This window comes from Desulfobotulus alkaliphilus (assembly GCF_007830435.1).
Lineage (GTDB): Bacteria > Desulfobacterota > Desulfobacteria > Desulfobacterales > ASO4-4 > Desulfobotulus > Desulfobotulus alkaliphilus.
Genome location: NZ_VLLC01000012.1, coordinates 52118 through 108313, shown reverse-complemented (window position 1 = coordinate 108313; position 56196 = coordinate 52118). Strand labels below are relative to the sequence as shown.

59 protein-coding genes and 1 tRNA gene (1 of these 60 running past the window's edge) are annotated in these 56196 nt (G+C 49.8%); 46 read left to right on the top strand and 14 right to left on the bottom strand.

Going from position 1 to position 56196, the window contains the following annotated elements; all coding sequences use genetic code 11:
* Positions 1-242: the 5' end (the start) of a HEAT repeat domain-containing protein gene (locus LZ24_RS09060; protein ID WP_144684739.1), read on the bottom strand. It extends 1285 nt beyond the left edge of the window; 242 of the gene's 1527 nt are visible here — the first part of the coding sequence; the start codon lies at positions 240-242; its stop codon lies beyond the left edge, outside the window.
* A gap of 731 nt (positions 243-973) precedes the next feature.
* Between LZ24_RS09060 and LZ24_RS09055 the strand changes: the two genes are divergently transcribed.
* From LZ24_RS09055 to LZ24_RS09025, 7 genes are all read left to right on the top strand, one after another.
* Positions 974-1270, top strand: coding sequence for a Trp family transcriptional regulator (locus LZ24_RS09055; protein WP_144684737.1), 297 nt, complete (start codon positions 974-976; stop codon positions 1268-1270).
* A gap of 4 nt (positions 1271-1274) precedes the next feature.
* Positions 1275-2492, top strand: coding sequence for a tryptophan synthase subunit beta (gene trpB / locus LZ24_RS09050; RefSeq protein WP_144684735.1), 1218 nt, complete (start codon positions 1275-1277; stop codon positions 2490-2492).
* An 849-nt stretch (positions 2493-3341) separates the two neighbouring features.
* On the top strand, positions 3342-3809 hold the full coding sequence (locus LZ24_RS09045) for a GspH/FimT family pseudopilin (protein ID WP_186443033.1): 468 nt from the start codon (positions 3342-3344) through the stop codon (positions 3807-3809).
* A 7-nt stretch (positions 3810-3816) separates the two neighbouring features.
* On the top strand, positions 3817-4419 hold the full coding sequence (locus tag LZ24_RS09040) for a PilW family protein (RefSeq protein ID WP_144684731.1): 603 nt from the start codon (positions 3817-3819) through the stop codon (positions 4417-4419).
* The gene (locus LZ24_RS09035) at positions 4416-4850 is read left to right on the top strand and encodes a type IV pilus modification PilV family protein (protein WP_186443031.1); all 435 of its coding nucleotides are present in this window, start codon (positions 4416-4418) and stop codon (positions 4848-4850) included. Before LZ24_RS09040 ends, LZ24_RS09035 begins: the two co-directional genes overlap by 4 nt.
* A 159-nt stretch (positions 4851-5009) precedes the next feature.
* Complete coding sequence (locus LZ24_RS09030) at positions 5010-5627, top strand: hypothetical protein (RefSeq protein WP_144684727.1); 618 nt, start codon at positions 5010-5012, stop codon at positions 5625-5627.
* Positions 5628-5887: 260 nt separating this feature from the next.
* Positions 5888-10591, top strand: a complete 4704-nt coding sequence (locus LZ24_RS09025; RefSeq protein WP_144684725.1) for a PilC/PilY family type IV pilus protein — start codon at positions 5888-5890, stop codon at positions 10589-10591.
* Here LZ24_RS09025 and LZ24_RS09020 read toward each other — a convergent pair.
* Positions 10573-10896 (bottom strand): hypothetical protein, encoded by a 324-nt coding sequence (locus LZ24_RS09020; RefSeq protein ID WP_144684723.1) that lies wholly within the window; start codon positions 10894-10896, stop codon positions 10573-10575. The two genes, LZ24_RS09025 and LZ24_RS09020, sit on opposite strands and share 19 nt — an antisense overlap.
* 42 nt (positions 10897-10938) lie before the next feature.
* Between LZ24_RS09020 and pilV the strand changes: the two genes are divergently transcribed.
* The 6 genes from pilV to LZ24_RS17950 all read left to right on the top strand — a co-directional run bounded on the left by pilV (position 10939) and on the right by LZ24_RS17950 (position 17708).
* Complete coding sequence (pilV, locus tag LZ24_RS09015; protein ID WP_186443030.1) at positions 10939-11442, top strand: type IV pilus modification protein PilV; 504 nt, start codon at positions 10939-10941, stop codon at positions 11440-11442.
* A gap of 21 nt (positions 11443-11463) precedes the next feature.
* Entirely contained in the window at positions 11464-12576 is a 1113-nt protein-coding gene (locus tag LZ24_RS09010; protein ID WP_144684719.1) for a PilW family protein, read from the top strand.
* Positions 12577-12594: 18 nt separating this feature from the next.
* Positions 12595-13074 carry a pilus assembly PilX family protein gene (locus LZ24_RS09005; protein WP_144684717.1) on the top strand — a complete coding sequence of 160 codons (480 nt, stop codon included), beginning with the start codon at positions 12595-12597 and terminating at the stop codon, positions 13072-13074.
* Positions 13075-13110: 36 nt separating this feature from the next.
* Positions 13111-13425, top strand: a complete 315-nt coding sequence (locus tag LZ24_RS09000; RefSeq protein WP_144684715.1) for a hypothetical protein — start codon at positions 13111-13113, stop codon at positions 13423-13425.
* Between the two features lie 20 nt (positions 13426-13445).
* A complete protein-coding gene (locus tag LZ24_RS08995; RefSeq protein ID WP_144684713.1) occupies positions 13446-17219 on the top strand; it encodes a pilus assembly protein in 3774 nt (1257 codons plus the stop codon).
* A 78-nt stretch (positions 17220-17297) separates the two neighbouring features.
* Complete coding sequence (locus LZ24_RS17950; protein WP_186443029.1) at positions 17298-17708, top strand: type IV pilin protein; 411 nt, start codon at positions 17298-17300, stop codon at positions 17706-17708.
* Positions 17709-17790: 82 nt separating this feature from the next.
* On the opposite strand, the gene LZ24_RS08985 is transcribed toward LZ24_RS17950, so the two are convergent.
* Positions 17791-18381 carry a GspH/FimT family pseudopilin gene (locus LZ24_RS08985; RefSeq protein WP_144684767.1) on the bottom strand — a complete coding sequence of 197 codons (591 nt, stop codon included), beginning with the start codon at positions 18379-18381 and terminating at the stop codon, positions 17791-17793.
* 55 nt (positions 18382-18436) lie between these two features.
* A complete protein-coding gene (locus LZ24_RS08980) occupies positions 18437-19486 on the bottom strand; it encodes a LysM peptidoglycan-binding domain-containing protein (protein ID WP_186443028.1) in 1050 nt (349 codons plus the stop codon).
* A 335-nt stretch (positions 19487-19821) separates the two neighbouring features.
* On the opposite strand from LZ24_RS08980, the gene LZ24_RS08975 reads away from it, so the two are divergent.
* From LZ24_RS08975 to LZ24_RS08945, 7 genes are all read left to right on the top strand, one after another.
* Complete coding sequence (locus LZ24_RS08975) at positions 19822-20391, top strand: HD domain-containing protein (protein WP_144684707.1); 570 nt, start codon at positions 19822-19824, stop codon at positions 20389-20391.
* Positions 20392-20660: 269 nt separating this feature from the next.
* Entirely contained in the window at positions 20661-21644 is a 984-nt protein-coding gene (locus LZ24_RS08970) for an HD-GYP domain-containing protein (protein WP_186443027.1), read from the top strand.
* A 167-nt stretch (positions 21645-21811) separates the two neighbouring features.
* Positions 21812-22576 carry a motility protein A gene (locus tag LZ24_RS08965; RefSeq protein ID WP_144684703.1) on the top strand — a complete coding sequence of 255 codons (765 nt, stop codon included), beginning with the start codon at positions 21812-21814 and terminating at the stop codon, positions 22574-22576.
* 89 nt (positions 22577-22665) lie between these two features.
* Complete coding sequence (locus LZ24_RS08960) at positions 22666-23484, top strand: OmpA/MotB family protein (RefSeq protein WP_144684701.1); 819 nt, start codon at positions 22666-22668, stop codon at positions 23482-23484.
* Between the two features lie 158 nt (positions 23485-23642).
* A complete protein-coding gene (locus LZ24_RS08955) occupies positions 23643-24341 on the top strand; it encodes a PTS sugar transporter subunit IIA (RefSeq protein WP_144684699.1) in 699 nt (232 codons plus the stop codon).
* The gene (locus LZ24_RS08950; protein WP_246118565.1) at positions 24338-26077 is read left to right on the top strand and encodes a chloride channel protein; all 1740 of its coding nucleotides are present in this window, start codon (positions 24338-24340) and stop codon (positions 26075-26077) included. Before LZ24_RS08955 ends, LZ24_RS08950 begins: the two co-directional genes overlap by 4 nt.
* A gap of 16 nt (positions 26078-26093) precedes the next feature.
* Positions 26094-26906, top strand: a complete 813-nt coding sequence (locus LZ24_RS08945) for a hypothetical protein (RefSeq protein WP_144684697.1) — start codon at positions 26094-26096, stop codon at positions 26904-26906.
* Here LZ24_RS08945 and murI read toward each other — a convergent pair.
* A complete protein-coding gene (gene murI, locus LZ24_RS08940; RefSeq protein WP_144684695.1) occupies positions 26870-27655 on the bottom strand; it encodes a glutamate racemase in 786 nt (261 codons plus the stop codon). The two genes, LZ24_RS08945 and murI, sit on opposite strands and share 37 nt — an antisense overlap.
* A gap of 67 nt (positions 27656-27722) precedes the next feature.
* On the opposite strand from murI, the gene LZ24_RS08935 reads away from it, so the two are divergent.
* Positions 27723-27995, top strand: a complete 273-nt coding sequence (locus LZ24_RS08935; protein ID WP_144684693.1) for a hypothetical protein — start codon at positions 27723-27725, stop codon at positions 27993-27995.
* On the opposite strand, the gene LZ24_RS08930 is transcribed toward LZ24_RS08935, so the two are convergent.
* From LZ24_RS08930 to LZ24_RS08900, 7 genes are all read right to left on the bottom strand, one after another.
* The gene (locus LZ24_RS08930) at positions 27922-28395 is read right to left on the bottom strand and encodes a YkgJ family cysteine cluster protein (protein WP_144684691.1); all 474 of its coding nucleotides are present in this window, start codon (positions 28393-28395) and stop codon (positions 27922-27924) included. The two genes, LZ24_RS08935 and LZ24_RS08930, sit on opposite strands and share 74 nt — an antisense overlap.
* Positions 28385-28987: a recombination mediator RecR gene (gene recR / locus LZ24_RS08925; RefSeq protein WP_144684689.1), complete on the bottom strand. Its 603-nt coding sequence runs from the start codon at positions 28985-28987 to the stop codon at positions 28385-28387. The genes LZ24_RS08930 and recR overlap by 11 nt, the downstream gene beginning before the upstream one ends.
* Before the next feature lie 468 nt (positions 28988-29455).
* Positions 29456-29767, bottom strand: coding sequence for a YbaB/EbfC family nucleoid-associated protein (locus tag LZ24_RS08920; RefSeq protein WP_222427592.1), 312 nt, complete (start codon positions 29765-29767; stop codon positions 29456-29458).
* Between the two features lie 18 nt (positions 29768-29785).
* Positions 29786-31729 (bottom strand): DNA polymerase III subunit gamma/tau, encoded by a 1944-nt coding sequence (gene dnaX / locus LZ24_RS08915; RefSeq protein ID WP_144684685.1) that lies wholly within the window; start codon positions 31727-31729, stop codon positions 29786-29788.
* Between the two features lie 94 nt (positions 31730-31823).
* Positions 31824-31915: transfer RNA gene (locus LZ24_RS08910), tRNA-Ser, on the bottom strand.
* 39 nt (positions 31916-31954) lie between these two features.
* Positions 31955-32722, bottom strand: coding sequence for a tRNA1(Val) (adenine(37)-N6)-methyltransferase (locus LZ24_RS08905; RefSeq protein WP_186443026.1), 768 nt, complete (start codon positions 32720-32722; stop codon positions 31955-31957).
* Positions 32719-33039 carry a DUF721 domain-containing protein gene (locus LZ24_RS08900; RefSeq protein ID WP_144684681.1) on the bottom strand — a complete coding sequence of 107 codons (321 nt, stop codon included), beginning with the start codon at positions 33037-33039 and terminating at the stop codon, positions 32719-32721. Before LZ24_RS08900 ends, LZ24_RS08905 begins: the two co-directional genes overlap by 4 nt.
* A 415-nt stretch (positions 33040-33454) precedes the next feature.
* On the opposite strand from LZ24_RS08900, the gene hflK reads away from it, so the two are divergent.
* Together hflK and hflC are read left to right on the top strand one after the other, a co-directional pair.
* Positions 33455-34507: an FtsH protease activity modulator HflK gene (hflK, locus tag LZ24_RS08895; RefSeq protein WP_144684679.1), complete on the top strand. Its 1053-nt coding sequence runs from the start codon at positions 33455-33457 to the stop codon at positions 34505-34507.
* Positions 34504-35496, top strand: a complete 993-nt coding sequence (gene hflC / locus LZ24_RS08890) for a protease modulator HflC (protein WP_144684677.1) — start codon at positions 34504-34506, stop codon at positions 35494-35496. The genes hflK and hflC overlap by 4 nt, the downstream gene beginning before the upstream one ends.
* Before the next feature lie 61 nt (positions 35497-35557).
* Here hflC and LZ24_RS08885 read toward each other — a convergent pair whose 3' ends face one another.
* Entirely contained in the window at positions 35558-35653 is a 96-nt protein-coding gene (locus LZ24_RS08885) for a 30S ribosomal protein bS22 (RefSeq protein WP_139447551.1), read from the bottom strand.
* Positions 35654-35773: 120 nt separating this feature from the next.
* Here LZ24_RS08885 and LZ24_RS08880 point away from each other — a divergent pair, with 120 nt between their 5' ends.
* The 17 genes from LZ24_RS08880 to LZ24_RS08805 all read left to right on the top strand — a co-directional run bounded on the left by LZ24_RS08880 (position 35774) and on the right by LZ24_RS08805 (position 51105).
* Positions 35774-36337, top strand: a complete 564-nt coding sequence (locus tag LZ24_RS08880) for a hypothetical protein (protein WP_144684676.1) — start codon at positions 35774-35776, stop codon at positions 36335-36337.
* A 150-nt stretch (positions 36338-36487) separates the two neighbouring features.
* A complete protein-coding gene (locus LZ24_RS08875) occupies positions 36488-36733 on the top strand; it encodes an FmdB family zinc ribbon protein (protein ID WP_144684674.1) in 246 nt (81 codons plus the stop codon).
* A gap of 254 nt (positions 36734-36987) precedes the next feature.
* On the top strand, positions 36988-37281 hold the full coding sequence (gene groES, locus LZ24_RS08870) for a co-chaperone GroES (protein ID WP_144684672.1): 294 nt from the start codon (positions 36988-36990) through the stop codon (positions 37279-37281).
* A gap of 134 nt (positions 37282-37415) precedes the next feature.
* The gene (gene groL, locus LZ24_RS08865; protein WP_144684670.1) at positions 37416-39068 is read left to right on the top strand and encodes a chaperonin GroEL; all 1653 of its coding nucleotides are present in this window, start codon (positions 37416-37418) and stop codon (positions 39066-39068) included.
* A 214-nt stretch (positions 39069-39282) separates the two neighbouring features.
* Positions 39283-39981 (top strand): protein TolQ, encoded by a 699-nt coding sequence (tolQ, locus tag LZ24_RS08860; protein WP_144684668.1) that lies wholly within the window; start codon positions 39283-39285, stop codon positions 39979-39981.
* Positions 39981-40397: an ExbD/TolR family protein gene (locus LZ24_RS08855; protein WP_144684666.1), complete on the top strand. Its 417-nt coding sequence runs from the start codon at positions 39981-39983 to the stop codon at positions 40395-40397. Before tolQ ends, LZ24_RS08855 begins: the two co-directional genes overlap by 1 nt.
* Before the next feature lie 11 nt (positions 40398-40408).
* The gene (locus LZ24_RS08850; protein ID WP_222427590.1) at positions 40409-41269 is read left to right on the top strand and encodes an energy transducer TonB; all 861 of its coding nucleotides are present in this window, start codon (positions 40409-40411) and stop codon (positions 41267-41269) included.
* Between the two features lie 11 nt (positions 41270-41280).
* Positions 41281-42627 carry a Tol-Pal system beta propeller repeat protein TolB gene (tolB, locus tag LZ24_RS08845; RefSeq protein ID WP_144684662.1) on the top strand — a complete coding sequence of 449 codons (1347 nt, stop codon included), beginning with the start codon at positions 41281-41283 and terminating at the stop codon, positions 42625-42627.
* Between the two features lie 16 nt (positions 42628-42643).
* Positions 42644-43231: a peptidoglycan-associated lipoprotein Pal gene (pal, locus tag LZ24_RS08840; protein ID WP_246118564.1), complete on the top strand. Its 588-nt coding sequence runs from the start codon at positions 42644-42646 to the stop codon at positions 43229-43231.
* A 67-nt stretch (positions 43232-43298) separates the two neighbouring features.
* Positions 43299-44162 carry a tol-pal system protein YbgF gene (ybgF, locus tag LZ24_RS08835; protein WP_144684660.1) on the top strand — a complete coding sequence of 288 codons (864 nt, stop codon included), beginning with the start codon at positions 43299-43301 and terminating at the stop codon, positions 44160-44162.
* Position 44163: 1 nt separating this feature from the next.
* Entirely contained in the window at positions 44164-44640 is a 477-nt protein-coding gene (locus LZ24_RS08830; protein ID WP_144684658.1) for a crossover junction endodeoxyribonuclease RuvC, read from the top strand.
* A gap of 27 nt (positions 44641-44667) precedes the next feature.
* Positions 44668-45315, top strand: coding sequence for a Holliday junction branch migration protein RuvA (gene ruvA / locus LZ24_RS08825; protein ID WP_144684656.1), 648 nt, complete (start codon positions 44668-44670; stop codon positions 45313-45315).
* Positions 45305-46345: a Holliday junction branch migration DNA helicase RuvB gene (gene ruvB, locus LZ24_RS08820; RefSeq protein WP_144684654.1), complete on the top strand. Its 1041-nt coding sequence runs from the start codon at positions 45305-45307 to the stop codon at positions 46343-46345. Before ruvA ends, ruvB begins: the two co-directional genes overlap by 11 nt.
* A 549-nt stretch (positions 46346-46894) precedes the next feature.
* The gene (locus LZ24_RS08815) at positions 46895-48142 is read left to right on the top strand and encodes a L,D-transpeptidase family protein (RefSeq protein ID WP_186443025.1); all 1248 of its coding nucleotides are present in this window, start codon (positions 46895-46897) and stop codon (positions 48140-48142) included.
* Complete coding sequence (locus LZ24_RS17215; protein ID WP_186443024.1) at positions 48109-48954, top strand: hypothetical protein; 846 nt, start codon at positions 48109-48111, stop codon at positions 48952-48954. Before LZ24_RS08815 ends, LZ24_RS17215 begins: the two co-directional genes overlap by 34 nt.
* Positions 48920-50443, top strand: a complete 1524-nt coding sequence (locus tag LZ24_RS08810; RefSeq protein ID WP_186443023.1) for a M14 family metallopeptidase — start codon at positions 48920-48922, stop codon at positions 50441-50443. The genes LZ24_RS17215 and LZ24_RS08810 overlap by 35 nt, the downstream gene beginning before the upstream one ends.
* A gap of 107 nt (positions 50444-50550) precedes the next feature.
* Positions 50551-51105 carry a bactofilin family protein gene (locus tag LZ24_RS08805; RefSeq protein ID WP_144684648.1) on the top strand — a complete coding sequence of 185 codons (555 nt, stop codon included), beginning with the start codon at positions 50551-50553 and terminating at the stop codon, positions 51103-51105.
* Positions 51106-51311: 206 nt separating this feature from the next.
* On the opposite strand, the gene LZ24_RS08800 is transcribed toward LZ24_RS08805, so the two are convergent.
* On the bottom strand, positions 51312-51905 hold the full coding sequence (locus tag LZ24_RS08800) for a class IV adenylate cyclase (RefSeq protein ID WP_186443022.1): 594 nt from the start codon (positions 51903-51905) through the stop codon (positions 51312-51314).
* A gap of 200 nt (positions 51906-52105) precedes the next feature.
* On the opposite strand from LZ24_RS08800, the gene rplM reads away from it, so the two are divergent.
* From rplM to LZ24_RS08770, 6 genes are all read left to right on the top strand, one after another.
* On the top strand, positions 52106-52543 hold the full coding sequence (gene rplM / locus LZ24_RS08795; protein WP_144684644.1) for a 50S ribosomal protein L13: 438 nt from the start codon (positions 52106-52108) through the stop codon (positions 52541-52543).
* Positions 52544-52567: 24 nt separating this feature from the next.
* On the top strand, positions 52568-52960 hold the full coding sequence (gene rpsI, locus LZ24_RS08790; protein WP_144684642.1) for a 30S ribosomal protein S9: 393 nt from the start codon (positions 52568-52570) through the stop codon (positions 52958-52960).
* 119 nt (positions 52961-53079) lie between these two features.
* Entirely contained in the window at positions 53080-54102 is a 1023-nt protein-coding gene (locus LZ24_RS08785; RefSeq protein ID WP_144684640.1) for a type I glyceraldehyde-3-phosphate dehydrogenase, read from the top strand.
* 127 nt (positions 54103-54229) lie between these two features.
* Complete coding sequence (locus tag LZ24_RS08780) at positions 54230-54739, top strand: hypothetical protein (protein ID WP_144684638.1); 510 nt, start codon at positions 54230-54232, stop codon at positions 54737-54739.
* An 82-nt stretch (positions 54740-54821) separates the two neighbouring features.
* Complete coding sequence (locus LZ24_RS08775; RefSeq protein ID WP_144684636.1) at positions 54822-55100, top strand: hypothetical protein; 279 nt, start codon at positions 54822-54824, stop codon at positions 55098-55100.
* A gap of 193 nt (positions 55101-55293) precedes the next feature.
* Entirely contained in the window at positions 55294-56055 is a 762-nt protein-coding gene (locus tag LZ24_RS08770; protein ID WP_144684634.1) for a ParA family protein, read from the top strand.
* Positions 56056-56196: the final 141 nt, after the last annotated feature.

Here is a 56196-nt window from a genome sequence, read left to right as displayed (position 1 = left end):
GCCAGCGTGAGTCCGGCGCCCAGAGAAAGCACAAAGAGAAGGGCCGCAGAAAAGCCCGCACCTGCCCCCGAAAGGGTCTGGATGGCTGCTCCGTGGGGGATGGTGAGGATGCCCTGTTCCTGAAGAAGAAGGGCATTTTTCAGTATGGGATCCATGCAGAGATGAATCTGAAGGAAAGCCAGTATGGCGGAGGCAAGAAGGCCGGGAAGCAGAATGGAGGGCACGGGCACAAATCGGTGCATGGGTTAAATCCATCTTGATATAGTTGGCAGTCCGGATTCCCTGCGGTCAAAGTCTTGTAACAGCTTTGGGCCGGACTGCTGTTATGGTTGTTTGTTAGTAATTATTCAGCACAGTTTATTCCGCACTGGCAATGCTGTAGTTGCAGCAGCTTTGTACTGTTGCAAGGCTCCGTGGCTATTTGCAAGTGACATTGCAATCGTTTCGTCACGTGCAAATAGCCTGGGGCCTGTGCATCTGTCTTGCAGGTATGGTACTTGGAAAACCGTGCTGAACAGTTACGTTTGTTTTTAGTTTTCTTCTTCCTGCTCACCGGAAAAAATATCCAGAATGTCTGAGAGATCGGTCCCCGTCTCAAAGGTAAGGGGAGATGTTCAGCCGGGTTTTTTTCGGGAGGATTCCGGTATGAAAGGATTGAATCTTCTGGATGGCTTTTTTTGCTCTTCCGTTTCCATTGGGATGCTCCTTTTTTTAAATGCATCAGCATCAGCGTTTCTCTGACTCCAGAATACCCCAGAATCCCCTGAAATGCGATACCCATGTGCTCTGTCACAAAAAGATCTCGCAGTTTTACGGGTTTCTTGCCAGTGCTTGCCAGTCCCTGTGAGTCCCTGTTCCGTCTTTTGTCTGGCCTTGTGTTCTCTGCCCGGAAAGCCCATTGACAGAATCCGCAGAATGGTGTTTCTTTGCGGAGAAACGCTGGCCGCCGCTGGCACCATATGAAGGAGGACGGATGGAAAAGGCATGGCGGGAGCTGATTGAAATCATGACAGAGATCCGGGATCCTGCGGAGATGGAAGGTTTTCTAAGGGAAATTCTTACACCCAGAGAAATTGCGGATATCTGCCTTCGCTGGCAGCTTCTCAAGGAGCTGTATGCCGGAGAGCCCCAGCGACGCATTGCGGAACGCCATGGTATCAGTCTGTGCAAGATTACGCGGGGTTCCCGTATTCTGAAATCCGATGATTGTACCTGTGCAAAAATTTTTGACCGCCTGGTATCCAGACCGGGCTTTTTCCTTGAAGGATGAGAAAATGACATCAACACTGAAGGGCTATGCCCTGCCCGATGACAAAGGCTATTTCGGAGAATATGGTGGTTCCTTTATTCCCGAAGTTCTGCAGACCATCATGGATGATATTACCGCTGCCTATAATGACATACGGAAAGACCCGGAATTTCACAGGGAGCTGACCTATCTGTATAAGCATTTTGTGGGGCGGCCCAGCCCGATTTTCCATGCCAGAAATCTTTCAGCAAAACTGGAAGGCGCACAGATTTATCTGAAAAGGGAAGATCTCAACCATACGGGTGCCCATAAAATCAACCACTGTCTGGGTGAGGCCCTTCTGGCCAAAAAAATGGGGAAAAAGAAGATTATTGCAGAAACCGGGGCGGGTCAGCATGGCGTGGCACTGGCAACGGCAGCGGTGCTGGTGGGCCTTGAGTGCGACATCTATATGGGAGAGGTGGACATTGCCAAGGAATATCCCAACGTGGTTCGCATGAAGATTCTCGGGGCCAACCTGATTCCCGTAAGCCGTGGCACGAGAACCCTTAAGGATGCCGTGGATGCGGCCTTTGAAGCCTATCTGGAAGATCCTGTCACCCAGCTTTATGCCATTGGCTCTGTGGTGGGGCCCCACCCCTTTCCCATGATGGTGAGGGATTTTCAGCAGGTGGTGGGCATGGAAGCCAGGGAGCAGTTTCAGGAAATGACAGGAAAGCTTCCGGATAATCTGGTGGCCTGCGTTGGCGGCGGTTCCAATGCCATGGGGCTTTTCACTGCTTTTCTGGAAGATGATGCCGTTGCCATGTATGGCGTGGAGCCTTCCGGGCGCAGCCTGAAAGAAGGGGAGCATGCCGCTACCCTCACCCTGGGTAAGCCCGGTGTACTCCATGGATTCAAGTCCTATCTTCTGCAGGATGGGGAAGGGATGCCCCTGCCGGTCTATTCCGTCGCTTCCGGTCTGGATTACCCCGGAGTAGGCCCCCAGCACAGTCTGCTCAAGGATCTGGGCCGCGTGCAGTATGTGACAGCCGATGATAAGGAAACCATAGACGCTTTTTTCATTCTTTCCCGAACCGAAGGTATTATTCCTGCCCTTGAAAGTGCCCATGCCCTGGCCTTTGCCATGAAACGGGCAAAGGAGCTTGATCCATCCCAGAGTATTCTTGTCAACCTTTCGGGAAGGGGAGATAAGGATATCGATTTTGTCGTGGACACCTATGGCAAGGACTACGGAATCTGATTGTCGGCAATATGGCGGCCTGACAACGGAAGTCAATGGCAGTGGTTGAAAAAAATCAACGCCCTTTTTCGTGATGTATTTGCGATCAGGGGCGTTTTTTTGTTCTTTTTTTTCGTAACCGTTCAGCACCGTCTTCGCTGGCTAAGAACCATAACTGCACAGCCAGGGTGCCTTGCAATCGTTCAAAGCTGTTGAAATTACAGCGCATAAATTCCAAAATTTAATATAATGAATAATCACATTTTCTCACTGATTGTCTGCGGGCATCCGTAAAGGATGCCCCTGCAAAACAGGTCCGTAAAAATCATTCACAGGGGCAGGCCTTCAGGCCTGTCTCCATTTAAAAATCCGAAAAATATCCGGATGGCCCTGCCAACAACTGGGCAGCAGACAGTTGCTGAATCAGGGTATGATTTGGCAGGTCTTTTTGTGCGCTTTTATGAGCGGTGTTTTGTGGGGATTTGCGGATCTGCTGTTCGCTGGTATATCAGTTTGTTTGAGCGCAATGTTTTTTTTGACCGCTGGTCATCGTATATTTTTCTTGATTTTTTAATCCCGCTTCTTTATAAAAGCTCAACTGATTTTCCGTGTTTTTTGTGCGGCGTTCCTGGGCTTTTTTGTAAAAAATCTCCTTTATTCAATGTTTTGACGGCTTTTTTCTGTTGTTTTTTTTGCAGGGCAAATACTGGTTGTGCGTAATGTTTTTTCGCATCTTGTCAGTGTGAGAGATTGATTAAGGGTATTGCTGTGCAAATGATTTCTGATTCTCGTTTTTATCTGGTTATTCCTTTCAAATCAGTTGTTTGGGTGTTGTTTTTTTAAAAAAAAATCATGTGGGGAGGGAGTGGGGTGGCAGGAAAGTCCGGGCTTGAAAAAGGTTTTTTTGGCAGTCAGCGTGGGTTGACTTTAATGGAACTGATGATTGCTCTGGCTGTTTTTGCGATTTTATGTGGCATTGGTATTCCACGGTTTCAGGAGCAGGTGCAGCGGTATCGGTTTCAGTCCGCATCCCTTGAACTCTATACTATTTTTCTTTTTACAAAATCAGAGGCCGTCCGACAGGGGAGGGATGTGGGGCTTTTGATTGACGGGGATACGGTAAGGGTTTTTCTGGGGGGTAACGAGGACGTTGTTTTGAGAACCTTTCAGCTTTGCCGTACTATCCGTATTAATGAAGCAGGCAGCAACAAAAAGGAATTTGTCTTTAACCGCAGGGGGATGACCACAAGCTGGGGAACGCTGGTCTTTGAAGGTGCCGGAGGAACAAGAAAGATTGTGGTGTCCAGCCCGGCCAATATCCGTGTTGAAGCAGGGTAGGTCTGAAATGATAGCAAAAATGAAACACGATCTGGATTCCAAGGGGTTTACCCTGCTGGAACTGGTGGTTGCCATGGGGGTGATGGCTATTCTGGGGGCCGTGCTGATGACACAGTTTATTCATCACATGGATATGTATGTCAGACAGAAAGCAAAAATTGACACCCAGCAGAAGGTCAGGACCGTATTGATGTGGATGGAGGATGAATTCCGGATGGCGGGCTTTAATCCTTCTTTCAGGCCCCTTCCCAGTCATCCGGTACTGATGGCAGAGGCAGAGACCTTTGCCTTTTTTTACCGGCAGGATTCTGGAGATAGCTGGAAGCGTCTGGATTATTATATGGGGGCAGACGGTTGGCTTCGGCGCAGGGATCGTAATGGTTTGGATAATTTGGGGTCTGTCAGCAGGATTCTGGAAAATGCCCGCCTGAATTTTGTTTATCTGGATCGTCACCAGAATGCGATTGATTCACCGAAGGAGGATGACTATCCGCGTATCCGTGCCGTGCGCATCGAACTTGGCGCAAGCTATGAAGACCGCAGGGGCAGGTTGGGCAACGTAGATCTTGTTACCACCGTAAAATGCAGAAATCTTGGGATAGGATCATGAAAAAAGAACTGAATTTCTCCGCTCCCGGTGCAGCGGGTTTCACCCTTGTGGAAATTCTCATCGCCATGGTCATTATGGGTATTGTGGGTCTGGCTATTTTTTCCATTCAGATACAGAGCATTCGTACCGCTGCCAGATCCGCATCCATGACCGAGGCAGGAGCGCTGGCTTCCCAGCAGCTTGAGCTTTTTCAGAACATACCCATGGCTGCACTGCTGGATTTTGGAGACAAGGCTGAGGAAGATAGTGGCTGGGCGAGGGTAATAGAAGAAAGGGATATTCATGGCATCAGAGTATACAGGATTTTCTGGAATATTTTTGAAAATACCCCGGAAGCAGGGATGCTTTCTGTAGAAATGGAAATTCAGTGGGAGGATCAGGGCCAGCGCCGTTTTATTCCCTTTAATTTTTTAAAAACTCAGATGTTATAGCAGGCCGTGTATTTTTTCCGACTGTTTCAAGCCAGATGGTCAAAAGCACCCAGGAAAGTTTTTGGGGTTTTCCATGCTGATCACAGGGCAGCAGTCTAGTCTGAAAATATGGAGTGATCTGTAAGGTAAGTCTTTTGCTGGAAAGGGGATTTTAAAGTCATGCAGGAAAAAAATCAGCATACGGGGCGGGATTTTGATGCGGTTTCTTCCTTATTGCTTTCTTCTGCGGGTATGGCCCTTGTTACCACCCTTCTGACCCTTACCCTCATGACCCTTTCGGGCTTTGCGTTATTGTACTTTGCCACAAGGGATATTCAGGTTTCCGGCAATGACAGGGTATCAAGAATCCTGCTCCACCGGGTCGAAGGGCTGGGGCTTTATGTCAGTCACCATATATGGGGAAAGGACCCGGATCGCCTGCTGAGGGGGAGCCCTGAGCGTGAACCCTGGTTGCAGAGCGAGGACGCGGCAGCGGATCTGGCTGGGTTGGGTGCGGGTAAAAGCTTTAAATGGCTTACGGATAAAGAGTTTAATGCTTTTGTTGGCAGTTGGCCTGAAACAACTTCAGGCGAAGTCTTTTTTTTAAATGATTCACAAGTATTGCCCTTTCTTGCTGGTGGCAGCGGCAGGGTGCTGGTGGTGGATATGGGGCCTTCCGGGGTGGGTTCTCAGGATATCGGTGGTGCGGTTCTCCACGAATATATTGTTTTTTCTGAATATGACGATGGCAGAGGCAATGTCCGTTTTTTGGAAACAGGCCTTCGCCGGAAGCAGTAGGAAAATTTTTTTAGACGATTTTATCCAGCAGCGTTGCCCTTTCCCATCCTCTTTCTCCGGGAGGGTGCGACAAGACGTTCTGAGAGGGTGTGAGCTGTTTTTTAGTACATCTGATCTGCTTACTGGTTGCTGGCCAGAATGACGGGGTGGTGGAGCATTTTAAGTATGTGTGATGGGCGTAGCCGCCTAAAGCCGGAGCCTGCATTTTTATCTTGCAGGTAATTTCTGATAAAATTGGAATAACTCACCGGGAGAACCCTATGGTTGTAAAACAGAGCATGTGGAAAAAAGCCTGCACAGTTCATTTTCTAAGCATCCTCATTTTATCAGGAATCTTCTGGCCAGCCCATGCCGTCGAGATCAGTGATCAACCCATGCTCAGTGCCATCAAGCCGCCGCCTGCCAATATCATGTTTCTCATAGACAATTCCCAGAGCATGGATTTTGAAATTCTTCTGGAAGGCCGTAAAAAGGGGCTTTTTTACCGCCAGTCGGATCTTTTGGAGGTGTTCGGCTATGCCTATCTCTTTGGCAATGATGGTCTGGATCTGGGGGCTGATGTGGAATCTTCCTATGATCTGGATCAGAATATAAGACGGGATCATATGAGAAAACGTGTTGCCGCATCCAGGCAGTACTGGGAAAGTCGGTGTTATGGATATAATCGTTTATATTATAATCCCTCTGCTTTCTATTTGCCCTGGCCCGAAAGCGGCAGTGGTCAGGTGTTTGGCAATGCAGACCCCTTGAACCCAAAGCTGAATCCTGTAAAAAGCCAGACCGTTTCCATGAAGGATACCTACCTTGAAGTACGCCGTGCAGATCTGGATTCCAGGGATATTGAGCTGGATGATGATATGGCAGACAGGCAGGGTCAGTGGGAAAGAAAAAACATAGGTCTTGGCCTGACGGATATTGCTGCTTTTAACGGACATTACCACGCCACCCGTGATGATAATGCAAAAATTACCTATCCCTTTCATCTTTCTGATGCAGGCAGGCATCAAATTCAGGTGAACTGGCCCCTTTATACGGCCCTTGATCTTGCTCAGGTTGTTGTCAGAACGGGCGATGCCTTTTTAAGGGTTTATGATCACAGTGGCAGAGTTTTATATGATAAAGAGAAGATTACCCAAAGGGGAAGAAACGGGCTTACTATAGAAGTAGAGGTCGTGTCCCTCAATCCTCACGGGCCGGATATTTTTGTGGAGCTGTCTTCGGTGCCCAATAACACAAGCGGGGCTTTTAACAGACCAGCCTGGCTTGTGGCGGACAATGTGGAGGTGCAGGGCAGAACAAAAATATCCAATGCCCATTATTTTATGTTTGATGATGCCAATGACAACACCCGTGTGGACACAGGGGAAAGGGTTTTTCTTGTTAATTTTGTCTGGCATGATTTCGGTAGCGGGGAAGAGCTTTACCGTCAGATCTATGAAATACCCGGAGGGAACAGAATAAGAGACAGAAAACTGGATGTGGGGTTTATAAGGGCGATAAGCCCCGGAGATCTGCCTTTAAGGCTCAGGAAGCTTTATGATGGTGCTTACAGGGAGGATGGCAGCCAGGGTGATGATGAAAATGCTTTTTATCTTTCTCCTGAGGCGGATCTGCAGAATTTTGCCAACTGGTTTCAGTACTACCGCACCAAGCTCCTTGCCACCAAATCTGCCATAGCCAATACCATCTATAATCTTTCCGGTGTCAACATCGGTTTTCACACCATTAAAAAAGATGTGACCCAGCCTGTTCTTTATGTGGGAAACAAAGGCGATGCAACTGTCATTATAGTGGATGACAGGGACGGTGGAGAGTATTACGAGGAATGGGGGCCCATGATTCAATGGGCAGACTCCCATGCGCCTGTGGCCTACAACAGCAAATCCAGAAACTCCGTATCCACGATATTCACTGCAGATGCCTGGGCAAAATGGCGTGCGGATGTGCCTGTGACCGGTGAATACGATGTCTATGTGCGCTGGAGCCGCTATGGCAGAAACGCATGGCGGGACAGGCGGGCAGAATACAAGGTTGGCTTGCAGGATGAAGATGGAAATATTTCCTGGGGTGAGACCTTTGTGGTGAATCAGAACGGGGATGAGAGATATGGTTTTCCGGATCGCTGGAATAAGCTGACCCGTATCAATGTAGACAATCTCCATGATGGAAAAGAGGTGGTGGTCAAGCTCACAAGGGGAGACATCTGGCCCCACAGACCCACCAATGCCGATGCCATCAAGCTTGTCCGCAGGGGAGGTGGGGGCGATGAAGACAACAGCAAAACCCTTTTAGACCGTCTGTACGCCATAGAAACGAAGATTGATCTCATAGGGGATAAAAAACCCCTAAGGGAAGGCCTTGATACAATCGGACGTTATTATGCCACAGACCTTTCTGCCCCCGCAGACAGTGAGCTGGGTGACTCCCCCTATGTTTCGGAATCTGAAGGGGGGGGCTGTCAGCAGGCCTTTGTAATCATGACAACGGATGGCCTCTGGACGGACACGGATCATGTGAATGTGGGAGATGCGGACGGTGACGGCGTTGCCAACACCCTTGCCGATGTTGCCATGTATTATTACGAAAGGGATCTGGCTCCGGATCTTCCCAATCTTGTTCCGGTAAATACCTTTGACCAGAACAGTCAGCAGCACATGGTCACCTATGCCGTGGCCTTCGGCAATGCTGGCCGCATCAACCCGGATACCCATAAGTATTGGGAAAGCGATGCGGACCCCAGAGCATGGCCCTGGCCTGAGGGGAGTTTCCGTCACTGGGATGACAGGGATAAGATGGATGATCTTTTCCATGCAACGGTCAATGGCAGGGGGCGTTATTTCAATGCATCTTCGCCGGATGAGCTGCTTTTTTCCATGCGCAGTACCCTTGAAGACATTATCATGCGTTCCCAGGCAACGGGTGCATCCCTGTCCGTGGACAGCCAGAGAATACAGCAGGGAATGACCGTGTTTCAGACGGAATACTACCCCATGGACTGGCTGGGTGACCTGAAGGCAAAGGGGCTGGATCCCATTGGAAGCGGGCTTGAAACCGGATCGGAAAAATGGAGTGCGGCTTATGAACTGAGCAGGTTAGGGGCAGGGGATCGCAATATTATTTCCGCATGGGGTTCCACTGCCTTTGCATTCAGGCCCGCATCCGTTCCCGACAGCCTCAAAGCCACCATGCGTGATAATGTGGGGGGGCTTCCATCTTCTGTAACATCTTCAGATATTATCGCATATCTGAGGGGGGATGATAAAACGGGTTTCCGCAAGAGGTATGCAAGGCATGAGGATGCCCCTGTGCATCATTATAAAACCGGCGACTTTGTGCATTCTGCACCTGTCTATCACAGGGGGCTTGTTTATGTCGGAGCCAATGATGGCATGATGCATGCCTTTGATGCCAGATCAGGGCAGGAGATTTTTGCCTTTGTTCCCTCCTTTGTCTATCCCGACCTCTGGGAGCTGATGCGTCCGGACTACATGGATAGTCACAGGTATTTTGTGGATGGTCCCATTTCAGTGCGCACGCTTGTGGACGATGGCAGCCTTAAAGATGTCCTTGTGGGCGGCCTTCGTAAGGGAGGGAAGGGCTATTATGGCATGACCCTCCGTGATTCCCTTTTCGGATGGGATGTTGCTAAAGCTGGGGCCAGTGAAGGCGAGCTTGCCACAAAGCTGTCTGTATGGGAGTTTCCTCCGTCTGATGAGCGTGGCTCTGAAGAGGATATGGGGTACTCCTTCAGCTCCGCAGCCATTGTCAAAGCTAACACCTTAGGTAATCCTCCGGTGGCTGTTTTTGGGAATGGATACAATTCTTCTTCAGGGGAAGCCGTGTTGATCATTGTGAATGCCCTCACGGGCGGTGAAATCAGAAGAATAAAAACCGGTGCTGCAGGCGGTAACGGCCTTTCCAGCCCCGCTGTGGTGGATATCGACGGAGACGGCACGGCAGACTGGGTGTATGCGGGGGACCTTCAGGGCAATATGTGGAAGTTTGATATTTCTTCCGATAATGCCATGGACTGGGGCGTGTTTTTCAGCAGGAGTGGACAGCCTGCCCCCTTGTTCAGGGGGGTGGGCAAGGCCGGTGAAGATCCCCAGTCTGTCACCACAAAGCCCGGCGTGGCAAGGCACTGTTCCGGTGTGGGCTATACTGTGGTGTGGGGGACGGGCCGCTATCTCCATGAGTCGGATATGGAGAATTTTGATCAGCAGACCTTTTATGGTGTGTGGGATTATTGGGGGCCTTCCGGAGACACGGGGCAGGAGAAGAAGGGCTTGGGAACCCTGGACCGGTCCGATGTCATTCATGTGGGGGATGTCAATCCAAAGGCCAATCATTATGGCCTTGATGGCTCTGCATACCGCCTTGTGGAGCAGAGGGTCCGGGTTACTTCCGGAGTACCACGGGATGGGGAGCTTGTCGGGCAGACCGGCCCAGGGGTTACTTCGGAAGTCGCTTCTCACACGTCCTTTCCCCAGACTTTTGAGTGGGAAGAAGATAGCGATGGAAGGAAGGTTCTGAAGGAAGGCAGTACGGTTGGCTGGTTTTTTGATCTCCCGGATATGGGGGAGCGCATGGTGCAGGATGCCACAATTCATGGACCCTATGCCTTTGGTATTTCCTTTGTTCCGGAAGGTTCCGTTTCCCTGTGTGAGTCCGGTGGCTACTCCTGGTTCAATGCCGTGGAAAGCTGTACCGGAGCCCGTGCGGATCAGGTGGTATTTGATGTGGACGGAGATGGCAGGCTGGATGCAGAAAAGGATGTGCTGAAGGTGGATAAGGATGGCTACCATGTTTCCCGAAGGCGGGTGGAGGGCATGATGTATACGCCTGTTACTCTCCATGGCAGAGAATATGATGCCCTGCTGGCGTCCACATCCCACAGCAACTCCATGGTAAATATGGTGATCGTTAAGGAAGGGGAGGGGCTTTTTTACTGGCGGATGCGGTAGCCTGCTTGTTGTTTTGGGTTTTGCCCCGGTTTTTTATTTTTATGTTCGGCCCTGACACTATTTGTCAAAAAAAGACAAATAGTGTCAGGGTTTTTGATTTTTTCAGGATGCCTGTGAAAATCAGACAGGATTAAAGCCCTGCCATTGGCGGGTTTTTTCTGTTTTTCATTTTTTTTTTGCCGTGGTGCAATCCTTGCTACCTTTTTTACAGGGCTTTTCAGGGGCTTTGCTTTTGTCCCTTGTAAACGGTGTTTTGTATGTTGTAGGATAAAATAATGAAGGAAGCACTGGGTTTCAGCAGGCACTTGGGCTTTGTTAATGATTTTGCAACGCAGAGGGAGTTTTTGATGACTCTGGAAATATACCCAAAAAAAACAGGACAGGTGGCAGAATGTGATCTTCGCTCTTCATCGGGCTTTACCCTGATGGAGGTTCTTCTGGTTCTTGTGATTTTGTCCATTGGCCTTCTGGGTCTTGCTGCGTTGCAGAATATGGCCTTAAAGGATAACCACAATGCCCTTTTGCGTTCCAGAGCCGTGCAGCAGGCAGAGGATATTCTGGACAGGATGCGGGCGAACAGGGCCAATATGGCAGATTATGAAATTGGTATGGGTGATCCCGACGATTGGGATCCTCAGTCGGCGGTTCGTGCAACACTTGCAACAAAACTCACAGCGGCAGGCTATACGGGAATGGTGCATACGGATCTTTTGGAATGGAAGATTGGTCTTGCCTGGAGTCTTCCCGGTGGCGATGGTTTTGTTGAAGAAGATGACGGTCAGGTGACCGTTGAAATACAGTGGCAGGAAGGCGATCAAACTGTTTCTATAACTGTTGTCACAAGGCCATGAATCAGCGGAGTGGGGAGTGAGATGAAAATAAATGAAAAAATAAACAGCCGTTCCGATGCGGGTATTACCCTTGTAGAACTTCTTATAGTACTTGCCCTTTCCCTTGTTCTTGGCACGGGTATTTATCAGGTTTTTGTGGGAACCACCCGCTCCTATTCCCTGAATGAAGAACTGGCAATGCTTCAGGAAGACGGTCGCATGGCCATGAGCTTTCTGCGTTCGGAAATCAGGGGGGCTGGGTATCTTGGATGTTTGCAGGATGCAGGAAGTACAACTGTCGTTTTAAGACCAGGTGGTGATTTCGCTTTTACAGATTTTGACAGTGCAATTTTTGGTTTAGAAGCTTTGGATGCAGGTGGGTGGGAAGATAATTCTAATACATCATATAACCAAGAAGAAGTAAAAGCCTTGATGAACATGGATTCTGATCCCCTTGAGGGAAGTGATGTTTTAGTTGTAAGAGGTATTCGTACTGACTTTCCAAATATGACTGTAAATACAGGCCATACGAGTTCTGTTTCTGCAACGTTGAAGTTGGAACAGGAAAAAACAGGGTTAGATTTAGAAAGAGGAGATGTCCTTTTTTTAAGTGATTGTGTTTCTTCTGCTATATTTCAGATACAAAATTATTCTGATAACAGTGGCACCATAACGTATAACACGGGTTCATCAGTGGATCCCGGGAACGAACCAAGTAGAATGGGTGCTGTTTCTGATATTATAGACAGGGGGCAGGATCCAGAGATTTTTCAGTATGTGACTACTGTTTTTTATCTTGCTGATGAAGATGGAGAACCAATGCTTTTTAGGAAAATTGGTAGGCATGATGCTGAAGCTTTTGTTTCTGGTGTTGAAAGCTTCAGGGTTCGTTATGGAGAGGATACAAGTACGCCAAGTGATGGTGCTGTTAATGCCTATGTAATGGCCAGTGATGTAGCAAACTGGGAGAATGTCCTAAGTGTCCGCATCGGCCTTCTTCTTCGCAGCCCGGAAAGCCGTGACCCTACGGCACCTGTTGATGAGGCTGAGTACGATGTCTCCGGAGATGGTACTACAGACTTTACGGCTCCGGGGGATCGGCGTATGCGTATGGTGTTTTCCGGGACAGTGGGTTTGCGTAACCGTATCCGATAGCTTTAAGGATGAAATCCTATGAAAAATCAAATTCAGCATGTCACAGAAAATGAAGATGGCATTATTCTCATCACAGCTCTGGTTCTTCTGGTTGTTCTCACCCTCATAGGAATCGGTGCCATGCAGTCTTCCACCATGCAGGAACGTATGGCTGGGAATATGGAGCAGAGGGATATTGCTTTTCAGATGGCCGAAGCGGGTTTAAGGGAGGCAGAGGAGTTTTTTATCACCAATGTTTTGCCTGATTTTGGTACGGGAGGCGTGTATATCGCAGGTAATGCTCCTGCGAGGTGGTGGGAAGGTAGTGGAAATTCGGCTGGAGCAGACAGTGGCGCAAGGTATATCATTGAGTTTGTAACTGAAATAAGCACAGGAAGCAGCAGTAGTAACTCCATGGCCTTTGCCCCGGTAAGCTTTGATGCGGCCATGTACCGCATTACCAGCCGGGCAGAAAGCGGCAGGGCTGTGGTTATGTTGCAGACAACTTTTCAGTTTTGATTATTTTATGTGGGAAATAAAAAGGGGGTTAACTATATGCGAATAAAAATGATGATAAGTTTTTTTTCTGTGTTTGTTTTGGCGACATTTGCATGGGCAGAACTTAATCTTAATCATGGTCATTTGGATGCCATTGATCCTCATGCTTACACGGTAACTATTGATGGTAAAAAATACCGGCTTGCAAATAATGTCAATATTTATAAAGATCATAGTCAATCTTATGAAAGTATTACAGTATGGGATTTGCAAGAGGGCTCGTTGGTGGTTTTTGAATTGCATAAGAGCAGTCGTCTTGGAGATGAACAAATAACAAGATTGACTTGGTTTTTGCATGTGGAGCCACAGTAAAATAATAAAAGGGGGCAAGTATGAAAATATTAAAAGAAAAAACGCATGTTTTTTATATACGCCTGTTGTTGGTATTGATTATGTTTTGCGTTGGTATTCTTTGTGTTCAAAAGTCGGAGGCAGAGGTAGCCCAGGTACCCCTTTTTCTCAGTGCCAGTGTGGACCCCAATATTTTATTTATTATTGATGATTCAGGTTCCATGCATTTTGAAATTATGCCGGATGATTACATCAAAGCTGCATTAGTAGGTCTTGGTTATAGTGCTGGTGCTCATTGGTATATTACTAATAGGAGCTACTCTCCTTATTATGTTTATCCAAGAGATGCAGGGGTGTATGGTGCGGATGATTATACTAATGCTGTTCCTACATTCGGTGATAATAGGTATAACTCATTCGCCAGATCACCAGTGAACAATACTGTTTACTATAATCCTTCTATAACTTATAAGCCTTGGTATGGTGTTGATTCTCAAAAAAAAACATTCTCAAATTCACCCCCGAGTGCTGCCTGGAACAACCCTTACCATAAAACCAGAGGAGAAAAGTCCTTAACACAGTATATAACTCAGAGGGCTATATGGGTTACTTGCGATAGCAGTACTAGTTGCAAGGCTGTATGTGCAGATACAAGAAGTGGTTGGTTTTATATTGTGGAAGGTGGAAGGTGGGTATTACGAAATCTGGATGATGTTTGCATTGATTATGAATCAGAACAAACTTTCTGGCCCGCTGTTTACTTCTGGCCTAAAGACGAAACAGAGCTTGAAATGGGTGTTACATGGGATGCCTGGAATTTTGATCATTATCAAAAGGTGGAGATCAGGAACACTCAGCAAATATATACGGGGCATGGTCGTGAAAACCGGACGGACTGTGCAGACAGTGCTAATGCAAAATGTACCTACGCAGAAGAAATCCAGAATTTTGCCAACTGGTATTCCTATTACAGGTCAAGGATACTTGCTTCCCGTGCAGCCATTGGTGCCGGTTTTGCCGGACAAAGTGAGAGAATGCGGGTTGGTTATGGTGCTATCAATTATGGTTATGAAAATAGATATGATGGGTCGGGAAGATTAGTTGAACATGCGCATTTAAGGCCACCTTCAGCAAGTCAAGCAACAGTAGATGGTTTTTCTATTGGTACCATCATAAGAGGTGTAAGACCTTTTTCTGGTTCTGACAGGGTAAAATTTTTTGAGCATTTATATGGGGATGATATTCCTGCCAAAGGCACACCTTTGCGTCGTTCATTGATGGATGCGGGTACTTATTATTCACAGACAAGTAATATGGGCCCCTGGGGAGGCACCCCCGGTACAGATGATGGTAAAGATCAGATTTCCTGCCGCACCAGCTATACCATTCTCATGACGGATGGTTACTGGAATGGCTGGACTCCGAATAAAGGTCATGTGGATAAAGATATGGGGCCTCCTTTCAGCGATGAAGTTGAAAATACCCTTGCTGATGTTGCCATGTATTATTGGAAAAATGATTTACATAAAACCTTAGATAACAATGTGCCGCCTAGCGAGGGTAGAGAAATTGATAATCCTGCCACCTGGCAACACATGGTAACCTTTGGTGTGGGGCTTGGTGTTACAGGAGATATGGACCCTGATGATGTATGGGAAAAAGCCCGTAATAATGAAGCAATAAACTGGCCTGATCCAGCAGAGTCAGATGAAGCGAAAATAGATGACCTTCTCCATGCAGCGGTCAATAGTCGTGGCGGTTTTTTTAGTACCACTGATCCGCAGGTTTTTTCTGACGAACTCAGCGGTGTTCTTGATGATATAGTGAACCGTGGCATGGGCACCGCCGCATCCATCGCCACCAACTCCACCCGCACCATCGGTAATACCTATGTGTATCAGGCTCGCTTTGATTCAAACTACTGGAACGGGGATATCATTGCCTACCGGGTGAAGCGGGACGGTTCCCTTGAGCAGGAAAACAATCAGAACAAACCCGCTTGGAGCACTTCGGATACGGGAAAAATTCCTCAGCATAATTTACGCAACATTTTTACCTGGAAGCCGGGAACCACGGGTACGGGCGTGAAGTTTCTTTGGGAAAATATTGGTGCGGCTCAGCAGCTTGCTCTGGGTAACGAGGATGTTCTGAACTGGCTCCGGGGAGACCACAGCAATGAGCAACGCAATGGGGGGGATTTAAGGAATCGTATTGATGATTACAACAAGTCCTGGGTTTTGGGGGATATTGTAAATTCAGATCCCCTTGTGGTGGGCAGTCTGAATTTTGGTTACGATAAAATGACTGGTTATGCAACTTTTAGGAACGACAACAGGAACCGGAAACAGGTTCTTTATGTGGGAGCCAACGATGGTATGCTCCATGCCTTTGATGCCATGACAGGCGAAGAGCTCTTTGCCTATATTCCCAGTTTCTTTTTTGATAATTCGGATGGAGATGCTGCACTTGTAAAGCTTGCAAAGCCGGAATATCAGCACCAATACTTCGTGGACGGGCCTCCTGCTGTGTGGGATGCCTATATCGATGATGAGTGGAAAACCATTCTCATTGGTACCTTAGGTGCAGGAGGTAAGGGAATTTTTGCTCTGGACATTACAGATCCCGATGAGTTTGATGAAAGTAAGGTTCTCTGGGAATTTCAGCATGATGATCTGGGCTATGTCATGGGGCAGCCTGTGATAGGAAAGTTAGATAACGGGAAATGGGGTGTTATTCTGGGTAATGGATATCATTCCAAAAACAATAAGGCAGCTCTTTTCGTTGTTGATCTTGAAACCGGACAATTGATGAGCGGTCAGGGGCAATTTGACGGCAAGGTTGATATCCCAACATCTTATAATAATGGCGGTGCAAACGGCCTTTCTCCCGTGACCCTGCTGGCGGGAGATGACCGGATATTAAAATATGCTTATGCGGGAGACCTGCAGGGCAATGTGTGGAAGTTCAATTTATCTACACAGGGAAATAACTGGGGCATAGTCCATAAGTCAAAGACGGGGAACAACCCGGTTCCTTTGTTCAGCGCAAAGGATGACAGCGGTAATGTTCAGCCCATCACAGCACCCGTTGAAATTAGAAAAAGTTTGAATGAAGAACATATACAGGTCATTTTTGGAACAGGAAAGTACTTTGAGGTTGGGGATAATTCTGTAGCCGGTTCTCCACCAGTACAGTCATTTTACTCCATAATAGATAAAGGTGACCCTTTGCCCCAATCTGAAACCCGTGAGGGTATTAAGCTTCTCAGGCAGGCAATCAGCCACGAGGGAATTTTTGAAACAAAGTCAGGAACGAATTCAGCACACCCGGTCCGTGTGATAACAAAACATGAGCAGGAGTCAGGGGATTATTATGGATGTTTTCTGGATCTGACTTCTCCAGATACCGAAGTCGGAGGGCGTGGAGAACGGATTGTATCAGCACCACTGCTTCGCCATGGCAGGGCTATTTTTTCAACCCTTATCCCTTCCGAAGACCCCTGTGATCCCGGCGGTTCAAGCTGGTTTATGGAGTTGGATGCCCTGACCTGCGGCAGGACGGATAATCCTGCCTTTGATATTAATGGTGATGGTAAGGTGAATGAAAAGGATAAAATTAAAATAGGTGAAGAATTAGTGACAGCTGCGGGTATCAATATCGGTATAGGTATCACCAGTACGCCTGCCATCATTACTGGCTTTGATGGCCTGGAGTTCAGATTTTTGGGAGGCTCCAGCGGAGAGATGGGTAAGATAACGGGGGCTGGCAGTGATGCGGATGGCCCCCACAGGCGGTCATGGCGGCAGATTCAGTGATGGTTTAGATAAAAAGGCCTTTCCTTAGGAGAAATGTTTGCCTGTGGAAAGGCCTTCTTTGAGAAAGTGGAGGCTTCTATGGAAGCGTGTAAGAATGAAAAGGGTTTTACCCTGATAGAGCTGATGATTGTTATCGCCATCATAGGTATTCTTTCAGCCATTGCTTGGCCCCAGTATAACAACCATGTGCTCCGTACAGGCCGATCCGATGCAAGGGCCAGTTTGATGGAACGTGCCCAGCAGGCAGAGCGTTTTTTTGTGAGAAACAACAGTTATGCCGATGCCTTTGGCCCCGATGATGCCGATAATACATTTCCTTCAGCACAGGGACGCTACACCATAGTATATGAAGGTACGGCAACGGGTTTTACCCTGACAGCCACTTCCCAGAGAAATGACCCCCTTTGTAATACAATGGTGGTCAATAATTTAGGGCAGAGAACAGCAAAGAATAAAGATGATGAAGATACAGCGGACGCTTGCTGGTGATTGCCTGTGGTTTGTGGGAAAAAATTAAAAGACCGGACTGGGTTTCGGCCCCATCCGGTCTTTTGCTTTTTTTTATCTGGTTTTATTCTTCGGTCTTTTTGATTTTTTTGGGTCCTTTGGTGGAAAATCGTCCATTGGCTGCAATGTCAACTTCATAGTGTGTTTTGGATGTTTTAACACCGCTTCCAGAATCTGATCCCACCGTAATTTTTCCAGCGGCATTGCGGCTAAAACCCGTAGGATTATAAATGATTCTGTCCGCAGCATTGCCTGTCCCCGGCATGGCAATGCCACCCCTTGCCGGAGGAAATACCCTCAGCAGCTCTTGGCCTGCATCCCTACTTCCAAGCGTCCCGCTGTCATTGCTGTCCACAAAAACAATGTAGCCTGTTTCCCATCCTTCTCCTTTTTCTTTGCTGCACGCAGGAGCAGGTGTGGCAGCGACATTGGGTGCATTGGGATTGGCAGACCTGCATATGGTTACAGTCACGCCCCGTGTTACCGCTTCGTTTCTGGCATAGCTTAAGGCTGTCCCCAGGGTGAAAGCGGCGGTTTTTTTCTGGTTGTTTTCCCTTACTTCCCGGAACGTGGGGGTGGCAATGGCTGCAATGATGCCGATCAGGGCCATGATGATGACAACCTCAATCAGTGTAAATGCTTTCTGGTTACCCATGGTTATTCATCTCCCCTGAAAAAAATGTCTGCTTTTAAAATGCAGGAAGCGGATCTTACATTATGGGGCTGGTCACCAGCGTACCAATCTCCGCATCCTTCCTTGAATCAATCACAAAGGCCGCAGAAGCCCCTTCCCTTGTGTCCAGAATAAAGATGGCACCAAAGGGAATGCGGTCAATGCGCCTGTCACGGCGGGAGCCTGTGGGGGTGATTTTTTTTTTTTCAATCAGGTGGTAGGTCTGACCCGCACGAACACCGTCCTTTTCTCCCCGGTTGATATACAGGATGTCTCCCTGGCCGAACATGACCTGGTTCAGATATCCAGCAATGATTCTTCCTTCAAGGCCTTCTGCATGGGGCTGCATGGGGATGGAAGCTTTGCGCTGGGGGAGAGGTAAAAGTACGTCTCCTTCTGCAATGGGCCGGAAGGCGGAAACGACATTGCCGATGGTCAGCTCATTTCTGTATTCAGTAATTTCAATGATACCGGAAATGTGGTGAAGGTATCCTGCGTACTCCCGCCGTTTTCCGCCGGGTTCTCTGATTCTTTCCGGCTTTGCGTAAACGATGTAGCGGCCTAGTATGGGCAGGGTTCTGTCCGGGGCGGGCTGGATATAGATGCGGTCACTGGCACTGATCATCTCCCGGTTATCCGTTGCTGAAATGATTCTTCCGGAAGGCTCAGCAGGTGCAGGCGTAACAAAGCCGACCCTGTGGATGGGTGCAAAATGGAAGGAGGGTGGTTCAGGTGCAGGTTTTTGGGGCGGAGGGCTGATTGATTCCACCACGGGCAGGGGAGCAGGTTCCGGAATGGCAAGGGGAGCTTCCCTCAGGGCAAGGCGGAGTTTCTGGCCGGGGTAGATCCAGTGGGGATTGTGGCTTGTGATCTGCATCTCATTTTCTGCCCAGAGTCCCGGCCAGTACCAGGCCGTATTGAAAAATCTGGCAGAAATGTCCCACAGGGTGTCCCCTTTCTGAACGATGTAGTAATAGCTGTCTTCAAATTTCAGAACACCATCGGGAAGCTGGTCGCTTGCTGAAAAGACGGGAGTACATATCAGAAAAGCGGTGAGGGTGAAATAAAGGAGAAGTTTTCGAATCATGATTATACTTTCCTGTATGGGGTAATAGGGCTTTGGACTTGGGGACCAATAACAATTTTTAAAGGGTGATATGCAAATTTTGATCCTGATGATTTTTTTATTCTGCGTGAAACGGTAAGGCTTGCGGGGTGGCATAAAAAAAACTGGTTTTCAGTTCCGCCTTGTAATAGAAAAAGTCTTTCTTGAAATATAACTTGTAATATAAAAGGTCTTTATTTTTAATGGTAATAAGGAGACTTTGTCAAGGTGGAACTCTTTGCGGCTCCAGGCAGCGCCATGGGCTGGCAGGGTTTTTGTTATCAGTGAGAAACTAAAAGACAGAAAGATGAAAGACCATGCAGAGGATTGTCCATCTTTTTTTTGAGGCCCTGATGCTGAAGCGCCTGCCCCGATCAGGCTATCATTTTCTGGGTTCCGGCAGTGAAAGTGTGGCAGAACATTCCTTTATGATCAGCCTCATTGCCTATGTGATGGGTCAGATGACGCCGGAAGCGGATAAGGGAAAACTTATGGCCATGTGCCTTTTGCATGATCTGCCCGAAGCCCGCATGGGAGACCTGAATTATGTACAGAAAAATTATGTCCGTGCCGATGAAAAAAAGGCGGTAAAGGATCTGGTGCGGGGGCTGCCCTTTGGTGAGGAAATGGAAGAGCTGCTGGAAGAATTTGCAAAGGGTGAAAGTCTTGAGGCCCGTCTGGCAAGGGATGCGGATCAACTGGCCTTTCTTGTGGATCTCAAGGCCCTTGCGGATACGGGCCGCAGGGGACCAGCCAAGTGGATGGGGGTTGTGGAAAAAAGAATTTTTACGGATACGGGCATCAGCCTTGCCAAAAGTCTGATGGATACGGACTGGGATGCCTGGTGGCTGGAAAAATATGTGGAACCCTCGGATGCCTCCGAATGAGATGCCGGTGGTTTTTTCTGGGCTGTTGCAATCCGACAGGTGTCGTTATTTGTCATTTTTTGACCATGTTTGTCAGGTTTGCGCGTGGGAATCCTTTGAGGGTTTCTTTAGGCAATCTGATTGCCACTTTCTTTCAGCCATGGAAATTACATGACCAGATTTTACGATTGTCTATACACCTGATTAAAGGTATTCGATTTACCAAAGGAAAATTGTGTTGAACAGTTACATCAGGTGTATCTTTACATATGTTTTTATTTTGGAAGGCTATGCAAGATATTTCCGAAGAGAGAAAAAAAAATGAGGCCCTGCAGGGAGAGCTTGCGAAAGCAAAGCAGGCCTTTGGGAAATTAAAGGAAAAGTATCTGCGCCTTTCAAGGAGTTTGGTACAGGCGCAGGGGCTTTTGGAAAATGCCCTGGAAAGAAACCGGCTTCTCCTTGAAGAAAGGTCTTCCCTTCGGGAAGAGGTCCGCATTTTCCGGAAAAGACGGAGGGTCTCCATAGAAAATACCGTTTCGCTTCTTGTCTTTTTGCAGGAGCTGCATATGGGTGAGGATGGCGGTTTTGTGGAGGATCTTTGCCATGCCCTTGCCTTGGCCCTGAACCTTGATAAACGCCAGCAATGGCGGTTGCATCAGGCTTCAAGGCTTTACAGGCTGGGGCTTTTCCATGTACCGGAAGAGCATCGGCAAAGGGTGGACCTTTGTTATACGGCCACGGCAGCGGATTGTATGGTGCAGGTGCCACTGGCCTCGGCCCGTATGCTGGAGCAGATGGACGGACTATCCGAGGTGGCAAGGATTCTCCGTTGCACGGGCGAGCGCTGGGATGGCAGTGGTGGGCCCCTTTGCCTGAAAAAAAAAGCCATACCCCTTGAAAGCCGGATGCTTTCTGCGGTGCTGGCATACAGGGCCATGCTGCAGGAAGGCACAAGCTCCGGAGATGCCCTTTCTGCCCTTGGCAGAGAGGCCGCATGGGACCCGGAGGTCATTGAAGCCCTGCGTGTTTTTGAAAGTGACAGCATAAAGCAGAAAAGGGAGAGCCTGCGTATCCGCATATGGGACCTTGAACCGGGTATGAAACTGGCGGCACCTGTCCATGCAAGGGCAGGGGCCATGCTGCTGCCCGAAGGTACCCTTGTGACCCAGAGGCACCTGGCGTGGCTTGCAGCATACAGCGGTGCAGGGCCTCTGGATGATATGGTTCGGGTTTATAAAGAAGAATTGGAGAAAGCAGGTGGAAATCTGCTTTGAATTTTCATGAAATTCTGTAAGTATAGGCGCATCAGGCGGATGTTTTGGCCCGGAGCTTTTTGTATTCGGGTGTCCATGAAAAGAACAGGATATTATCCTTCAAAGATGCTTTGAGTATGGCATATCGGATTTTTTTGTTCTGATTACACATTAGGGGGCGTTTTTCTATGGATATTGCTTCCATTGTCGGTCTTATCGCAGGGCTGGGTTTTATTCTCATGGGGATTCTTCTGGGAAGCGGCCTCGGGCTTTTTGTTAACGCCCCTTCCATGGCCATTGTCATCGGTGGAACCATTGGCGCTACCCTTGTGGCCTTTCCTTTGAAGGATTTTTCCAAGGTGGGCAAGGCCATGAAACGGATTTTCATGTTTAAGCTGGAAAAGCCCGAAGATCTGGTGGTCCGTTTGGTGGAGATTTCCAACAAGGCAAGGAAGGGGGGGCTTCTATCCATAGAAGGGGATATTAAGTCCATAGAAGATCCTTACTTTGCCTCGGCCCTGCAGATGACGGTGGATGGTGTGAAAACAGCAGATATTGCATCCATCATGCAGAAAAAAATAAGCATGGTGACCAAGGATAACAAAAGCGGTGCCACCCTTTTTACGGTAATGGGAACCTACGCTCCGGCCTTTGGCATGATCGGCACCCTCATCGGTCTGGTGCAGATGCTGGCCACCCTGGATGATCCGGCAACCATTGGCCCCAAAATGGCCGTGGCCATGATTACCACCTTTTACGGTGCTGTTATGGGTAATCTTTTTTTTCTGCCCATGGCGGACAAGCTGAAGGTGCGGGGAGCTGAAGAAATTCTTAACATGAAGCTTGTGTATGAAGGGGTACTTTCCATAAGGGAAGGGGAACATCCAAGGCTCATGGAAGACAAGCTTAATATTTACCTTGTGAACACAAAACCCGCTCAGGATAAAAAATAGAAGGCAGGATCATTGCTTTTTATCAAGCCTGCCCCTTTCTTTAGTGAGCACAGTTTGTCCATGGGAGATTATCTGAAAAAGGAGCCGGTATGGCTGAAGATAAAGCTGCATCAGAAGAGGAAAGCCCGTCTGCTCTGACCACACCCGTACCCGATGAAGAAGAGGAAGAGGGGGGCGGTTCCGGAGCCCCACGCTGGATGACAACCTTTGCCGATCTCATGACCCTTCTTTTGTGCTTTTTTGTTCTGCTCTTTGCCATGAGTACCATACAGGATGAGGTGTTCAAGGAAATCATTCAGTCTTTGCGTACGGCCCTTGGTGTGCAGACCATACCCGAAGCCGGAACCCGTGAGGGGCTTATCATGGACCCCAGCAGCCCTGAGCCCCGGGAAAGACAGCGGGAGGCCGTGGATGAGCTGGGGGCCATGGTTCAGAAGGAACTGGACGAGATTGTTTCCGATGTGCGGGAGCTGGTGCTGTTTAACCGGCTTGGGGGCATGGTGGAGGTTCGGGAAAGTGATGTGGGGGCTGTGATTACCATTTCAGATATGGTTCTTTTCCGCTCCGGAGAGGCCACCATGGTTCCGGAAGGAAGGGAGATCATGGGAAGGCTTGCGGAAGTCCTGATGCAGTTCCGTTATCCCATCCGTGTGGTTGGTCATACGGATAATGTGCCCATTAGTACGCCGCTTTTTCCTTCCAACTGGGAGCTTTCCACGGCAAGGGCTTCCCAGGTGGTCCGTTTTCTCATTGACAGGGGCTTAAACCCCCTCATGCTTACGGCTCAGGGCTTTGGAGAATACAGGCCCGTGGATACCAATGACAATGCCCAGGGGCGTGCCAAGAACCGTCGGGTGGAAATTATCTATGAACGGGCCAGTATCGGTGATGTGCTGCAGCAGCAGTAGAAAAAATATGCTTTTCTGAGGTTTTTTTACGGCAAAGATCAGCACCAGAAAATGGCTCCAGTGCACAAGAAATGCAATACCGGCAACGGCATGGCCTGTTGCCGTTTTCATTGCTGAGGTCGGTAAAAGAGGCCTTGTAAAAATGGTGGGAAAAAACAATGAAACGTCTCCGTCTTCAGGAAACGGCAGCAGGCCTTGATCTGCCTGTACATACTTTGGAACGCTGGATTCGTCAGGGGCGTATTCCCGTTGTGCTTGTGGATAATTTCTGTGTTTTCCGGGAGGAAGCCCTTGCCCGATGGGCAAGGCAGCACCATATGCCCTTCCGGATCAGGGAGAAGGATGCCGCATCTCAAGGTGTTTTCTGTTCCGAAGGCCTGGGAGCGGCCCTGCAGCGTGGGGCTGTCATGCATCTTCTTGACTGTAAGGACAGGGAAGATCTTTTATGGCAGATGGTGAGGGCGGTGCCCTTTCTGCCTCCGGCCATGGAAGGCCTTCTGCTGGAAAAACTGCTGGAAAGGGAGTCCATGGTGTCCACGGGGGTTGGAAGGGGGATCGCCCTTCCCCATCCCAGGGTTCCGCTGGATAATTTTCCTGAAAAATCCTGCATCATCACCGCCTTTCCCCATGAGCCAGTGGCGTATGGAGCCATGGACGGGCAGCCGGTCTTTGTGCTTTTTCTGCTGCTGGCAAGGGATGTGAAGGCGCATCTGCATCTGCTCTCACGTCTTTCCCATTGCCTTCAGGATGAAAGGGTGTACGCACTTCTCATGGAAAAACCTGAAAAAAGTGCCCTGCTGGAAATGCTGGCGGCAAAGGAAAAGGCGCTTGGGGAAAAACAGGTGAACCGTCCATGAATATGACGGCATGGATGAAAAAAGGGTGGTCATGGCTGCGCACCCACATGGATCCTCGCCTTTTTATGATGCTGATGGCCATTGTTGTGGGGATTTTTGGCGGGTTGGCTGCGGTGCTTTTGCATCATATGATAGAAATGGTGGCAGGCCTTTTTTCCGGATACCGCCAGAGGGCCTGGTCTTTTCTTCTGCCAGCCATGGGCGCTGCTGCTGCGGTTTATTTCATGGAAAAAATTGTCCGGGAAGGTGGCGGTCACGGGGTACCTGAGGTGATCTACGCCGTCAGCCGCCATGGCGGTCTGATCCGGCTGCGTTCCACCTTTTCCAGAATTTTTGCCAGCAGCATGACCATCGGCAGCGGAGGCTCCGCAGGGCCGGAAGCCCCTGTGGTCATGAGTGGTGCAGCCATTGGCTCCAATATCGGAAGAATACTGGGTCTTAATGAAAGGCAAAGGGTGGTGCTGGTGGGCTGCGGAGCTGCCAGTGCCATTGGGTCCATTTTCAATGCCCCTGTGGCGGGTATGGTTTTTACCATGGAGGTGCTGCTGGGTCAGTGGCGCAGCAGCCACCTTCTGCCCATCACCCTTGCAGCGGTTACGGGAACCCAGCTCAGCCGCAGGCTGCATGGGAATCAGATTCCCTTTGAAAGTGCCATTTTCGGTATCCAGATGCATGATACCCTGGCTTCCGCAGGGCTGGCCCTGATAACGGCGGTGGTTGCCATTGGACTGATACGGGGGATGCGCAGGATGCATGGCCTGTCCCTTTTCCTGGCATCCCGCTGCCATCTTTCCCCCTGGACCAGGGCCGGTATCGGCGGACTTTTTGTGGGGATGATTGGTATTTTTTTTCCTGTTGTCCTTGGGGAAGGATATTACGCCGTACGGGAGATGATCGCAGGAGAATTTTCCTCAGGTATCATCTTTGTCCTGGTGATACTTTTAGCCAAAATGCTTGCGACAACATTTACTTTAGGGTGGGGCGGCATAGGGGGGATTTTTGCCCCAAGCCTTGTCATGGGGGCCATGGCAGGTCTTTTGTATCACAGAATTCTTGTTTTCCTTTTTCCTGCGGTGGGCTGGGTGAATGAGGGATGTTTTGCCCTTTTGGGTATGGCCGGGCTTCTGGCCGGGGTATTGCAGGCACCTTTAACGGCAATTTTTCTGATTTTTGAAATTACCGGCGGGTATGAGGTGGTCCTGCCCCTCATGGTGGTATCTGCATTTTCCACCATTCTCTGCCGCTACGGTGAGCCGCATTCCATTTATCTTAAAGACCTTGTGGCAAGGGATGAGCTTCTGAGACCGGGGACCGATGGCCGGGTGCTTCTGGATCTGCGGATCTCTGAGGTGATGGAAAAGGACTGCATTCCTGTTCAGAGAAATATGCTGCTCAGGAATTTTATCCATCTTCTGAAAAATTCCAGGAGAAATTATTTTCCCGTGGAAGATGCGGCAACGGGGCGTTTTGTGGGAATGGTGCATCTGGATGATGTGCGGCCCTATCTGCTGGATCAGATGCTGTATGATACGGTGCTCATGGAGCAGCTGATGCACAGAAATGTGATGGTGGTGCATCCCGATGATGAGCTTGGGGATATTCTTGAAACCATGGACAGGCTGGGCCTTTTCAGTATGCCCGTGGTGGCTGACCATCGTTTTATGGGGATGATTTCAAAGGCAACCCTTCTGGATCATTACCGCAAGGAACTGCGGGTACAGACAAGTGATGAGTGAAGGCGGGTGACAGGTTGTGAATCCACGTTTTTTTCATGTATATCAGGATACGCCTGCGGGCAGGGAAGCCCTTCTGCAGACGGTTTTTTTCTGCCGGATGCTGGGTGCGGCACCTGTGGTGTATATTCCGGAGACCCCCAGATTTCTCATGTATTTTGAAAACCGGGTGGTGCAGGTGGACCTTGACTGCGACCCTTCCGATTTAAAAAAGAGGGCGCGCTGGCAGGCAAGGGCTTCGGAAATACTGGCCGGGTCCGGGCTGGATGCCCATTTTCTTCAAATTCACCACAGGACAACGCCGGAGCTGCCCGATGTTCCTGTGGATTTTGATTATATGAGCTGCCCGGTTCCGGCTTCTGCACGGCATTTTGTATACTCGGATCTCGGGATGCGGAGGCTGCCCGCTGTGGCTCCCTTTTCCGTACTGATACCGGCCCTTGTCGCCAGAGGCTGGAAAAGTCTGGCGGTTTTTTACGGGGGCGATGAAAAAAAAGAGGGGGTGCTGGCCGCAGGGCTTGCCATGGCAAGGAATACGGGGCTGCCCCTGGATGTCTTTACAAGGGGGCCGGTTCCCGTCATCCGGTCCGCATCCTTTAAGGCCCATGTCCGTCATGTGGTTGCGGGGAATAAGGGCAATGATTTTTGGATGGATGTTCCTCCGGAAGCCCTGATGATCGTGGGGGCTTCCGGAAAAGGCTGGTTTCGGGAACGTTTTTTTTCCACCTTCAAAAAGGAGCTGCGCAGCAGCCTGCCGGGCACCTGCGTCTTTGTGGGGCCGCAGGCGCAGGAGAGCTACATGCGGATCTGGGAAAGGGAGACGGATTCCTGAAGCATGGTTTTTGCGCTTTTTTCAAACTGCTCCGTAATGTCTGAAACATAAAAGCGGTGATTGTGGTTTTTTGTCAGCAGAGTGTCTGTCTCAGGATGCTCTTTCAGATAGCGGGCCACGGTATCGGCAACACAGCTTCCGGAGTTAATGATGCGCACTCCTTTGCCGATTTTTTTGGCGATGGGTTTTTCGAGAATGGGATAATGGGTGCAGCCAAGAATCAGGCTCCGGATCTGTCTCGTTTTCAGCGGGTGCAGATATTTTTTTATGATGCGTGTGGTTTCCGGTGTATCCAGCCAGCCTTCTTCCACAAGGGGAACCAGCAGGGGGCAGGGAAGGGAATGCACCGTGGCATCGGGGTTCAGGGCCTTGATCTTTTTTTCATAGATGCCCGATGTGATGGTGGCACGGGTACCGATAACGCCGATGCGGTGGGGCAGGGGGGTGGCAAGGGCGGCCTCTACGGCCGGGTCCACCACTTCAAAAACCGGAAGATCAAAGGAAGCCTTGACGGCATCGACGGCAATGCTTGCTGCGGAGTTGCAGGCAATTATTATTATTTTTGCCCCGTTTTCCAGAAGAAAGCGGGAGTTTTCCATGGCATACTGCTGAACCGTTGCAGGGCTCTTGGAGCCGTAGGGCATACGGGCTGTGTCGCCATAATAAAGGATATCGTAACCGGGAAGTTTCTGCATAATGGCCCGGACTGTGGTCAGGCCTCCGATGCCGGAGTCAAAAATACCAATCATGGATGCTGCTTTCAGTGGCCCTGTCCTTTTTTAAGATGGGGAGCTGCGGGCTGGAAAGGAATGTCTGATGAAATTTGATACCAACCCCATGAGTCAGAAGATTTTTACAAGGGGGCTGGATGTGGATACCATTTCTGCCTACCTCTGCTGCTGTGGTCTTGCCGCAGAAGAGGGGACCATGTCTTTGGAACGCCTGCTCGCCGTGTGGAATCAGGGAGAAGACGCTCTGAACAGGGCCCTTCAGGTTCTGGAAGCACAGAATATTATCACCCCTTTTGTCCGGAATGGAGAGGTATTTTATCAGGTGCATCCGCCGGAGCAGTGGCTTTCTCCGGTATGAATCCGGGCCGGGTTTTTTTCAGTTCCGCAAGGGTTCTGGCATAAACCGCCTCTGGCAGTGCATCTTTCATGATTCCCGGACAGGCATCTCCCATGAGTCGCCAGTTGCCCGGCTGGCGCAGGACCGCCGGTATAAAGGGCCATTCCCGGCACATTCTGGGTTTGACGGGGTGGATGCTGCAGATGTTCTGTTTCTGGAAAACACAGCGGTTTTCACCATTAACAGCGAGGACGGGGCCGTTCGCCGATATCTGGCAGCAGGTTTCACGCAGGGTGTCTTCGGACATGCCGGTAAAGGCGGCAATGGCAAGGATGTCTTCTTTGCTCACATAGGTGCCGCCAAAACCCACGCAGCATTCGCCGCACTGTTTACAATCAAATACAGGATCTTCATGGGACATGACGCCTGGACTCCAATGCCCTTTTCAGGGTTACCTGGTCAATGTATTTCAGATCGCCCCCCATGGGAATGCCCGATGCGATGCGGGTGACCCGGATGGGCAGACCTGAGAGCTGTTCAGCAAGATAGGCTGCGGTGGCTTCTCCTTCCACGGCGGTTCCCGTGGCAAGGATGACTTCCCGGACTTCTTCCGTACGGATACGCAGGATCAGCTCCCGTATCCGGATATCTTCCGGGCCGATGCCATCCATGGGAGAAAGAACTCCCTGAAGGATATGATAGACTCCCTGAAAGCCGGAGGCAGCTTCCACGGCCATCATATCCGCAGGCCGTTCCACAACGCATATGAGCCCCGTGTCCCTTGCAGGGTCACGGCATACGGGGCAAAGGCTGCTTTCACTTAAGGCAAAGCAGCGGGAGCAGAGGCGAACATTGGCTTTCAGGGCCAGAATACTCTGGGCCAGCCCCCGGACCTCATCCCCGGAAGCCTTGAGCAGATGCAGGGCCAGGCGTTCGGCGGTTTTGGGGCCGATGCCGGGGAGGGTGGCAAGCTGTCGTATCACCTGAATAACCGAGGGCGGATAATGCTGCATGGATACCTCTGGCTGAAGTACGGCAGCCTGTAAGCTGTTTTTTTGAAAAGAATAATGTAATTATTCAGCACAGTTTATTTCGAATTGCCAAGGCTGTAGTTGCAGCAGCTTCGTACTGTTGCAAGGCTCCGTGGCTATTTGCAAGTGACATTGCAATCGTTTCGGATCAGAGTTTTGCAGGCCTGTGCGAAAGAAGCGGCAAACTGTCTGAGCCGCCACAAAGGCAGCGTGCTTAAGCCTGCCATGGTAATCAAAAAGCTTATCCTGCCTGTGGCGGGGAGTTTTTGCCGCTTCCGCACAGGGCAAGAAGCTCCCGAATAAGATTGCGTCACGGGCAAATAGCCTGGGGCCTTTGCATCTGTCTTGCGGGTATGTTACTTGGAAAACTGTGCTGAACAGCAACCCACGCCGTGTTACGGCGCTTTGTCATAAAGTAACTTTTGAAGTTACTCAGAAGTTACAGAATAATCAGAAAAGCCCCGGAATTTTCATGCCGCCCGTGAGCTGGGCCATGGCGGAAGCCATCATTTCCTGGGATTTCTGAAGGGCATCATTGACGGCTGCCTGAACAAGATCCTGCAGCATTTCTACGTCTTCCGGGTCCACCACTTCCTTTTCCATATGGATGGAAAGGATCTGCTGTTTTCCGTTGGCCACAACCCGTACCATGCCCCCACCCGCAGAGGCCTCCACGGTTTTATTGGCCATTTCCGCCTGCATTTTTTCCATCTGCTGCTGCATTTTCTGGGCCTGTTTCATCATCTGGCCCATGTTTCCCATGCCTTTCATTCTGCCTCCTTAAAGGAATGTGACGTCCGCAACCCGGCCTTTGAAAATTTCAAGGGCATCCTGTACCAGGGCATGGGTTGTGGCATCGTTGCGTAAATGTTCTTTTTCGGATTGATTTCGAAGGGATTCTGAAGAATCGCTTTCCAATGTGCTGACTTCGAGTTTCAGGGCCTTGCCAAAATATTTTTCCGTAAGGGATTCTACCATGTGGCGGGTTTTTTTATTTCCAAGTCTTGCCACAGAGAAGCCCGATCCCTGAACTTCAATGTGAATACTCTGATCAGAAACCTTTTTCAAGGTTGTTTTGGTGGCAAAAAGCTCTCCAAGGGAGGGGGTGTTTTTTCTGATATCTGCCACAAGAAGCTTCCAGCCTGCTTCCGGATCCACGGCTTTGGCAGATGGGGGCGGAGGCGTCGGTTCAGGAGGCTTTGCCAGGGTGTCTGGCCATGGGGCTTCCTCCGGCATGTCCATAAATGCCGGGTCCATGGCAGGGGGCAGGGGCTTTTCAGCGGGTGCAGGCCCATGGTCTTCGGCTGGAACACCGGTGTCCGTGGCAGGGCTGGTTTTTTTTTGTGCCGGGGCTGCGGATTCCTTCGCCGGATGGGGCATGACAGTCGGACCTTTGTCTGCCGGAGCCTTTGTATTCGTGGGGGGGGCAGCGGGATCGGGGGGCAGGCTCCGTGATTCCTGAATCCCGGAAGCAGCCTTATCCTCTGATCCGGGGGCAGGCAGGGGCTGATTTGCCGGGCCGGGGGAAAGAAGGGGCGGGTTCTTGAAAGCGGGAGCATTTTCCGGCCCGGCCAGCATGTCATTGCGCAGGGCATCCAGCCTTTCCACGAGGCGGTCAATGGAAAGGGCTGGCTGGATGCGAAGGCATCGGAGCATGAGGGTTTCCAGTGCCAGCCTCGGGTGGGAGGCATGGCGCATGCCCGTCTCCTCTGCCATGAGGATATCCATAAGGCGTGAAAGATAATGGGTCGTGAGGGGAGCGGCCTGATCCAGAAGGGACTGGATGGCACTGTCTGGCAGATCCAGAATCTCCCTGCATTTTGCAGGTTCCACTTTGGCAACGAGAAGATTGCGGATGTGGGTGGAAAGGTCCGCATGGAATTTCTTTAAATCCACGCCGGAATCATGGAGATCCCGGATGATGGAGAGAACGCCGGCTGTATCCCCCTGAAAAAGGGCCGCTGCCATGTGAAAGGACTGGCTCCGGGCCGCAAGTCCCAGAATGGCCGCCACATCTTCCCTTGCAGCCGATGCTCCGTGGAGCCCTGCAATGACCCGGTCCAGCAGGCTCAGGGCATCCCGCACAGAGCCGTCCGCCTCCCTTGCGATCATATCCAGACCCTCTTCCCCTATGGATACGGATTCCGATGCACAGAGCAGGGCAAGGTGGGCGGTCAGCTCCGGTGTGGATACCCTGCGGAGATCGTGGCGCTGGCATCGGGAAAGGATGGTGAGGGGAATCTTGTGGGGTTCTGTGGTGGCAAAGAAAAACAGCACATGGGCCGGTGGTTCTTCAAGGGTTTTGAGCAGGGCATTGAAGGCGGCTGTAGACAGCATATGGACTTCATCGATGATGTAGATTCTGTAGCGGCTGTGGGCAGGCATGTAGCCAAGGCCCTCCCGTAGCTCCCGGACCTGATCCACAGAGTTGTTGGAAGCACCGTCTATTTCCATGACATCCACACCGTTTCCTGCGGTGATTTCCTTACAGGACCGGCACTGGTTGCAGGGGGATGGGGCTGGGCCTTCGGAGCAGTTCATGGCCTTGGCAAGAATACGGGCGATGGAGGTTTTGCCTGTGCCTCTGGGGCCGCAGAAAAGGATGGCATGGGCAACCCTGCCGGCAAGGATGGCATTCTGAAGGGTCCGGGTGACATGTTCCTGGGCAATGATTTCCGAAAAGGACTGGGATCGGTATTTGCGGGCCAGTACCAGGTAGGACATGGTGAACTCCTTGCCGTAGATGTTTTTGGTGGAGGCTCTTAAATAAAGAACCCCCGCCGCAGGGCAGGGTTTAATTTTAACGGCAGTTTTTTTGTGGCGGAGAGGGGGGGATTCGAACCCCCGGTACGCTTTTGACGTACACACGCTTTCCAGGCGTGCACCTTCAGCCAGCTCGGTCACCTCTCCTTGTTTGAGCACATATATGTGCCAGACAGGAGTGAGTGATTACTTGCTTTTGGTCTCTCTGTCAACAGGAGAATGTAAAAAAGTTTCATTTTCCGGCCAGAGAATCTGCCGTGCTTCGTCACTGTATGTGTCCGGGGTCTTGTAAAGGATAAGGGGTGGGGCGAGGGAGCATCCGTGCCCGGCCCCCAGAATGCCTTCTGCAAGGACAAGGGAGGCGGGGCTTTGGGCTGTGGAGTGGACGTTGCGGATATTTTTTGGTGTTATTTTGCAGAGGTTCATGGCGCAAAGCAGTTCAGCGCAGCGTTCTGCGGGAAAAATGCAATGGAGTCTGCCTCCGGTTTTCAGAAGGGAGGCCGCCAGTTTTGTCCATTCTTCAAGATTGATATGGATTTCGTGGCGGGCTGTGGCTTTTTCGCTGCCCGGATTGGTGCGGCCGCAGTTTTGGCGGTAATAGGGGGGATTGATGACAATGCGGTCAACGGGTCCGCAGAGTTGCTTCTGACTCAGGAGGCGCATGTCCGTTTCAAGGATCTCTATGGTCTTCCCCATCTGGTTTTCCTGAACATTGTGCCGGGCAAGGGCGGCAAGTTCTGGTTGAATCTCAACGGCAGTAATCCGCAGGTTCTGTTGTTTCCGGGCCAGCAGCAGGGAAAGGATGCCGCATCCTGTTCCCGGGTCAAGTATGTGTTCTCCGGGGCGGGGCTGGATGTGCCATGCCAGAAGCAGGGGGTCGATGGAGAAGCGGTAGCCCTTGCTGTGCTGCTTTATCTGCAGGCTTCCGAGGCTGTCTGTGGTAAAGGGACTCACTGCTGCCCCATGCGGAGGCGAATATCCCGGATGATGGGAGAGCCGTATGTGGTATTGATCCGTTCTGTAATGTCGGATTTTAAAAACTGCAGATGTTGCATCCATACAGAACAGCTGACGGAAACCAGAAGGCAGCCATCCCTGAAAGCGGTGGGTTTTGCGTTTTTTGCAATTTCAGGTCCTACGGCCGCTTCCCATGAGGCCCATATTTCCTGAAAGTTTCCCCTGGAATAACGGGAACGGAAAGGCTCCAGCGTTGTGTTGAGGGCTGTGCTTATGTGGGTGAAACGTTTGTTTTTTGGTCTCTGGTTTATCATAATTTTCTTAATTGTTACAAAAAAGATCTTTGTCTCTTAATGAAAACTGCACGCCCCATGTTGGTCGGTGTTTTTTTGTATTTTTCTTGACTTGGATATCTTTGCATTTTATTTTGCAGAGATGTAGTTTTTGATTTTATCTTCCGCTTTATTTTGCAATCGTATATTAAGTCTGTTTGCTTGTGCCCATAACGGCTTTTTTCGAAACTGTATGAAAAAAGCAAGAAAAAAATAATGAGAAGGGAGGATGGAGTCTTTTGTTCTGAATCCGAAAAACAGATTAAAACAAGATTTTTTTGTCGGGCAAATAAAATGTTTGTTTTAAATTTTTAAAAAGGGGTTTTTTTATTTTGGAAACGGTTAAGGGTTATGCTCCTTTGGGGATATTTAAACCTTTTGGAAGGAAGATGCAAATATGAATTGGGACTGGGATAAGCTCAGGGATAAACAGCAGCAGAACGAGCGTCGTTCTGGTGGCGGTGGCGCAGGAAAGCCGCCGCAGGTGGATGAGATGGTGGATCAGCTGAAAAACATGAAAATACCAGGCAATATGTGGCTTATTGTTCTGGTGGCCATTGCCGTTCTCATGGGATCTACCATGTTTTACACCGTGGGTGTTTCCGAGGTGGGGGTTGTTCAGCGTTTCGGCAAGTTTGTAAGAATTTCTGAGCCGGGCCTGAATTTCAAGCTGCCTTTAGGGATTGAGACATCCACCAAGGTGAAAGTCAGGCGGGTTTACAAGGAAGAGTTCGGGTATAGGGAAAATATGGATGCCCGCAGCCGGTTTGCGGGCAGTGATATGGAAAATGCCGCTCTCATGCTTACGGGAGATCTGAACGTGGCGTTGGTTCCCTGGATTGTGCAGTATCAGATCCGGGATCCTTATAATTTCCTTTTTAAGGTCCAGGATCCAAGACAGCTTCTCAGGGATCTCTCCGAGGCCAGTATGCGCCTTGTGGTTGGCGACAGAAGTATCAGCGAGGTAATCAGTGCCCGTGAGGAGATTGCCATAGTTGCCCATGAGATTCTTCAGCGTGAGCTGGATAAGGCAGAGTCGGGGATCCATATTGTTACCATAGAAATGAAGCGCACCAATGTTCCTGAGCCTGTACAGCCTTCCTTTAACGAGGTGAACCGGGCGACACAGGAAAGGGAGCAGATGATTTATAAGGCCATGGAAGAGTATAACCGGGCCGTTCCCTCAGCCAGAGGTGAGGCGGAGCGTGTGATCCGTGAAGCGCAGGGTTATGCCCTGAACCGGGTGAACCGTGCCGAGGGTGATGCGGCGAGATTTAACAGCATCTACGCCGAGTATATCAGTGCAAAGGATGTTACGGAGCGCCGCATGTATCTTGAAATGATGCGGGAGCTTCTGCCGACACTTGAGAATAAGTACATCATTGATTCGGATCAGGGTAATGTTCTGCCCTTTCTGAACCTTGGAAAAGAATTCGGGGTGAAACAATGAATATAAAAGGTATTGTTGGCGCAGCTGTGGTGGCTGTTCTGCTGCTGGTTTATTCTGCGGCTTTCATTGTGGATGAGACGGAGCAGGCTGTGATCACGCAGTTTGGTCGCCTTGTGGGGGATCCCATAGTGGAGCCGGGTTTGAACTTCAAGGTGCCCTTTGTTCAGATTGTAACCTTTTTCCCAAAAAATCTTCAGGCCTGGGACGGAGATCCGGGGCAGATTCCCACGCTGGATAAAACCTATATCTATGTGGATGCCTTTGCCCGCTGGCGCATTGTGGATCCTGTGAAATTTTTTCAGTCCATTGGCAGTTTCACTCTGGCTAAGGGACGTCTGGATGAAATTATTGACCCTGCCATCCGCAACCTTGTGACATCCAATGCCCTGGTGGAATCTGTCCGCTGGACCAATCGTGAGATGGATCCCTGGGTGGAGCTGGATGCCTTTGGTGAGGTGGAAACCATTGAAGAAGAGCGGCAGGAACAGGGTGCCTTTTCCAGAACGGAAGGGAGAACCCGTGAAATCCGTGTGGGCAGGGAAAAGATTTCAGAGTTGATTCTGGCCCAGGCCCAGCCCAGGCTGGATGTTTTCGGTATTGAGCTTGTGGACGTAAAGATTAAAAGAATCAACTATGTGGAACAGGTGCGTGAGGCCGTATACCAGCGTATGATTGCGGAACGCAGGCAGATTGCGGAAAAGTACCGTTCGGAAGGTGTGGGGGAAGCCCGCAAGATCCGCGGTGACAAGGAAAGGGATCTTCTGCAGATAGAGTCCGAGGCTTACAGGACGGCACAGAAAATCCGGGGTGAGGCGGATGCCAGGGTGGTGCGTATTCTGGCGGATGCCTATGGTGTGGATCCGGAATTTTATACCTATCAGAAAACCCTTGAAACCTACAGGGAAGCCTTGGAAGGCAGTTCCGTTGTTTTCTCCACGGATTCTGATTTTATGAGGTTTTTGAATCGCCAAGGGCCAGACAGGCGCTGAAGGTAATAAAAAAAGCACCCGGAAACGGGTGCTTTTTTTTTGCCGGAAAAAGGCATGAAAATTATTTTTTTCTGCGCTGATGGCGTGTACGCGCCAAAAGTTTCCGGTGCTTGTGGCGCCGCATTTTTTTTCTGCGTTTTTTAATAACACTACCCAAAATATCACCTCCAGTCTGAAAGGAAAAAAAATCTTGTTCATCGATCTTTCTGGCAAATCGATAAGTTGCTTTAGTAGCATGCTGCTGCTCTCCTTGTCCATATGATTTTCTGGAAAAACCGTGACAGCCGGGGAGGTGCTGGTGGAACCTGGTGAGGGAACAGTTTTTTTTACCGGCGGGATGCTGGAAATTCTGGATGCGGCACTGCCCGTTGCCGAAGAGTCCGTTGCCGGTTTTTACAAAATGAGTACATCGGGATGGGGACGTCTGCGCTATGACGTGAAGACGGCAAAGGATCTTTTTGACCATGAGCATGCGGATCACGCCTATGCCCAGGTGCTGCGCTATGTGGGGATTCCCTGGCAGAGAAGTACCCAGGCGTCAGCATTTACGGCCTACCGGATCTGTCTTCAGGATGGTTCCATTCTGCGTTGTCTGCGGGAGAACAGGCAGATTTCTGAAATGGCATTTCTGGTCTATATTCTTGTGCATGAACTGGTGCATGTGGTTCGTTTTTCAAGGCATCTGCAATTGTTTGAGGCTTCTGCGGAAGTGCGCATGCAGGAGGAAAAAAAGGTGCAGGAAATTACGGACAGTATCGCTTCGGAAATTATGATTGCAGGGATGGATGTTGTGCGGTCTTTTTTTTATCACAACAAGGGGTCTGGTCTGGATTCTTTTTAATTTTAAATGTTTATTTCGTCTGTTTTCTTTTGGTGTGTATCCGGCAGGATTTCTTGACAAGGGCTGAGAACTGACTATCTTTAGCTGTCTTTGGGATACGTGCTTTTTTCTTAAAGTTTTGTGTCTTTTTTCAGATCAGGAGATCGTGGCATGCCTATTTATGAGTATGAATGTGCCCAGTGTGGACAGGTGATGGATGTATTGCAGAAAATATCCGATCCTCCCCTGACAAGATGTCAGGGCTGTGGCGGATCTGTTCGCAAGGTTATGTCCCAGACGACTTTCCATCTTAAGGGAGGGGGCTGGTATGTAACGGATTATGGTGGAAACAAGGCACCTTCTTCAGCACCCGTATCGGATACGGGTTCTTCTTCTGTTTCATCAGATACGGAATGAAATCAGGTGTCTGGCCTTTCTTGAAGAGAATCTTTATGATTCGGCATCGTTATGGTGAAGGATTTTTTTTGTTTTAATTTCCCGGAGTCGGGCTTTGTGGTGTCTGTACCCTGCTTTTGAAGGATGAAAAAAAGAGAGATTTTTTTTCATGACACTTTACAAGCCTTTGGTCGTGATTAAAGTATTGGCCGGATTCCGGAGTAATCCAAATGAATCAACTTTTTGCCCATTTTTTTAAAAGGAGAGATTTCAAAATGAACATCAGACCTTTGTTTGACCGTATTGTTGTCAAGCGTACCGAAGAGGCTAAAACCACCAAGGGTGGCATTATTATTCCGGATACTGCCAAAGAGAAGCCCGCAGAGGGAACGGTTATTGCTGTAGGTGCCGGTCGTATGAATGATAAGGGAGAGCGTATTCCCATGGATATCAAAGTGGGAGACCGGGTGCTTTTCAGTAAATATGGCGGGAATGAAGTGAAAATGGGCGGTGAAGAATTTCTGATGATGTCCCAGGATGACGTTTACGCCATTGTGGATGAGGCGTAAGAAGCCGGAACCTGTCAGGGACTTTGAAAAATTAAGAGGGCTGGCAGGGTCTTTGATTATGGGAATTCAGTACCCGGGTTTAGATTTTTTAAACTTCAATAAAAAACCAGATTTGATTTGAATGGAGATATGGAATGGCTAAACAGATTATTTACAGTGAAGATGCCCGTGCAAAAATGCTTAAGGGCGTAAAAACCCTTGCGGATGCCGTTGTTGTAACCCTTGGACCCAAAGGTCGCAATGTTGTTATTGATAAGTCCTGGGGTTCTCCCACGGTGACCAAGGATGGTGTTACCGTTGCCAAGGAAATCGAGCTGTCTGACAAGTTTGAGAACATGGGTGCCCAGATGGTTAAGGAAGTTTCTTCCAAAACCTCTGACATGGCCGGTGATGGTACAACCACGGCAACGGTTCTTGCCCGTGCAATTTATGAAGAAGGACAGAAGCTTGTGGTGGCCGGTAACAACCCCATGATGATCAAGCGGGGTATTGATAAGGCCGTTGAGGTTGCCGTCAAGGAGCTTGTGAAGGTGAGCAAGCCGACCAAGGACCGCCGTGAAATTGCCCAGGTGGGAACCATCTCTGCCAACAGCGATGAAACCATTGGCAATATCATTGCCGATGCCATGGAAAAAGTGGGCAAGGAAGGCGTTATCACCGTAGAAGAAGCCAAATCCATGGAGACAACCCTGGATGTTGTTGAGGGGATGCAGTTTGACCGTGGCTATCTTTCTCCCTACTTTGTCACGGATACGGAAAAAATGGTCTGTGAGCTGCAGGATGCCTATATTTTGCTCAGTGAGAAAAAAGTCAGCAATATGAAAGATTTGCTGCCCGTTCTTGAGCAGGTTGCAAAAATGGGCAAGCCCCTTGTTATTATCGCAGAAGATGTGGATGGCGAAGCCCTGGCCACTTTGGTTGTGAATAAACTTCGGGGTACCCTTAGTGTTGCAGCGGTAAAAGCCCCCGGCTTTGGTGACAGAAGAAAGGCCATGCTGGAAGATATTGCTGTTCTTACCGGTGGTCAGGTGGTTTCTGAAGATATGGGTATCACCCTTGAGGCTCTTCAGTTGACAGATTTAGGCAAGGCCAAGAGCATCACCATTGATAAGGAAAATACCACCATCGTGGATGGTGCCGGTTCCCGTACGGCCCTGGAAGCCCGTGTCAAGCAGATCCGGGCCCAGATTGATGAGACCTCTTCTGACTATGACCGTGAAAAGCTGCAGGAGCGTCTGGCCAAGCTTATCGGTGGTGTTGCCGTGATCAGTGTCGGTGCTGCCACTGAAACGGAAATGAAAGAGAAAAAAGCAAGGGTGGAAGATGCCCTCAACGCAACCCGTGCTGCCGTAGAGGAAGGTATTGTGCCTGGCGGTGGTGTGGCCCTTGTGCGCTGCATGGCAGCTCTGGAAAAAGCCAAGTTCAAGGCGGAAGACAAGCTTGGTGTGCGTGTGATTATGCGTGCCATGGAAGAGCCTTTGCGCCAGATTGCCAACAATGCCGGGGTGGAAGGCTCTGTGGTTATTGACAAGGTGAAGCAGGGAGAGGGGCCCTTTGGTTACAATGCAGCAACGGATGTGTATGAGGATCTCATTGAGGCCGGTGTTATCGATCCCACCAAGGTGGTTCGTTTTGCCCTTCAGAACGCTGCAAGCGTGGCTTCCCTGATGCTGACCACCGAAGCCATGATTGCAGACAAGCCCGAAGAGAATGCCGGTGGCGCTGCCATGGGCGCACCCGGTATGGGTGGCATGGGTGGTATGGGTGGTATGGGCGGCATGATGTAATCCGCTGATATTTTGCCTGTTATGGTTAGCTGGTTTTTAATCCCCTGATGTGCATTTTTATGCATGTCAGGGGTTTGTTTTTTTTATAGGATAAGGTTTGGATTCTCCTTTTCTTGACATGGCCTGCGGTGTCCTATAGGTATTGTGTTGCATTATTTTTGGGGGTGTCTTTTGGTTTTTATGTGGATACCCCGTTTTTTTTCAGGGAGTGATTATGGCCCACGATTCTTTGGATTTACTTACGGTTCTTGGTTCTGCGGGTATTGTTGTAAAGCTTGTTCTGCTGGTTCTGCTTCTTTTTTCTGTGGTTTCATGGGCGATTATTTTTATAAAATTTTTTTCTCTTCGCCGTGATTATCAGGAATCCCTTCGTTTTCAGGAGTTTTTCTGGAAAAGCGCCAGCCTTTCAGACGTCTATGCCAAAATGAAACACATGGGTGAAAGTCCTGCTGCCCGTCTTTTCCGGGCTGGTTACAAAGAACTGAATGCCATGGGAAGGACCGGTGGAGCACAGGGCGCTGCCACTGGTGCTGCAGGTCTGGGTACCTTGAAAAGAACCCTGGACCGGACCTGTTCCGCTGAGGTTACCCGGATGGGGCAACTGGTGTCTTTTCTTGCCACATGTGGGAATACGGCTCCTTTCATAGGTCTCCTTGGAACCGTCTGGGGAATTATGGAAGCTTTCCATGGTATCGGGCTCAAGGGATCGGCCAGTCTGGCTGTGGTGGCTCCGGGGATTTCAGAGGCCCTTGTTGCAACGGCCATCGGTCTGGGTGTGGCCATTCCTGCGGTGGTTGCCTACAACACATTTTTGCACAGAATCCGTACCATTGGTTCTGAACTTGAAAATTTTTCTGCGGATTTTTTAAATATCGTGGAGCGGGATCTGCACCGTATCCCGGGAGAATCCTGATGGCCGGCGGCCTTAAAAATGGTGAGATGATGAGTGATATCAACGTGACACCCTTTGTGGATGTCATGCTGGTATTGCTGATTATGTTTATGGTAACGGCACCTATGATGCAGCAGGGTGAAGAGGTGAATCTGCCGCAGGTGGATTCTGCGGCACTCGAAGGAGCTGATGATCCCCTGATTCTTGTGGTGGACAGGGATGGCGTTGTATGGATTCAGGATGTGCGAATTGCTCCCGGGTTTCTGGAAAACCGCATGGCAGACCTTCTCCGTGGGGATCCCGATGCTCAGGTTCTTTTAAAGGCCGATGCAGGTGTACCCTATGGCAGGGTGGTGGAAGTAATGAACGGCGTGCGCAAGGCAGGGGTCACGCGACTGGGGATGCTGACCCAACCCCTTGGAGATAAAGCAGAATGAGGGTTGCGGACATGATGCCCGGTCTGGAAAACCGTTTCGGGCTCTTTCTTGCCCTGTCCCTTGCAGCCCATGTTTTTTTTCTGGGTTCCGCAATGCTGTTTCCCAGATGGTTCGGTATCGCTGTACCCCAGAAGATCAGTCCCATGCTGGTAGATCTTGTGGCGCCTGTTCCTTCTTCCGGGTCTGCTACAGAATCGGGGTCTGTGGCTTCGGTTCCTGAAAAATCGCCTGCTGTATCAAGGCCTTCCTCGCCGCCAGAGCCCTTGCCGGTAAAGTCTCCGGAAACCCTTCGGCTGCCCGCTGAAGAAAAACCAAAGGAAGCTCTTACAAAAAAACAGGCAGAGGCTCCCATTCCCCTTAAGCGGCCCAGTGTTCCTCAGAGATCCCGCCCTTCAGCGGAAGAGGTTCGCAGAAGCCTTCTGGATTCTGCTCTGGGAGATATGGCAAGGAGGGTGGAGGAGGAAGGAAGGCCTGCGGCCCTTCAGGAGGTCTTTGAGAGTACCGAAAAGGAGATTGCAGAAGGTCCTGCAGGTAGCGGATCTGGGCCGTCAGGAGTTGAAGGGGTTCGCGGAGCCGCAGCGGGGCGGGCCAGGGATGTTTATATTTCCATGGCAGCACATAGGGTTCAGCAGAACTGGGCCTATGCCGGGTCCGGCGGATCGGCTGAAGGAGCTGTCGTGGTTTTTCATATTACCCGTGAAGGCCGGGTCAGAAATCTTGTGCTTCAGCAGTCTTCAGGAAACAGGCGTATTGATGAGTCTGCGAGAAGGGCCATACTCAAGGCAGAGCCCTTTCCGTCTTTTCCCGATGCCCTGCCTGATGAACGTATAGCCATTGGTTTTCGTTTTACGGATAAAGGGGTGGATCTGTGACAGGGGATGGCATGAAAAAGAAAATCTGGAGTTATGCGACAGTCTTTGTAATGATTTTTGGCCTTCTGATTGTTTTCCCCGGGCCCTCGTCTTCCATGGATGAGGTTCCCATTATTGATATTCATGCCCCTTTTTTGCGTAAAATCCCCATTGCCATACCGGCTTTTGTGCTGGCGGGCGAACAGGAAGCCCTTCTGGATGCAGGGGAAAAGGGACTGGAATATTTTGCAGGAGCTGTGGATTTTTCTGGTTATTTTATGGTGCAGTCTGCCCATGATACGCCGGGTTTTCCCGGGCTTGATGGCATTGTGGCATCAAAAATTGATTTCTCCCTATGGAAAAAGCAGGGCGTTGAACTTCTCGCCAGCATTGGCCTTGTCCTTGCAGGGGACGGGCAGCTGGAAATGGAGTGCAGGCTTTTTGATGTGGTTCAGGAAAGCCTTGTGGTGGGCAAGCGGTACCGTGGGCCGGTATCCGATTACCGCAGGATGTTCAGGCTTTTTGCCAGTGAGGTTCTGTTTCAGGTAACTGGCCGTCAGGGGCTTTATGAAAGTCGGCTGGCCTTTGTATCGGATACTACCGGGCATAAGGAAATTTATATATGTGACTATGATGGTACGGGTGTGCGTCAGATTACAAAGGATCAGAGTATTGCTCTTTCACCGGCCTGGTCTTCCGACGGTAACTGGCTGGCCTATACTTCTTACAGGGAAGGCAATCCTGATCTTTTTATCCGGCACCTGGACGGAGGGCGTGGTTTTCATGTGTCAAAGCCCGGTCTGAATGTCACTCCGGCCTGGGTTCCGGGTGCTTTTCAACTGGCTGCAACCCTTTCCTTCGAAGGCCACCAGAATATTTACCTGTTGACCGGTCAGGGGAAAGTGATTAAAAAATTAACCCATAGCTGGGATATTGATGTCTCTCCCGCCTTCTCTCCCGATGGAAAACAAATGGCCTTTGTGTCCAGGCGATCGGGGTCTCCCCAGATTTATGTGAAAGATATGGAGTCCGGCAGAGTGCAAAGACTCACATATGAAGGGAATTACAACACATCTCCGGCTTTTTCTCCCGATGGCAGGCATCTGGCTTTCGTGGGGATGCGCAGGGGCGAAGGAATCAATATCTACCGCATGGATCTTGACGGGCAGAGAGTTGTCCAGCTGACACAGAATTCCAGGGATAATGAAGACCCGACCTGGTCCCCGGATGGCAGTTTGATTGCTTTTACATCTTCCCGTGAAGGTGTTTTCAATCTTTATGTTATGACTGCCTATGGTACAGACCAGCGTCGTTTGCTGTCCATGCCAGGCGGTCAGACTACGCCGAGATGGTCGTTGAAACCTGTACGTTTTGAATAGGATTAAAGGAGGATGTATGTCTGTAAAATCGTGGGTTCGTTTTGGTCTGGTTCTGGCGGTTCCCTGTGTGATGGTGCTGGCATCCTGTGCCGGCAAGACCGGAGGGACTGATCTGGCAGAGCAGGAAATGGCTGAGCAGCTGCGCCAGGAGGAAGAAGCTGCGCGTCTTGCTGCGGAAGAAGAGGCAAGGAAGGCTGAGGAAGCCCGTATTGCAGCCGAACGTCTTGAAAGGGAAAAGGCCGAAGCCAGAAAAAAAGCCGAAGCCAAGGCAGCATTTCTTGAGCAGCATGTCCATTTTGAATTTGACAGCTTTGCTTTGACTTCAGAAGCCATGAAGGTGTTGGACGCCAAGGTGGCATGGCTGAGGAATAATCCCGAAGTAAAAATTATCGTGGAAGGACACTGTGATGAGCGGGGGACAAGGGAATACAACCTTGCCCTTGGAGACAGGCGTGCCCGCAGCGTAAAACAGTATCTGGTGGACAGTGGTATTGCCGATGCCCGTATTGCTACCATCAGCTACGGCGAGGAACGTCCCTTGGATCCTGCCCAGAATGAAGCCGCATGGGCAAAGAATCGCCGGGCACAGTTTGTTATCCGGTAAAGCATGACTCAGACATCCGGGCGAACTCTGACAGGGTCGCTCCGGATGTTTTTTTGGGGAAAAATCTATGATAAAAGCGAAGGGATGCAGCGTCTGGCTTTTTGTTTCAGCGGTTTTTTTCCTTTCCGGTTGTGCAACACGCCATGAAGTGATCGACATGGATAGTCGTCTCCGGGTGATGGAAGAACAGCGGGAAACCCGGTTGCGTGCGGAGAGTGAAGTTGTTGCCCGTATGGGGGAGCTTGAGGGCAGGATGGAAGCCCAGGAGCAGGATCTCCGGTCCTCCTTTGCCCGTATGCGTTCGGAAATGGATCATCTGAGACTTGCAATTCAGGAATTGCAGGGGAGTCTGGAAGAAAGCACTTTCCGGACGCGGGGTGTTACGGAAAAACGGAATCTTCTTGCAGAGGAGCTTGCCTTTTTAAAAGACAGCCTGATGACCCTTTCCGGTCGGATGCAGCATATGGCTGATTATGTGGGGTTTGAATCTTCAGGGGAGGAGCTGGAGAGGAAAAAAGTTGTAAACGAAGAAAAAAAGGTGGATATCCCCGATCTGTCTCCGGATCTGGATGCCCTTTATAAAGAGGCAAAACAGGCATTTGATAATGGTCTTTTTGAAAAGGCCCGGGATGGTTTTCATGAAATACTTGTACATTTCCCCGATTCAAATCTGGCGGATAATGCACAGTTCTGGATAGGGGATATTTATTATCGTGAAAAATGGTATGAAAAGGCCATTCTTGAATATCAGAAGGTGATTGATAACTACCCCAAAGGCAATAAGGTGGCATCGGCCCTTCTCAAGCAGGGCTTTGCCTTTGAAAAGCTGGGGCAAAAGGCCAATGCCCGTCTGATTCTGGAAGAGCTGCTTCGAAAATATCCGGGCTCCAGTGAGTCCTTGATTGCCCAGAGGAAGCTGCGGCAATTATGAGATGGTAACGATTCTGGGGGTGGATCCCGGTCTTGCAAAGACAGGCATTGGGCTGGTCCGGGGAATGGGAACGCGTATATCCAGTTATGCCTTTGGTTGTATAGAAACATCAAAGGAAGCAGCTCTCCCTGAGCGCCTCAATAAAATTTATGGACAGGTATCGGATCTTTTATTGGCGGAAAAGCCGGATCTGATGGTTGTGGAAGATATTTTTTCCCTGAGGGAGTACCCCCGTTCCGGCATCCTGTTGGGGAAGGTGACAGGGGTTCTGCTGGTGGCTGGATGCCAGCAGGGCGTTTTCGTGCGGGAAGTGGCTGTGCGGGAGGCAAAAAAAGTACTGACGGGTAGCGGCAGTGCTTCTAAAAATCAGCTTGAAAGGGCCGTTCGCCATGCTCTGGGCCATGAAGGCCCCATCCGTCCTGACCATGCCTCTGATGCTCTGGCCCTTGCCCTTATCGGCCTGTTCCGTTTTCCATGATAGCGGAAAAAAATATTATGGAGTATTATGATTGCCTATCTTGAAGGCACCCTTTTTAAAATGGAAGAAGACCGCATTTTGTTGCTTGTGCAGCAGGTTGGGTATGAAGTTTTTCTTCCGGCTGTGGTTCTTCAGGCCCTGGAAGGGCGAGAACCCGGCACATCTCTGGCCCTTCATATCTATTATCATCAGACCGAACGTCAGCCCCGGCCGATTCTCATTGGTTTTCATACGGAAAAGGAAAAAGAATTTTTTCAGATCTTTCTTACGGTGGAAGATATTGGCCCCGTAAAGGCGGCCAAGGCCCTGACCCTGTCAGTGGGAGAAATTGCCCGGCTGATAGAGGCTGCCGACGTAAAAGGACTTTCTGCACTCAAAGGTGTAGGAAAACGAACCGCCCAGAAAATCGTTGCAACACTGGGGGGGAAGGTGGAGCGTTTCCTTGATTCTCCTGTTAAAAAAGATCCTGAAACAGTGGGGTGCTCTGCTGTTTATGCAAAGGATCTCATTCCGGTGGTGGTCCATGTCATGACGGATCAGTTGGGATATAAGACGGTGGAGGCTGAAAAACTGATTCATTCGGCTTTGAAACGCTGTCCTGAAATTAACAGTCCTGAAAATCTGCTGGAAGAAGTTCTGAGGAGTAATATGCCGGGAGGCAGCCATGGCCGATGAATCTGACTCCCCCCTTCTGTATTCTTCGGCGGCTAGGGGTGTGATGAGCCCGGAAGCAAAACCAGAAGAAGAGCTGGAGGCGCATTTTTCCCTCCGTCCATCCCGTCTTCAGGAATATGTCGGCCAGACTGAAACCGTAGAGACCCTTGAAATTGCCATTGCTGCGGCCCGGAAAAGGGGAGAACCCTTAGAACACGTACTGCTGCACGGTCCCCCCGGTCTTGGTAAAACAACCCTTGCCCATATTATTGCCAATGAGATGGGCGGACGTCTGACCCTCACTTCCGGGCCTGCCCTGGAAAAAGCCGGAGATCTTGTGGGAATTCTTACCCATCTTTCCGATGGAGATCTTCTTTTTATTGATGAAATCCACAGGCTGCCAAGGACGGTGGAGGAGTTTCTTTATTCCGCCATGGAAGATTTTGCCATAGATTTTGTTTTTGACAAGGGGGTTCATGCCCGCAGCCACAGGTATCGCCTGAACCGCTTTGTCCTGGTGGGGGCAACCACAAGGGTGGGCCTGCTGTCGGCTCCCTTGCGGGATCGTTTTGGAATTTTCAGAAGCCTTGATTTTTATGATGAGGCCGATCTGGTCCGTATTGTTTTGCGTTCTGCTGCACTTTTGGGAATTCCGGTACTGCGGGAGGGGGCTGAAACACTGGCAAAGCGCAGTCGTGGAACCCCAAGGATTGTTAATCGTCTTTTGAAGCGGGTTAGGGATTATGCCGATGTACGGGGAGACGGGAAAATTCGTGCCCTTACGGTGCATGAAGCGCTGGCTCTGGAAGGGATTGATGCCATGGGGCTGACCCCTTTGGATCGTCGCTACCTGCGGACCATACTGGAGTTTTATGCAGGGGGGCCCGTAGGTATTGAAGCCATTGCTGCAACCTTGCAGGAGGAAAGTGATACGCTGGTGGATGTGGTGGAGCCCTATCTTCTGAAGACAGGGCTTGTGGTTCGGACATCTGCAGGGCGGCGTCTGGGAGCGCCAGCCTATGGTCATCTCGGGCTTGGTGAACCCTGTTAAAGATGAACAGGCACCAGGTATTTGCCCGTGACAAGTTCCGGGACTCAAGCCTGAAAAGGCAACATCGTTTATATTGTTGGCTTTGGTTTTATAGCTTGAGTTCTGGACAAAGCTCTGGTTCGAAACGATTGTAGTGGTATCTGCAAACAGCCGGGGAGGGCTTGCAACACCAGCGAAGCTGCTGCAATTATAGCCTTGGAGCTTTAAAATAAACTGTGCTGAACAGCAGTTAACGCCCTGCCAGGGCGTCTTGTCATAGAGTAACTTGTGCAGGATTCAAACTAATTTCGATCAGTGATGGATAATTGGTAATTTTTTAAGCTTTTGAATTAAAAGAACTAAATTCAAGTTACTCAGAAGTTGCCTGCTTTAAAGCAATGGCGCACCAGTATGAGATGAGGTAGGCCGGAAGTTGTGATCGGTGAGGTGTCAGGGCTTTGTGCCTGTGACGTGGTCAGATATCGCAGATGGTGGGGAAACATACATTCTATGGGGTACGTGAAGGCGTTTTTTTTGGGTTTCTGTTCCGTTTTTTTTGCTGGAAATCTTTTGGCTCAGGTACAGGTTCCTGATGTTTTTATCCATACAGAGTCCCGTCCCTTTACGGCTGTTGTGGTTGAAAGGGCAACGCAGCGCTTGTGGGTTTACGCTAAAGATAATGATGGTTTTTTCTATGAAAGGCACAGTTTCCCCTGTTCCACGGGAGAGGTCGCAGGGGATAAACGACTGGAAGGTGACAGAAAAACTCCCGGAGGCGTTTACTTTTTCCTGACTGAGCATGAAGAACGCTTTCTTGCACCCATTTATGGAACAGGCGCTTTTCCCATTGATTATCCAAATTTTATGGATCAGAGGGAGGGCAGAACCGGTAATGCCATCTGGTTGCATGGAACCAACAAAGCCCTGCGTCCCATGGACAGCAATGGTTGTGTGGCCCTTGAGAATCATAATCTGGACGCCATGAAAAGGGATATAAGGCTTCTCAGGACTCCCATGATCATTGTCGAAAAACTTGGTTTCCAAGGAGAGTACCCCCAGGAAAAGACAGTTGAAAACTTAAAGAAGCTGATCCATGGCTGGAAAAATGCCCTCAGGTCAGAATCTTATCATGCCTATCTTGCTGCTTATTCAGCTGATTTCCTTCCGGATATAGCATGGTGGTCCGACTGGCTGATTTTAAGGAGTGAGTTTGAGGCGGAGAACATTGATTTGATGTTTGAAATTAAGGATCTGGATCTTTTTCGTACCGGGGACCGTGTGACAGGAATTTTTGATTTTATGGTAAGGGCCGGAGAGTCGAGTAAAAATCTGGGGACAAGGCTTCTTTACATGGAGCCCGATGCTTACGGCAATATGCGGATTGTGGGGGATCCATGGCTGGCTCCACCCGAGTCTCTTCTGCCAGCGGGCAAGCCATTAATGGCAGGCCTGAACACGTTTAGCAGGGAGTGGAATGCTGAGGATCGCATTACCCGCATGGTGGACGACTGGCTTGAGGCATGGTCCAGCCAGGAAATAGAACCCTATGGTGCATTTTATGCAGAAGGTTTTCGTTCCCAGGGCCGGAACCGGAGGGCATGGCTTCGTTATAAAGAGGGGTTGAACCGTCAGTATGATTATATCCGTGTAAAACGGGAGGGACCTCTGGATATTCGCATGCGGGGAGCAGGAAGGGCAGAAGTACGCTTTGTGCAGAACTACGAGTCCAGTGGGTTTGCAACCCGGGGCCGAAAGCGGCTTGACCTGATACGTGAGGACGGGCGATGGAAGATTTACAGAGAGATTTGGGAAGGTTAAAAAACGAGTATTCGAAGAAGCAGGCTATAGACAATGCACCAGGGGAAAAGTGGAGTTTTCTTCTGGTTGGAAGCCGGGGCCGTGTGCTGCGCCTGCACCTTGGGTGGGGACTTGCCATGGTTGTCGGCTCTGTTTTTTTGATGATGCTGATACTCACCGGGATCTGGTATCTGTTCAAATGGGAACCGGATGTTGGCGGAAAATCAGTTTATTATGCAGGTCTTGAGCAGGAAATTCAGGCACTGCAGCGGGAAAATCATCGCTTGATGGTAAGGGTGGCTTCCCTTGAAATTGCTATGGAAAGCTCAGAAATCCATTCAGGAGCAGAGAGTTCTTGGGGAAATGACTGGAGGTCTTCTGGACAGGAGGGCGCAGCAGAACCTGAGCCGGTGTATCCGAAGAAAATGCCACCGGAACTTACAGGTGCTCCTCCCATTCCTGAGGTGGATATTGCCTTTCCCAAGGTGGCCCTTGACAATTACCGGGCAGGTATCCGAGGTGAAACTTATGGGGCTTCTTTCAATATCCGGAATATCCGAAATGATGCCGTTGTTTCAGGTTATATTGTATCGGTTCTGATACCAAGGGAGCCTTCTTTCCTTTATCCTGCATCCCCTGCCATGGAGGTGCAGAATGGCAGGCCCATGGATCCACAGCGGGGGCAGTTTTTTTCCATTCGGAACTTTAAGGATGTCCGTCTTCGTTTCGGGCATCTGGATCCTGATCTGTTTCAGGCCAATCGTATTTTTGTTTTTAATGAAGCTGGAGCCTTGCTGCATGTTGAAGATTTTGAAGTTGTGGACAACCCCTAGAAACTATGTGCTGGCCTTAGCCTTGCTGATCACCTTCCTCGGGGTTTCGCTTGTGTATGCCCAGTGTGGTTTGCAGAGCTGGTTTGAGGATACGGAGCATCCTCTGGATGTTTATCGTATCTGTGGAAAAAAAGAAGGCAAAACCCTGATGATCATCGGTGGTATTCAGGGAGATGAGCCCGGAGCCTTTCTTGCTGCGGACCATTATGCGGATATGAGCCTTGAAGTAGGCCGTCTGATTCTTATTCCAAGGGCTAATTTCCCCGCAATTATGGAGTATCGCAGGCAAATTAACATGGACATGAACCGCACCTTTGGAAAAGCGGGAGGTCGTGATACCTATGAGATCAGAATTGCAAAAATATTAAAAAATCTGATGGGAGAAAGTGATCTGCTCCTGAACCTCCACGATGGATCGGGTTTTTATTCTCCGGTGTGGATTTCCCAGGAACGGAATCCTCTGAGGTATGGACAATCGCTTATTGCAGATGCAGATATTTACCGGAACGAGAACGGAGAAGCACTGGATCTTGCTTCCATCGCAGGATATGTTCTGGATCGAGTTAATACACGTATCTTCAATGATCTTCATCGTTTTCACTTTAATAATCACCGGACCCTTGAAGAGGATTCACCCCACAAGGAGCAGCGGAGTTCAGCCACATTTTATGCCCTGACCCGGCATGGCATCCCGGCCTTTGGTGTGGAAACCAGCAAGTCCCTTGCCCTTGAAGATAAAATTAATCACCATATTTATGTAATTAATGCCTTTATGGAATATATGGGTATTGTACCGGAGTGCCCTTCTGTGCGAACGGATTCTCCGGTGCTGGATTATCTGATCATTCAACGGGAAGGTTCTGCGCCGGTTGTGGTGGGTAAAAATGAGATTCTTGAGGTTCCTTCAGGTGCTGTGATTCGTGTTTCCCATATTGTTGCAAATTATTCCAGGGGACTTTCCCTGCGTATGGACGGTTCTTGCAGGAAAAATCTTCTGGGTGAAGCTATTGTGATTGAAAAACCAGTGCGGATCCGTGTTTTCAAGGATCACCAGCCTTGTGGTTCTGTGGCTGTTGTTCCAGTAGAAAAAACTGTGCAGCAGGACTATGCCGTTCGTAAGCCCGAGGGAGAAAGTCTTTTTTATGAGATCCGTGTCAACGGAAATCCGTTGTGGATTGAGGATGGCATCCTTCTTGATGTACCCCATGGTGCAGTTTTTGAAATTGTTCAGGTAGCATCCGGTATCATTGACCCTGCGGATCTTGTGGTTAATTTTAAGGGCTTTGTACCTCCCGATATAGATGTGAACACAGGAGAGGACCGGGGGTATCCCATTGATACGGCAAAGGATCTGTGGCCCCGTTTTTCCGAGGATCGCAAGGGAAAAATTTATCCGGTAGAAACATCCCTTAAGGGAGAGAAAATTGGTGGTTTCAGGATTCGTCTGGTTTCAGAAACGTTATCCGGGCAGGAGGCTGTGCAACCTTGAGTCCTTTTATATTAGGACCAGGAGTAACGGTAATCTTGATATCTGGTCGCCCTTGTGCCGGATTCTGACAACTCGGAATCTGTTGCGGGACGATGACGGAGGGCACCATGAAAGAGAAGTGGTATCGTTTGTTTACAAAGGGCACGGGCCGGAATCAAAGGGAAGTAAAGGAGAACACTTTTTTCCCGGTAACACCCCTTTTGGCAGGGAATCAAAGGAGAGCACAGGTGGGCAAGGTAAAAAATTTATCAATTATAGACAGTGACCTTCGTGTGGAAGGCGTTCTCAATGCAAAGGGGCGGCTGGTGATTAAAGGGATGGTCAAGGGTACCATTTCCGGAGCAAGCGTTATTATTGCCGAAGAAGGTCGGGTTTATTGTGATGCAACGGTGGAAGAGCTGACCATTGGTGGTGTTTTTGAAGGAAATATACAGGCCCGGGAGCGGGTTGTGATTCTTGCCACGGGTAAGTGTGCGGGGACTGTGACCTGCAAGGATCTTGTGGTGGAAAGCGGTGGTATTCTCAATGCCGAAGTGACCTGTACACGGGAAAGAAAGGATGAGAAAGGGCTGCTGGAAGAAAAGCCAAAGGAAAAACAAGATGAAAAGACGGCGGATGAACAGCCGCTGGATAAGAAAGATAAAATCCGGCAGGTTCTCTGAATCGCCAGGCGTCATTATTTCAGGGGGTTTTTAGAGGAGCAGTGGGGCGGGCACTCAAGCTCAAAAGGTTTGATTGTTTTTCATGGCTGTGGATTTGAGTGCCTGAGAAGTAAGCCGGGCTGCCTTGTAATGGTATGAAGCGTTTGAAGTGAAAGTATGTATGGATATGAACTTCTGAAATAAAATACTTTGCATGCTTATGGCCCTTACAGAATAGCATGGATATCCGCATCTGCACTGGCAAAGGCGGCAAAGGTCATATCAGAAAAGCCGTATCCGTGGTGCTGTGCCAGACGCTCAAAAAGACTGCGATAGCTGAGGGTGATCCGCTGATCCCATTGAAGGCCCAGTATGTCCGCAACTTCCCGGATGGCTGCTTTTTCTCCTTCGAGTTCGACAAAATAGCCAAAGGGCAGTTCGTCCAGACAGATTTCCACACCTTTGAGCTGGAAGGTTTCCCTGAATTTTTCATAGGCTGTTTTGTGGATAAATCCTAAGGTTGCAAAGGCTTTTTCTGCCGCATCAAAATCTTCAATGCCGGTTTCTGTTTCCTCAAGCACTTTGAACTCTCCATCCTGCCCGCTACGGGGGATGCTTTTGACGGTGAGGGTGCATTTATCTGTCTGTCTCAGACGCAGCAGCACACCGTTTTTTCTTAATTGCAGATCAGGGGTATCCAGAAGGATGTTTTTTTCTAAGATTCTTCCTTCAGAGATGGCATTTTTTGAAAGAATCCGGTTGCGGAACTCCAAAGGCTCTGATATATAGAATTTCACTTCGATTTCGAGGTCATTTTTCAAAGGATGCTCTCCATGAATCGGGTTAATACAGCAGTTATGGGCGGGCCGGTGACCTGCTTTTTTTATGTGCCTGTTTAACCGGGCACGGGTTTTTCGTCAATCTTCGGATTGCCCCGTTTCCGAAGAACAATGGTTTTTCCATTGACGGAGGCCCTTAAAATGTATAGGAAATTTTGTTATTTTAATCGGGAGTGACAGCGGTGAAAAAATATACCTACAGTGCAAAAAAAGAAGACAACCAGGGAAAGTGGTGGGTCATTGACGCAGAGGATATGGTCCTTGGTCGTCTGGCATCTCTGGTGGCAGCCCGTATCCGCGGAAAGCACAATCCCCTTTATACCCCCCATGCGGATACAGGGGATTCCATTGTGGTTGTGAATATCGAAAAGGTTCGTCTGACGGGTAGAAAATGGGCAGATAAAACCTATTACCGTCACAGCGGTTACACGGGTAGTCTGAAATCCATAACCGCAGAAAAGCTTCGGGAAAAGCGTCCTGAAGATCTTCTGCGTTTTGCTGTCCGCGGTATGCTACCCAAAAACAGCCTGGGTCGTAAACTCCGCAAGAAATTGCATGTATATGCCGGTCCGACGCATCCCCATGCGGCGCAGCAGCCGGAAGAACTTAAACTGCAGTAACCCGAAGATATCCGGAGTATTCATATGGAACAAAACAGCTTTTATGCTACGGGAAAACGTAAAACCTCCACGGCCCGCACCTGGATTCGTCCCGGATCCGGGAAAATCATGGTGAATGGCATGGATGTTGAGAATTATTTCAGAATTGACACCCATCGCCTGATTCTGGGACAACCCCTTTCCATGACCGAAAGAACAGATCGCTATGATGTTACGGTAACGGTGAAAGGGGGGGGCATTTCCGGCCAGGCAGGTGCTGTCCGGCATGGTATTACCAAAGCCCTTGTTGAAGCGGAACCCGAACTTCGGGCCGTTTTGAAGAAAGCCGGTTTCATTACCCGTGATGACCGTGCCAAGGAACGTAAAAAGTACGGTCAGCGTGCTGCACGCGCACGTTTTCAGTTTTCCAAGCGCTAATATTTTATTTCAGGAAATGTTGTTTTATCAAAAAAGGCGGGCCCTGTGGTCTGCCTTTTTGATTTTGGGGAGGGTGGCCCAGTCGCCTGACCAGAAACTTTTCAAGGTGCAGAAAAACCATGACCATAAGGATTGCAATCAATGGATATGGCAGAATAGGGCGATGTGTACTCCGTGCCCTTTATGAGACTTCCGGTGAAAGCCCTTTGCGCATTGTGGCCATTAACGAGCCTGCGGATATTTCCGTGATGGCCCACCTTACCCGTTATGATTCCACCCATGGCCGTTTTTTCGGGAGCGTGGAATTTGATGAGGACAGGATTTTTGTTAACGGAGATTCCATTGCTGTGTCCCGTCAATCCAGCATGGAAGGTCTTCCCTGGGGTATGCTGGGGGTGGATGTGGTGATGGAATGCACGGGTCGCTGGATTCGAAGGGAGGATGCTGAAGTCCATAAGGCCTGTGGTGCAAAAAAAGTTCTTTTTTCCTGCCCGGCCGCACCGGATGTGGATGCCACCGTTGTTTTCGGGCTGAATGAGAAAAGTCTGTCCGGAAATGAAAGTATTGTTTCCAATGCATCCTGCACCACAAACTGTATCTGTCATCTGATCCATGCGCTGGATCAGTCCCTGGGCATCGTTTCGGGTGTGATTACGACAACCCATGCCATGATGAATGACCAGCCTGTGATTGATGCCTATCACCACGGAGATCTTCGCAGGACAAGGAGTGCGGGTTTTTCCATTCTTCCGGTGGAAACGGGGCTTGCCCGGGGGCTGGATCGAATTTTTCCCCATCTGCAAGGCCGTTTTCAGGCGGTCAGTCTCCGGGTGCCTACCATGAATGTTTCTTTGATGCAGCTGACCGCAAGGGTTGAAAAGGCTGTGGACAGAGAAGGGGTCAATACTATTTTAAAGAAGGCCGCATGTAAAAAGCCCCATGTGATGGGGTATGGGGAGGAGATGCTGGTTTCCTGTGACTATAACCATGATTCCCGTTCCGCCATTGTGGACGGGACACAGACCCGGGTGGCCGAAGGAAATCTGGTAACGGTGATGGCATGGTTTGACAATGAGTGGGGTTATGCCAACCGCATGCTGGATACGGCTGCTGTCCTTGGGCGAGGGGTTTGCCCTGCCTGAAACAGGGCTGTCTGTTCTTTGATTTTATTTCAGTTTTTTGGGTTCTGTCCGATATATTTCCTGTGAATCGTTCGCACCGGATACCCTTATCCGGATGAATTATACCAGCGATGCCGGGGAATGGGCCATGCTTCGAATTCCATATTTTCTGATGATACTGCTTGTTTCTGCTCTGGTGCTGGTCCAGGAGTCGCTGGCTGGTCCTCCGGATTTTCGTATGGTACGCTGGGGAATGGGAAAAATTGCTGTTATGGCGGCAGAAAAAAGTGTGCCTGAGCCGGTGTCCGGCCCTTATCTGGCCTATCGGATATGGCTGCTGGATCAGGAAGTTTTTTTGCGGTATCGTTTTGTGGAAAACAGGCTGCTGGAAGCAAGGTACGTATTTACTCAAACCTCTTCCTACGGAGAAGATAAAATAAGGCAGGTACTGGAAAGTAAATACGGGGCCGGAAATTTAGAATCAGAAGATCCGGTCCGGTGGGTGTGGGAGACAGAAAGAACAAGGATTCTCATGGATAAAACCGATGAGGGCTACCCCAGAGTTTTGTATACAGGCAAGGAGATGGCCCGCTGGTTTAAGGAGCGTCAGCAAAACCGTATGCAGGAAGAGAAGGCAAGGATTCTGGATTTGTTTTGAACCCAGGGTTTTTCAAGGACATGCATCCGCTGTTGCGGGGCGGACTGGTGAAACGGATCAGGCATTATGCGGGGACGGAGCGATGACACTGCGGAAATCCGCCATACTGGCAGTCTTTCTGGTGGGACTGTTTGCACCTGTTTCCTTGCCTGCGGAGGAGGCGCCTGCTGCATGGCGTTTGCGGGACAGGGCCTTTCACGGGGAAGATAAAAACTGGCAGCAGAAAGATAAGGATCCTGAAGTGCGGTGGCGGCAAAACGATCGTTCTTTTTTTTCGAGGGATGATCAATGGCAGCGTACGGCAGACCCTGCGTTTATGGATAGGGACAGGGAGTGGATTCGCAGGGAAGGTATTCTCTGATTTTTTTGATCTGAAAAGGCAGGGATGTGGGCGATCGGGAAGACCGTCTGGTTGACAGGCGCCGCTGCTCAGTGTAGGAGCTAAGCATTCGGTGTATTGCGCAGGCGTAGGACAGATCTTTTTATGGCTGCGAAATTATCCGGGACATAATCCATGGGGAATTGAGATTATGCCCCTGAAATGAGGAGGCCTGATGATCCGTGTGGTTTTTAACCAGAAGGGCGGCGTGGGGAAGTCCACCATTGCCTGTAATCTGGCCGCTGTGGCCGCAAGCAGGGGAAAGCAGGTTCTTGTGGTGGACCTGGACAGCCAGTGCAATGCATCCCAGTATCTTTCGGGGAGCCGTGATGTCCCGGATACAGGGATTGCCGATTTTTTTAAAGATCATCTTTATGTCAGTTTTTTCCCCTCAAAAAATTTTGAATCCGTGATCCATATCACTCCCTTTGACGGTCTTTTCCTTGCTGCTGCCAGCCCTGAGCTGGAGGAGATGGGCCCTAAGCTGGAAAGCCGCTATAAAATGTTCAAGCTGAAGGAGGCATTACGGCGTCTGGAAGGCTTTGATGAAATCTATGTGGATACGCCACCTGCTTTGAATTTTTTCAGCCGCTCTGCCCTGATCGCTGCGGATACCTGCCTTGTTCCCTTTGATTGTGACACCTTCAGTCAGTATGCCTTGCAGACCCTTGCCCGGGGGATAGAAGAAATACGGGCAGATCATAACGAGGGGCTTCATCTCGAAGGGGTTGTGATCAATCATTTTCAGGCGAGGGCAAGCTTTCCGGCAAAGGCTGTAGCCATGGTAAAGGAAGAGGGCTATCCTGTTTTTCCTGCTTATATCTCTTCATCCGTTAAAATCCGTGAATCCCATTTTGCAGGGGAGCCGATGGTGTATTTTGATCCAAAGCATAAGCTGAGTCAGGAATTTGAAGCTTTATATGCCTGTCTTTCTTGAAAAAATGTTTTTAAGTAAATTTTATGTAACTGTTCAGCACCGTTTTCCAAAGACCATACCTGCAAGACAGATGCACAGGCCCCAGGCTATTTGCCCGTGACGCAATCTTATTCGGGAGCTTCTTGCCCTGTGCGGAAGCGG

Excerpts from the sequence above, each read along its gene's own strand:
- LZ24_RS09055 (WP_144684737.1), top strand. The coding sequence starts at position 974 with ATGGAAAAGGCATGGCGGGAGCTGATTGAAATCATGACAGAGATCCGG.
- trpB (WP_144684735.1), top strand. The coding sequence starts at position 1,275 with ATGACATCAACACTGAAGGGCTATGCCCTGCCCGATGACAAAGGCTAT.
- LZ24_RS09040 (WP_144684731.1), top strand. The coding sequence starts at position 3,817 with ATGATAGCAAAAATGAAACACGATCTGGATTCCAAGGGGTTTACCCTG.
- LZ24_RS09035 (WP_186443031.1), top strand. The coding sequence starts at position 4,416 with ATGAAAAAAGAACTGAATTTCTCCGCTCCCGGTGCAGCGGGTTTCACC.
- LZ24_RS09030 (WP_144684727.1), top strand. The coding sequence starts at position 5,010 with ATGCAGGAAAAAAATCAGCATACGGGGCGGGATTTTGATGCGGTTTCT.
- LZ24_RS09025 (WP_144684725.1), top strand. The coding sequence starts at position 5,888 with ATGGTTGTAAAACAGAGCATGTGGAAAAAAGCCTGCACAGTTCATTTT.
- pilV (WP_186443030.1), top strand. The coding sequence starts at position 10,939 with ATGACTCTGGAAATATACCCAAAAAAAACAGGACAGGTGGCAGAATGT.
- LZ24_RS09010 (WP_144684719.1), top strand. The coding sequence starts at position 11,464 with ATGAAAATAAATGAAAAAATAAACAGCCGTTCCGATGCGGGTATTACC.
- LZ24_RS09005 (WP_144684717.1), top strand. The coding sequence starts at position 12,595 with ATGAAAAATCAAATTCAGCATGTCACAGAAAATGAAGATGGCATTATT.
- LZ24_RS09000 (WP_144684715.1), top strand. The coding sequence starts at position 13,111 with ATGCGAATAAAAATGATGATAAGTTTTTTTTCTGTGTTTGTTTTGGCG.
- LZ24_RS08995 (WP_144684713.1), top strand. The coding sequence starts at position 13,446 with ATGAAAATATTAAAAGAAAAAACGCATGTTTTTTATATACGCCTGTTG.
- LZ24_RS17950 (WP_186443029.1), top strand. The coding sequence starts at position 17,298 with ATGGAAGCGTGTAAGAATGAAAAGGGTTTTACCCTGATAGAGCTGATG.
- LZ24_RS08985 (WP_144684767.1), bottom strand. The coding sequence starts at position 18,381 with ATGGGTAACCAGAAAGCATTTACACTGATTGAGGTTGTCATCATCATG.
- LZ24_RS08980 (WP_186443028.1), bottom strand. The coding sequence starts at position 19,486 with ATGATTCGAAAACTTCTCCTTTATTTCACCCTCACCGCTTTTCTGATA.
- LZ24_RS08975 (WP_144684707.1), top strand. The coding sequence starts at position 19,822 with ATGCAGAGGATTGTCCATCTTTTTTTTGAGGCCCTGATGCTGAAGCGC.
- LZ24_RS08970 (WP_186443027.1), top strand. The coding sequence starts at position 20,661 with ATGCAAGATATTTCCGAAGAGAGAAAAAAAAATGAGGCCCTGCAGGGA.
- LZ24_RS08965 (WP_144684703.1), top strand. The coding sequence starts at position 21,812 with ATGGATATTGCTTCCATTGTCGGTCTTATCGCAGGGCTGGGTTTTATT.
- LZ24_RS08960 (WP_144684701.1), top strand. The coding sequence starts at position 22,666 with ATGGCTGAAGATAAAGCTGCATCAGAAGAGGAAAGCCCGTCTGCTCTG.
- LZ24_RS08955 (WP_144684699.1), top strand. The coding sequence starts at position 23,643 with ATGAAACGTCTCCGTCTTCAGGAAACGGCAGCAGGCCTTGATCTGCCT.
- LZ24_RS08950 (WP_246118565.1), top strand. The coding sequence starts at position 24,338 with ATGAATATGACGGCATGGATGAAAAAAGGGTGGTCATGGCTGCGCACC.
- murI (WP_144684695.1), bottom strand. The coding sequence starts at position 27,655 with ATGATTGGTATTTTTGACTCCGGCATCGGAGGCCTGACCACAGTCCGG.
- LZ24_RS08935 (WP_144684693.1), top strand. The coding sequence starts at position 27,723 with ATGAAATTTGATACCAACCCCATGAGTCAGAAGATTTTTACAAGGGGG.
- LZ24_RS08930 (WP_144684691.1), bottom strand. The coding sequence starts at position 28,395 with ATGTCCCATGAAGATCCTGTATTTGATTGTAAACAGTGCGGCGAATGC.
- recR (WP_144684689.1), bottom strand. The coding sequence starts at position 28,987 with ATGCAGCATTATCCGCCCTCGGTTATTCAGGTGATACGACAGCTTGCC.
- LZ24_RS08920 (WP_222427592.1), bottom strand. The coding sequence starts at position 29,767 with ATGGGAAACATGGGCCAGATGATGAAACAGGCCCAGAAAATGCAGCAG.
- dnaX (WP_144684685.1), bottom strand. The coding sequence starts at position 31,729 with ATGTCCTACCTGGTACTGGCCCGCAAATACCGATCCCAGTCCTTTTCG.
- LZ24_RS08900 (WP_144684681.1), bottom strand. The coding sequence starts at position 33,039 with ATGATAAACCAGAGACCAAAAAACAAACGTTTCACCCACATAAGCACA.
- hflK (WP_144684679.1), top strand. The coding sequence starts at position 33,455 with ATGAATTGGGACTGGGATAAGCTCAGGGATAAACAGCAGCAGAACGAG.
- hflC (WP_144684677.1), top strand. The coding sequence starts at position 34,504 with ATGAATATAAAAGGTATTGTTGGCGCAGCTGTGGTGGCTGTTCTGCTG.
- LZ24_RS08875 (WP_144684674.1), top strand. The coding sequence starts at position 36,488 with ATGCCTATTTATGAGTATGAATGTGCCCAGTGTGGACAGGTGATGGAT.
- groES (WP_144684672.1), top strand. The coding sequence starts at position 36,988 with ATGAACATCAGACCTTTGTTTGACCGTATTGTTGTCAAGCGTACCGAA.
- groL (WP_144684670.1), top strand. The coding sequence starts at position 37,416 with ATGGCTAAACAGATTATTTACAGTGAAGATGCCCGTGCAAAAATGCTT.
- tolQ (WP_144684668.1), top strand. The coding sequence starts at position 39,283 with ATGGCCCACGATTCTTTGGATTTACTTACGGTTCTTGGTTCTGCGGGT.
- LZ24_RS08855 (WP_144684666.1), top strand. The coding sequence starts at position 39,981 with ATGGCCGGCGGCCTTAAAAATGGTGAGATGATGAGTGATATCAACGTG.
- LZ24_RS08850 (WP_222427590.1), top strand. The coding sequence starts at position 40,409 with ATGATGCCCGGTCTGGAAAACCGTTTCGGGCTCTTTCTTGCCCTGTCC.
- tolB (WP_144684662.1), top strand. The coding sequence starts at position 41,281 with ATGAAAAAGAAAATCTGGAGTTATGCGACAGTCTTTGTAATGATTTTT.
- pal (WP_246118564.1), top strand. The coding sequence starts at position 42,644 with ATGTCTGTAAAATCGTGGGTTCGTTTTGGTCTGGTTCTGGCGGTTCCC.
- ybgF (WP_144684660.1), top strand. The coding sequence starts at position 43,299 with ATGATAAAAGCGAAGGGATGCAGCGTCTGGCTTTTTGTTTCAGCGGTT.
- LZ24_RS08830 (WP_144684658.1), top strand. The coding sequence starts at position 44,164 with ATGGTAACGATTCTGGGGGTGGATCCCGGTCTTGCAAAGACAGGCATT.
- ruvA (WP_144684656.1), top strand. The coding sequence starts at position 44,668 with ATGATTGCCTATCTTGAAGGCACCCTTTTTAAAATGGAAGAAGACCGC.
- ruvB (WP_144684654.1), top strand. The coding sequence starts at position 45,305 with ATGGCCGATGAATCTGACTCCCCCCTTCTGTATTCTTCGGCGGCTAGG.
- LZ24_RS17215 (WP_186443024.1), top strand. The coding sequence starts at position 48,109 with ATGGAAGATTTACAGAGAGATTTGGGAAGGTTAAAAAACGAGTATTCG.
- LZ24_RS08810 (WP_186443023.1), top strand. The coding sequence starts at position 48,920 with ATGTTGAAGATTTTGAAGTTGTGGACAACCCCTAGAAACTATGTGCTG.
- LZ24_RS08805 (WP_144684648.1), top strand. The coding sequence starts at position 50,551 with ATGAAAGAGAAGTGGTATCGTTTGTTTACAAAGGGCACGGGCCGGAAT.
- rpsI (WP_144684642.1), top strand. The coding sequence starts at position 52,568 with ATGGAACAAAACAGCTTTTATGCTACGGGAAAACGTAAAACCTCCACG.
- LZ24_RS08785 (WP_144684640.1), top strand. The coding sequence starts at position 53,080 with ATGACCATAAGGATTGCAATCAATGGATATGGCAGAATAGGGCGATGT.
- LZ24_RS08780 (WP_144684638.1), top strand. The coding sequence starts at position 54,230 with ATGCTTCGAATTCCATATTTTCTGATGATACTGCTTGTTTCTGCTCTG.
- LZ24_RS08775 (WP_144684636.1), top strand. The coding sequence starts at position 54,822 with ATGACACTGCGGAAATCCGCCATACTGGCAGTCTTTCTGGTGGGACTG.
- LZ24_RS08770 (WP_144684634.1), top strand. The coding sequence starts at position 55,294 with ATGATCCGTGTGGTTTTTAACCAGAAGGGCGGCGTGGGGAAGTCCACC.